This is a genomic window from Paenibacillus plantarum (assembly GCF_013141695.1).
Taxonomy (GTDB): Bacteria; Bacillota; Bacilli; order Paenibacillales; family NBRC-103111; genus Paenibacillus_E; species Paenibacillus_E plantarum.
Genome location: NZ_WHNY01000039.1, coordinates 1 through 52,342 on the forward strand (window position 1 = coordinate 1; position 52,342 = coordinate 52,342).

Here is a 52,342-nt window from a genome sequence, read left to right on the forward strand (position 1 = left end):
CGAAAATCCCTCATTCCACCAATTAGATGTAAAACATGTAGGTAATTCAGCTGATTTAGCTCCATAGGGCGCATATGGCCAAATTTAGATGTACTTTATCCAGTTAATCCTATTTGCCAGGCGAAATGAGCGAAATTAGCAGGAGAAAATCCAGTTATTTCGGCGGAGAAGCAATGGGGGGGCAGTCACTTCAAACGCAAGCTACTCAAATGACTAAGGTGAAGCAATGGAGCTCGGATGGTGGAAATGGCGGAATAAGTAGAGGGAAATATTAAAAAAAGATAAGTGCCCTTAATTCACGGTATGCCTCTTTCTCGCCGCCTACGGTACACTTCATACATAACAACGACGATAGGGTGATGGAGAAGATGAGCTATTCAGAGGTTAAGCAAGAGCTGAGCAGGCCTCAAGAGCAAATGGCGAGAAAATCAGGGTTACTGACCTACTACAATCGCTACAAGGTGCTGTACCTGCTGTCGATTCCGGGCATTGTTTACTTTTTAATCTTCAAATATATCCCGCTGACGGGGTCCGTGATGGCCTTTCAGGACTACAGTATTTTCACGGGGATATGGAAAAGCGATTGGGTGGGCTTGGACAATTTCCGGCGCATGTTCGAGTACGCGGATTTCTGGCGCATTTTAAAAAACACGATGGCGATCGGCTTCTACACCTTGTTCTTCGCCTTCCCGATCCCGATCCTATTGGCGTTAATGATGAACGAGTTGCGCAACCAGCTTTTCAAACGTTTCGTCCAGACGGCCGTGTACTTACCTCACTTTCTGTCTTGGGTGGTGGTTGGCGGCATTGTGATCGAAATCTTAAATCCGACAAGCGGGGTCGTCAACTATATCGTGACGCTGTTCGGACATGAACCGATTTATTTTATGGGTGAGGATTCCTTTATCCGGACTATTATCGTCAGTTCAAGCGTTTGGCGCGATGCGGGCTGGAGTACCATTATTTATTTGGCAGCGATGAGCGGGATTAATCCAGACTTGTACGAAGCAGCGCAAATTGATGGGGCAACACGGTGGAAACAAACATGGGCGATTACGATTCCGAGTATTTTAACGACGATTACGATCCTCTTTCTGTTGCAAATTGGTAATTTTCTGGATTTAGGCTTTGAACGCGTATTCGTGTTCTTGAATCCTTTGAATAATTCGCAAGGGGACATTTTGGATACGTACATTTATCGCGTGGGGCTCATTCAGCGTGAATACAGCTACACAACAGCCATTGGCCTATTTAAGTCGGTGATCGGGTTCGTTCTTATCGTAACCGCTAATATGTTCAGCAAAAAAGCAACCGGCGAAGGCCTATACTAACCTATCGAAGAAAGGAGACTCCTAGGTATGTCTAAGAGCAAGTCAGCCCTGCATAAATCAAGCCCTATATCCATATTGAATCCAATCGGGCTCATTCTGATCAGCTTAATCATGGTGCTGCCGATATTAAATATTATTGCTCAGTCTTTCAGTGGACCTGTTGCACTCAGTGCGGGGAAGGTTGTATTATGGCCTGTTCAATTCACGGTGGATAACTACGTAACGGTTCTGAAGCAAATCCCGATATGGCGCGCTTTTAGTGTAAGCGTAATTATTACTGTTTGCGGAACGCTGATCAGTCTTATCATGACGGCAAGCTTAGCGTATCCATTGTCTAGAAATGAATATCGTGAGCGCAAATATATTTTGCTGCTCGTGCTTATTACCATGATATTTCATGCTCCGCTAATCCCGAATTACTTGCTAGTTCGTAATCTTGGCCTTCTGGATAGCTTATGGGCATTAATGCTGCCCGGGGCGATCAGTGCGTTTAACTTGTTCGTAATGCGCTCATTCTTCCTATCCATTCCAGGTGAGCTGATCGAGTCCGCACGGATTGACGGTGCTGGTGAGATTCGTACGATTTGGAGCATTATTTTGCCGCTTTCGAAGCCAGCGATGGCGACGATGAGTATCATTTATTCGGTGGCGTTGTGGAACAACTATTCGAATGCGCTCTATTTTATCAACAATCGTGCGCTGTTCCCGCTTCAAGTGAAATTACGTGAATTTGTCGTAACCGATTCCTCCGATTTAGCCAATACAGCAGGGGATATTGCTAATTTATCGCCCGAAGGACTGAAGATGGCCGTCATCGTCATTGCGACGATTCCGATCATGCTCGTGTACCCATTCCTGCAAAAGCATTTCATTAAAGGGATGTTAATCGGTTCGATAAAATCGTAAAAGTTGTATAATAAAGATCAACTGAGCTTAAAAAACACAATGTTCCAAGTTTTTCTTTCACGATAAGATGATCACGAATCAACAACATATCGACTAGGGGGATATACAATGAAAGCTTGGTTGAAAACGGGTCTCGTCTCAACGCTTATGGTTGCGGTTATCGCGGGTTGCTCCAATTCTTCAACGAGTACGACTGGAACTAGTGCAAGCCCAGCAAATCCTGCAAGCCCTGCAAGTTCCGCAAAAGCGCAAGCACCGGTGAAAATCTCCATCTCCTTAAGTGACTCCTTAAATAAATATGCACTCAGCAGCACAGACATCAACAATGATAAATGGGTGAAAAAGTTAGGCGAATTAACGAATACGCAACTCGACCTTCGTCTTGTGCCACATGCGGAGTTCAAACCGAAAACGGCATTGATGTTTGCCAGCACGGATCTGCCGGATGTCATGAACACGATTCAAGGGATGTTCCCGCAAGGGCCAGATATGAGCGGAGCGATCAAAGGTGGATTGTTCATGCCGCTTGATGATCTTCTCAAAGAATATGGCAAAGATTTATTGAAAGCGATTCCCGAGCAAGCGTGGAACGAAGTGAAGTACAACGGCAAAATCTATGCCATTCCTGAATATTTGTCCAATGCTAGCCGTCGCTCCACATTTATCCGTAAAGATTTGCTGGATCAAACAGGGCTCCCAGTTCCGAAGACGGTAGACGATTTCCTCAACGTACTGCGTGCTATGAAGAAAAACGGTGTTGTTGAACCGTATGCCTTCCGGAAAGATTTTGTTTATTCTGATGTGATTTTCGGAGCGTATGATGTTATGCCGTATAGTACGATGTTCGAGAAAATTGGCGATCAAGTTGTCCCGAAATTTTTCAAAGTAGAAGCGATGCAAAAAGCACTGACGGTCTACAAAACGATGTACGATGAAGGCTTGATGGCGAAGGATTTCGCAAGTCTTGACGGTAACAAATGGACGAACAACATCAATGCTGGTAAATCCGGAGTATGGAATCACAACGCAAACCTGCTGATGAACTGGATTAGTACAACGAAGCCTGCTAATGCCAAATCGGAAGTGATCATTATTCCGTCTCCAGTCGGTGATGATGGCAAGGGCGGCATGATGAAATACAGCTACACAGGCGGATTATCCTACATTAATAGCAAGGTCAGCAAGGAGAAAGCCATCGCGATTGTGAAAATGATGAACTACATGGTAACTGAAGCGGGCGATCGATTCTTTAACTTCGGAATTGAAGGCGACACGTACACGATGCAAGATAATAAAGTCGTTTACAAACAACCGACGACACCAGAAGGCTCCCTTGAAGAGCAGTTCCGCTCTGTCATGCTGAGACTTGTGGAAGATACAGCGCTGAATAGAACACTTTTGAACACAACCGAAGATGGTAAAAAGCTAATCACACAATTTGACACCATCGTGACCAAAGAGGGAAGAAACGGAATCTCCTTTGCACCGGAGCTTACAACGACGGCGAAGTTTACAGATGCGGGTCTGAAATTCTCCGACATGCCGCCAGTTATTCTCGACCACATGCTGAAAATGGTGTATGGCAAGGAGCCGATCTCCGATTGGCCGAAAGCGTTGGAAGATTGGAAAGCCAAAGGTGGAAATGAAATCATCAAGGAAGCAACAGAGCGTTACAACAAAAAAGACGGCGTCGTGATGGGCGACTAAAAAATAGCTTGTGCATTGGGTGGAAAGCATTTATTCTCGGGTTGAGGATAAATGTTTTTTGCCATAAAGGGGGGCGGCTGGATGAAGCAAATTCTGATCGTAGACGACGAACCGCTTATTCTAAAAGGTATGGTTATTATGTTGAAGCAGCATGCACATAAATTTGATTCGATACGCACAGCGAGTAATGGAGTAAAGGCGTTGCAAATGATCGAGGAATCGATGCCGCAGCTGCTGTTTACAGATATTCGGATGCCAAAAATGGATGGACTTGAGTTATGCAAGCAGGTGCATGAGAAATATCCGTTAATCCAGAAAGTCATTATTTCCGGTTACGGGGACTTTGAATATGCCCAGGCGGGTATGTCTTATGGGGTCAAAGAATATTTATTGAAACCGTTTACGCCGGTCAAAATCCATGATCTGCTGACGAAGCTGATTTCACAGAGCGGTCATGCGATTTTATCCATTTCGAAGTATGAAGATTGGATTGAGAAAATTGTAGAGGCCATCTGGACGCTGCGAATTGATGCAGTAGAGGCGCATTTGGAGGAATTGCGGTTGTATTGCAAGTCGGCCTCCTCCTCGGATTCTGAGTTCATTCAGCTGCTGCAGGATTGCCTGCCCATGCTCAAAAAGCGATTATCCCTTCGCAGCTTTCAGCCCAAAACCGAAGAGATAACCGATACAACGGATATGATGGCTTACTTCCTGCAGCTTCAGGAGCAGATCATGAAGATGATTGATGAGTTGGCGCTGCAGCGAGGTGGTCAGGATCTCATGCAGAAAGCGAAGATTTACATGGATGCCAACATTACCAATAGTCTCTCCCTAGAGGACGTTGCCGAATATCTGGGTATTACGCCGCCTTACTTGAGCTTGCTATTCAAGAAGGTGTTCAAGGAAACCTTTGTGCAATATCGCATTACCAAAAGAATTGAGCTCGCAAAGCGGATGCTGGAAATGCCGCACTACCGCACGAACGATATCGCGTATGAGATCGGCTATGAGAACTACCCGCATTTTTCCCGGATGTTCAAAAAAGTCACAGGCCTCTCACCGCTAGAATACCGGCATATGATGGGGATCAAATGATGAAACCATCGTTAGCTCGCAGCATTTTCGTCTATGTGGCCGCCATCGTTCTAATCACGGTCATGTCGATCGGTTTCTCCTCTTACTATATTTCGTCGAATAAGCTGAAGGAGCAAACAGAGCAGCATTTAACGGAAATTGTATCGAACGCGGTCAATCATACGGATTTATATTTGAAAAATTATGAGCGTGCCCATCTGTCGCTTTTCACCAATAGCTCCGTCAAAAAGTTTCTCGACGACCCGCCAACAGGCGATTACGAGTATTATCAATTCACGGACAACTTGATGGATAACGTCATCAATCCGCTTTTTATTAAGTCGCCGGAGATTATGACCGTTTACTTAGCTGATTATTTCGATCACTATGTGTATTATGAGAACCCTGCGCTGAAATCAATTGTAGATCCAGTGCCTGCTTTTACGATGGAAGAGCTGGACAAAGAGACCGATGCGCTCGGCAACATGACGATCATCAGCAACAGTGTCTTTTCGGAGAGCAATAATCAGTTCATCACGTTAGCCCGCAAAATTCACGGCGAAGTGTTCAATGAGTTCAAGGGTATTTTGGCCATCGAGATTAAGGCGGACGAGTTCGCAACCTTGTGGAAGGGGATCAATTTGGGGCCGAGCGGATTTTTTGCCATTGTCGATAATGACGGGCGCATCGTGTATCATCCGGACAAGCAGCGAATCGGTACGACGGTGAACAAGGCGCTTATGGCGAAAATAGAAGGGAATGACTTGAAATCCTTCAAAGATTCCTCGTTTGGGGAAGAGCGCCTGGTCGTTAGTTCGAAGTCGGCTTATACGGGATGGAACCTGATGGTGTCGATTCCGACGGCGGATATCAATCGGCCATTATCGAGCATTCGCTACTCCTCCTTCTGGGTAGGGGGCATTACGTTGCTGCTGGCCTTGCTGTTATCCTATCGTTTTGGTCGGATTATTACGAAGCCGATTCAAATTTTGAAAAATGGCATGCGCCAAACGGAAAAAGGAAACTGGGTGAAAATCCCCCAGCTGCAAACAAAGAATGAGCTGGATGAGTTGATCCAACGCTACAATTTGATGGTCGTGTCGTTGTCGGAATTAATGGACACCTTGTATCGAACGGAGCTCAGCAAGAAGGACGCTGAATTAGAGCGACAGAAGGCCGAGCTGCAATCGTTGCAGCTGCAAATCAATCCGCATTTTCTATACAATACGTTAGAAAATATTATCGTCTACGCCGTCATTCAGCAGTCCACTGAAATAACGGAAATTGTGGATGCCATCGCCACAATGTTCCGCTACTCGGTGCAGACACATATCGAAGAGACGGCGATTGTCAATGAGCTCAAGCATGTGCTGAACTATATGACGATTATGAAGCACAGGGTGGGGCGGGAGTTCGAGCTGGACGTAAGAATTCCGCCGGAATTCTTCTTGAAGAAGACGGCCCGGCTTACCTTGCAGCCGCTTATCGAGAATATATTCCAGCACGGCTTCGCGGATGGAATCGAGGAGCATCACTATATTCGGCTGGATGCGTGGACGAAGGACGATGATCTGATTATCGTCCTCGAGGATAACGGCGTCGGAATGACGCCGGAGCATCTAGCTTCGTTAAACAAGCAGCTGAGCGCCAATCAATTGGCGGAAGCGAAGCTGCATAAAGGTGCCGGCAACAGTGGCGGCATCGGCATGATGAACGTGCACCGCCGCATCCAGCTGGTGTTCGGCGAGCAGTACGGCCTGAGCATCGAAAGCGAGCTCGGCGTTGGTACGCGGATCTATATTCGGTTTCCGAATATAGGGACGTAAGGGGAAAGGGGGCATTAAGCTGCTCAGGCCTTGGCTTAGCCAAGGCTTATTGAGCCTGCTTAACCGAGCAGGTCAGCAGCTAAGCAAGCGAATAACTCAGCACCCGAGCATTCCAGCAACTCAGCAACTCAGTAATCGAGCAACTCAGCATCCAGCACCCAGCACCCCAGCAATCGAGCAACACAGCATCCAGCACCCCCCAATCCCAAAGCCTTGCCCCACTAAGGGGGCAGGGCTTTTTTGCCGTGTCCTTTCACCAAGGGGAACGAGGGTGCACTATTCCGGGTAAAACAGACTTTTTATAGCCGGAAGGGAACGAGGATGCGCTATTTCCCTCAAAACCATCATATTCACAGTTAATTGAGGCAAATAGCGCACCGACGTTCCCCTCACCATCGTACAAAGGTTGAATTCATACTAATAGCGCACCAACGTTCCCTCACCTGTTTAAAAAAACACAATACTGCTTAAATTCGATCATATGTTTCATCCTCACACCGATCTATAATGGGTCTTAGCTCAATGAAAAGGATGGTGAATTTATATTTATGAATGAAATGATGGTTAAGAAACGGAAGCTTGTGAGTGGCGTGTTATCCGTACTATTGCTGTTAACCCTGTGTCTGGCCATCATCCCTACTCCTGCAGCCTCGGCAGCAGGATTGCCGTTAACAGAGGATTTTGAAAGCTACGGCAATGCAACATCCGGCTATACCTCACCAGTTGCTAGCACATCAACCAGCACCCAGCCGTGGAAATCTGTCGTCGGAGGCAGCACGACTTGGTCCATGGATGAGGAAGCCGCATCTGGTGGAGCGACACAGAATCACTTTCTAAGACAGACGGATGCAACCACAGGCATCACGTATGTCGTAACGAATGACCAGTGGGGCGCAGCGACACCAACGATCCAGTCAAGCGACCTTACATTGTCTGGCAAACTCAAGGTTACTGGTGCCAACAGCACGTATGCTGGACTCGTGGCCAGATACTCAGGCAGTGGAACGACGGCGACATATTACCGTTTTACGATGAAGAAGAACTCATCCAGCTATCAGTTTTATCTTGAAAAGGTGACAGGCAACACGAAGATTAGCGTGCCCCAAACGGCAGGCACTCCGAATGCTAGCGGTGTTTCCGTCACGAACACGACGCTGAGCACATCTTTCGATAGTCTCGGCTACTTGCCCGTAAAACTGCAAGTTATCCAAAACACGGATGGCAGTCTAACACTCCAAGGTTATTATGGCAGCACGCTCATCCTCTCAGGGACAGACACTACGCCATATACATCCGGTCAAGTTGGCGTTTACAGTTATGCGGGTGCGACAGCCTTTGACGATATCCAAGTGGAACTCAAAACGGCCAAGGAAGACTTTGAAAGCTATGGCAATGCTACTAGCGGTTACACGTCACCAGTTGGTAGCGCTTCCACTAGTGCACAGCCTTGGAAGACCGTTGTCGGCGGCAGCACAAGCTGGCAAATGGGGGAAGAGGCGGCCGCAGTCGGACTCAATCACTTCCTCAAACAAACGGACACCACAACTGGCGTTACGTATGTCCTATCGAATGACCAGTGGGGAGCGACGACTCCTGCAATCCAGACAGGTGACCTCACCCTAATAGGGAAGCTCAAAATAACAGGAGCGAACAGCACCTACGCCGGTCTTGTCGCCAGATACTCGGGCAGCGGTGCAACGGCGACGTATTACCGTTTTACGATGAAGAAGAACTCATCCAGCTATCAGTTTTATCTTGAAAAGGTAACAGGCAGCTCGAAGATCAGCGTGCCTCAAACGGCAGGCACTCCGAATGCTAGCGGTGTATCTGTTACGAACACGACGCTGGGCCTAGCGTTTGATAGTCTCGGCTACTTGCCCGTGAAGCTGCAAGTCATCCAAAACACGGATGGCAGTCTGAAGCTCGAAGGCTATTACGGCAGCACACTTGTCCTTTCAGGAACAGACACAGCCCCTTACACATCAGGTCAAGTCGGTCTTTACAGCTATGCGGGTGCGACGGCATTTGACGATATTACAGCTACGGCAACGAGTGGCTCGACATCATCACTGACAGTACCGAGTGCCCCAACGAATGTAACAACATCCTTACCGAGCACTGGCGCCGTGAACATAACGTGGACAGCATCTTCAACAGCAACGGGCTACAATGTGAAAATGGCGTCCAGTGGGAGTGGACCTTTCACTACGATGAACGCTTCACCAATCGCTGCAACGAATTACACGGTGACTGGCTTATCAGTTGGTCAGACTTATTATTTCGTCGTTAGTGCTGTGAATACAGCGGGTGAAGGTTCGAATAGCTCGCCAGCTATATCAGCGACACCGCAAACCATTGCGAATCCACCTGTTTCCGTAAGTAACTCAACCCAGCTTGCACAAGCCATTAATGCAGCAAGCCCAGGCGCTGTGATTGAGCTGGAGAATGGGAACTATGCAACTTTTAGCATCACGGGCAAACATGGCGACGCTAGCAATCCGATCGTGATCAAAGCAAAGAACAAAGGAATGGCCGTATTCAACGCAGGTCCCATCAAATTCACAGACAGCTCCTACATCACCATCCAAGATATGACGTTCGTTATGGACAGCACGGCCTCGAATTGGATTCGAATTACAGGTTGTAACCATATGCGGATCACGAACAATTATTTTCATTCACCAAGCTCAGCGACGGATGCAACCAAATCCAGCTGGGTGTATATCGATGGTTGGAGTTCACATCACAACCAAGTGGACCACAATTTGATGGAAAATAAAAAGGATCGCGGGAAGTTTATTCTCTTCGACGGCAACCGAGACACCGTTGCGGGTACTTATGAAATTACCCAGTACGATGTGGTGGAGTACAATATTTTCCGCAATACGCTGCCTCGTCAGGAAAATGAATCGGAAGGCATCCGCCTTGGCGTGACGGATTTGGTGCATCTGAATGCGTATGCGACGATTCAGTACAACATTTTCGACCATGTGGATAGTGATCCTGAATATGTCTCAGTCAAAAGCGGCGGCAATGTCATTCGCTACAACTATTTCATTGAGTCCTTAGGCGAAGTGTCTCTTAGATCGGGGAACGGTTCGAGTGTCTATGGCAACATGTTTATTGGAAATGGACGTGAAGTGCTTCCAACAAACCCTGACAGTCGAACGCTAGGTACAGGCGGTGTGCGGGTTTACGGTCAGAATCATAAGGTGTATAACAATTATTTTCAAGGGCTGACAGGGACAGAATGGGATGCGACGATTGCCTTAACGACGGGAGATAACGATAATCTGACACAGCCGATCCCAAGCAATAATCACTACATTGCCAAGAATATCATGATCGCAAACAACACACTCGTGGACAATAAAGGCGGTATTGAGCTGGGATTTGTGCGTTACGGCATGGCTCCGCAGAATGTAACTTTTGCCAACAATGTGGTGGTGGGCGGTCAGCAAGAACTTATTAAAATTATGACGCCAATCCCAGGCTTAAGCTGGTCTGGCAATATCATGTTTCCACAGCAGGGTATGCCACTTATTACGGGGAATTCGGCTGCACTTACTGAAACAGAAGTGAAAGTTGCTTATCCGATGATGAAAGAAGCGGTGTTGAACTTAAGTCAGGCTGACTATGCATGGCTTTGGACCTCAAGTGAGTATGACCGACTGAGATCCATATCTTATAAAAAGCTTGCAGCTAACAGCCCGGCCATCAACAGCTCGATTGGCAATTATGGCAGTGGCGGCGCACTGTCCTTCGTGACGGAAGATGTAGAGCGCGAAGCAAGAGCCGGTGTTCCGGATGTCGGAGCAGATGAGTATACGGCTGATCCCCTGACAGATCTCACGGCACCAAGCTGGAGCTCAGGGACACCGTTATCGCTTGGAACGGTAACTCCACGGCAAGTAACGCTCAGCTGGCCAGCGGCAAACGATGATACGAACATCGTTGGTTATCGCATTTATCGAAACGGAGTGCTGTACGATACTACTTTTGCTAATAAGAACTCGTATACTGCAACTGAGCTTCTGACAGGTACTTCGTATACGTTTAAAATTGAAGCGCTTGACCAAGCGAATCGCACAACAGCAAGTAATACCATCACTGCGGCTACACCAGCTATGACGGGCATTACCATCTCAGGTGTACCTGCGAGTATCGCGCTCGGGGGTGGCGTGAAGCAGCTTCAAGTAACGGCTCATTTCGCAGATTCATCAACAGAAGACGCAACTGAGGCAGGTGCTGCTTTTACAAGTAGTCAGGCAGGTGTTGTGTCGGTATCGAGCGGTGGCGGTATTACTGGCGTTGCATTAGGAAGTGCTACTGTATCGGCATCGTATAACGGATTCACGTCCTCTGCCTTGACCATCACGGTAAAAACACCTTCACAAACGAAGAAGGTTGTGGATGCAGATACGTATGTGGACAGTGTTACATCGACCAATGCGAATACGAACTACAGTACAACGACAACGATGCTCATTCAGACGGATGGCGGGAAACAAGTGGGTTACATGAAAGTAGCCGTTCCGACCTTGTCAGGTACCGTCGATACGGTTCAGCTGCGTTTGTATGTCGCGAGTGCACAAGCAGGTGCTGATCTATTGCTCCATGGGATTGCCACGGATAGTTGGGATCCAACGCTCATCACAGCGGCGAATCAACCAGCTAGAGCATTTACGGATGTGGGTGCAGGTGACCTTCCAGTGACCGCCGGCAGTTATGTGACTTTTGATGTGACGAAGTATGTTCAGACCCAAAGTGATGGCACACTCAGCTTCCGTCTATCGATGGTGTCTGACGATAATCCAGCGACGGTTTATACCAGAGAATATACGGACTTGAACAAAGCGCCAACCTTAATTTTCACAACCATTACACCGTAATTCAAACATAGAGAGAAAGCGTGGAGAGAAGCGATGCTGGAGAATGTAGCGTTTCATAATGTGTCGGAGTTGGAATCGAGAGCATATCTACCTGGTCTTAAGCTACAACGTTTTCCCAAGCAGGTTCGTGAATCGCTAACCGAAAAAGGCCGAACTAAAGCTGCCGAGTCTAGCGGCTGTGAGATTCGTTTTGTGACTGAGGCTAATAACATCAAGCTGACGATGGCTGCGCAAGAAAAAGATGGACGTGTGCTCGTCTTCAAAGGCGATTTGTTCCATACGGCATATGACTTGAAGGCTGGCGTCGTCACCACTTTACAATTGGAAGCACCAGAAAGATTTGCTGAGGTACCGCCTACGTTACTGGATACTGTCGCGTTCACTTCAAACGTGTGGCGTATCTATTGCGACCGGTTTACAGCGATCTTTTATGAGATAGATGCTTATGGCTTCGCGATTAGGCCTCCTGAGCGTCAAGAAATACCGCGATTGACCATGCTCGCCTACGGTTCGTCGATTACACAAGGAGCTGGCGCGTTGAGTCATTATAACGGTTATGTCCAGCAAACAGCTCGCCGACTTAACATTGATGTGTTGAATCTAGGACTCAGCGGGTCATGTTATTGTGAGCCAGAATTGGCCGATCATTTGGCGGAGCGGGAGGATTGGGACCTAGCCTATCTGGAGCTTGGCGTCAACATGAGGGGAACCGTGAGCACCGAGGAATTTCAGCATCGCGTCACTTATTTATTGGATGGGATCATTCGCAATCACCCTACGAAACCGATCTTTGTGACAACGATCTATCCGAATCGGGCAACGTATTTTCATGATACGACACATCCGTTTAGTGTGGCTGAAAAGCAATTTAATGAGGTGCTAAAACGATACGTGGAGAGTCGTCAGCATGAGAATTTGACCCTATTAGTTGGGGCGCAGATTATGATTGATTTTACTTCTTTGACAAGTGATTTGATTCATCCCTCGGATTACGGACATAGTCGGATGGGGGAGCAATTGGCTGGGTTTTTACGACCTACTGTGGATAAGTTACGGGCTGCACAAGGTTGATCAACATATAAAAAACGATTTAATAGGAGGCAGAAATCATATGCATGGAATTACATTGAATGGGAAAATTGCACTTGTAACAGGATCAAACGCGGGGATTGGTCGAGCGATTGCTCAGGCTTTGGCTGCAAATGGGGCAAAGGTTGGCGTGAATTGCCTTTCTAACATAGCTCAAGGTGAAGAAACAGTAGCAGCCATTCGTGCGGCTGGCGGTGAGGCAATTCTTGTACAAGCGGATGTGACGGATCTCGAGCAAATTGATCGGCTTGTGAACGAGGTTGAGCAGGCTTTTGGCGGCTCCATCGATATTTTAGTGAATAACGCAGGTCATTTGGTGCAGCGTGTGCCGAACGCAGAGATGACCGAGGAAATGTACGAACGCATCCTGAATGTGAATTTGAAAAGCACGGTGTTTATGTGCAAAAGAGTGCTGCCCGGCATGAAAGCCAAAGGCGCCGGTCGCATTATTAATATGTCATCGGTCGCTGCATATAACGGCGGCGGACCTGGTTCTAGCATTTATGCGGCTAGCAAAGCTGCGGTGATGGCGTATTCGAAGGGGCTCGCCAAAGAAGTGGCATCAAGTGGCATTACCGTTAATAACGTTTCGCCAGGGTTCATTGGCAACACGATGTTCCACGCCACCTTCACGAGTGACGCTGCGCGTCAAGCTACCATCAGCGGCATTCCGCTCGGACGCGAAGGCACACCAGAGGATGTGGCTGGGGCGGTTCTGTATTTGGCATCGGAGCTCGCGGGCTACCTGACGGGAGAGACGATTGAAGTTAACGGCGGGATGATGATGCGATGAGCGATGCCGTTAAGGTGAGCGAAACGATTCGCGCGAAGGTGCAGCGCTTAGCTTGGGCGAGTGAGGTGGCGAATTCGCTGAAGGAAGAGATCGATCAGTTGCAGGCTAGCGGCAGTCTGATGATTCCCCTGGAGCCAGGCGGCTGGTGGCACCAGTATGTGTGTCCGCAGCACCACACGGAGCTGCTGTTCGATCCTTCCGTAGCCGATGCGACGCAGTTTCATTGTCCGCACGGCTGTGTGGTGGAAGGCGCCGAGTATCGAGGCGCCTGGCTGGTGTATAAGCATCAGCAGCTCGCGCGGGTCGCGTTGCAGGCAGCTGCGGTATATGCGGCGCTGCGCGACTACGCCTATGCTGAGCTGAGCAAACAGCTGATCGTTGCGTATGCGGCGCAGTTTCCGCTCTATCCTGTGCATCCAGATGCGCAGCCTTGGATGCTGAAGGGGCGCGCGTTTCATCAAGCGCTGACGGAGTCGATCTGGTCTACGACGCTGATTCGTGCGTATGTTTTGCTGTTGGATGAAGGGGTTGTGTTCAGCGCTGATGAACAGCGCAAGGTAGATACATTCCTTCATCTGCTGGAAGAGAGCATGCGCGCGTATCGCGGGATATTGATCCACGAGCGGAACAACGCGGAGAACAATTATACCGCGTGGCTGAACGCATCGCTTGCTTGTGTGTATGCCGCCCGCGGGGAGCGGCATGAGCTTGAAGCATTAGTGGAAGCCGAGGGCGGCTTCCGTCATCATCTGTCGATCGGCGTGAAGCCCGATCAGCTGGAGTTCGAGGGCAGCACGTATTATCATGTTTTCGTGCTGCGAGCGTATTTGATCTTCGCTGAGATGGCGAAGCGATGCGATAGGGATCTTTACGCGTGCGAGGGATCGCTAGGACAATCCATGTGCGGCATGGTAGAAGCGCTAGCCGAGCTCGCCGATGACCAAGGCTTGCTGCCAGCGCTGCACGATGGCCCGATGGCGCGGCTGCCTTATGCCCGCGAAATCGCGGAAGTGGCCGAGCTGGGGCTGAGCCACTATGCGGTGGAAGGCCTCGTGCCGATTCTGTGCGAGGCCTATCGCCAGATGGGTTCGGCGGACGGCTCGCGCTGCGGGCTTGAAGCGCTGTTGTATGGCGCTACGGCATCCATAGCGATCTCTGCCGAGGTCCTTACGAAGCCACGTGGCTCGAAGCTTTGGCCAGCATCCGGTTTTGTCGTCGGTAGGCAGATGGACAACCCGCTGTCTTTTCTTGTAGATTTTGGCGAACACGGGGGTGCTCACGGGCACCTCGATAAGCTGCACTTGTCGTTGATGCATAAGGATCAAACACTTACGCCAGATTTCGGCGTAGTTCCATATGGATCCACGCTGCGTCCGTGGTTTGGTGAAACCACCAGTCATAATACGGTTTCACTAGGCGGTAAATCGCAAGCTGAGCATACAGGGCGGTGTCTGCGTTTTGAACAAACGGAAGCGAGCACCTACGCTTGGCTGCAGAGTGATGCGGCCTACGTCGGCTGCAGGCTGAATCGTCATCTCCTTTTAACAAGCGACTGGCTGCTGGATTTGTTTGAAGTTACCCTCACAAGTGAGGAGCCTCAGTCGATCGAGTGGTGGATGCATCCCGTAGTTGCGCCACAATCGAAGCAGCTGAAGGAGCTCTCTTTTGCAGATAAAGTCCAGTATCCACCCATTCACATCCAAGAAAACTTGCCGGATTTGCCTATCGTGGGGCGCTTATTCCCTGAAGAATCGAATGTTAGCATGAAGTATTTACTTTCACCGGATGGTGTTCAGATTCATCAAACGGCGTTGGTGCTTCCAGACCAAGAGCTGCTGACGGTTCGAACGCCGGGCCATTCCATCGATCCAAGCGTACCGCTAACTGCATTGCTGCATCGCCAACCGGGTAAGCAGGCAAGGTTCATTCATGTGTATCGTGTTGGAGCGGGAGCGACGATAAGCCTTCTGGCTGAGGATCACCTTGGTATTACCGCAGAAGGTCGTTTGACGACCGTTCAACTTTTACCAGAGCAAGGGCTGCTGATTGTTTAGCGTCTCTTTTTTGCTTATGGTAGGTACTGTTTTGGTCAAATTTGACACTACTTTTATGGAGTGAGTATGATGGGACTATAAAGGACGGTGTATCCCATGAATACATTGCAGGAGCCTCGCAAGCGAGAAGAACGGCATGTCATTAGTTTTCTTGAAATTGTGGATGTGGGCACAGGGGAACGGCAGGTATTGGCTGAAGTCGATGATTTGATTGAGGCGCCGAACTGGACGAGCGATGGTGAACGTCTCATTTACAACCGGAGAGGGTTGCTCTATACCTATGAAACCGCTACAGGTCAGAGCACAGTGATCGATTCTGGCTATGCGAATTGGTGTAATAACGACCATGTGCTGTCTCCGGATAATAAGCAAATTGCGGTGAGTCATCACACCGAGGAGGACGGTCAGTCACGTATTTACGTGCTTCCGTTGGCTGGCGGTCAGCCTACATTGATTACAGCGATGGCCCCAAGTTATTTGCATGGGTGGTCACCGGATGGGCGTGAATTATCCTATTGTGCGGAGAGGAATGGCGTGTACAATATTTATACGATTCCCGTTCAAGGTGGTGTGGAGCGACAACTGACAGATGTTCCTGGACTTGATGATGGTCCTGAGTACTCCCCAGATGGTCAGCATATCTGGTTTAATTCCACACGATCCGGTTTGATGCAGGTATGGCGAATGAACGTGGATGGCAGTGAGCAGACGCAAATGACAGATGAGCAGAGTAATAATTGGTTTCCGCACGTATCCCCAGACGGGAATACGGTTGCCTATATTGTTTATCGCAAGGGAGATGTCGAGCCTAACGCGCATCCCCCGAATAAAGAGGTTGAAATCCGTTTAATGGCAAGTACAGGAGGTCCCTCTCGGACCTTAGTATCATTATTTGGCGGACAAGGGACAATCAACGTCAACTCGTGGTCGCCTAATAGCCAGAAATTAGCGTTTGTAAGCTATAAATTGAAGAAGTAGGTAGAGCTTTTTAGAAACGGTAAGTCCTTCGATACGTCGAGGGGCTTATTTTTATTTTGCTTTTAAACATGCGGCTCATATAAAAAGCGTTCTGATACCCGCACTGCTCAGCGATGTCCTCGAGCGTCAGATCGGTGTCGACAAGTAAGGCGCGTGCCTTTTGAAGCCGAAGTGTGGTGGCATAAGCAATGGGAGAAAGCTTGTACACCTGTTGAAAACGCCTCGTTAACTGTGAAGCGCTGAGGCCAAGCTCCTTCGCGAGGTCTTGCAATTGAAAGTGAGCTCCGAACGCATGCTGCTCGATATAAGCTAGAGCACGGTAGGTAATCGGGTCTGTTTTGTCCTGCTGGTAGGAAGGGATATAGTCTTGTTCTTTCTCAATTTGAAATAGAAGATCCGCGATTAAGTGGTTTGCGTAGGCTCTGTTTTTATCTGAAGGCTCATCGGATAGTTGTCGCAAATAAGTGAAGGTAGATGTTAAACGCTGAATATCTCGGATCATAATTTTGCCATGGGGATACGTGTGCTCTGAACTGAATTCTATGAAAATAAAGGAGAAAGGCAACGTTACTTTACGTTTTAACAACGTGTCTGGTGGGCAAATGACAAGCTCTCCAACCGACACATCTTGGAAATCTTGTTCAGCGTTGGTGCTTAAGTTGTAAGAGAATCCGCCCGATTGTGGGGCAAGCAGGACCCAGTCCTTATACATATCTTCTTCCATCATAAAGCTATCCCTAATTCCGCTGCAATAGTATCGAATCATTTGGATAGGTGGCATCGTGTTTCACCTTTCATTGTGAAGAATCAAATGCAAAAAAGTATATGAAATATCATAAACCAGTGCATGTGCAATGTAAATAACTCGGAGTACTATTAGGTCATGGAAGCAAATACAAGCAACAAACAAAGGAGATTACACACATGAATAGAATTAACATTCTTACCACAGAGCAGATCCAAAGCTATAACGAGAAAGGCTATCTCGTGCTGCGAAATGTGTTCAGCGAACAAGAGGCTATTGTGCTTCAAGCGGAATGTGACAAGCTCCTCACGCTAGAAGCGTACACAGCACCGAATAATGTTCGAGCAGGGCACAAAGGGTATGCAAACGGTGAAGTGAAAATAGAGCGTCTTGACCCGGTTCATGATATTTCTGCGGTTTTTGCGGATTTGGTGAAGGATGAGCGGATTCTAACACCGCTTCGTGACATTTATTTGGATGAGCCGCAGCTGTTCAAAGATAAACTGATTTTTAAGTTGCCAGGGGCAAACGGCTACAGCATGCATCAGGATGCAGCATGGTGGCAAGGCTTCCCGATCCAGGGGCTGATCAGCGTGATGGTTGCGATTGACGGAGCTACTGTTGTGAATGGTGGGCTGGAGTTGTTCCCAGGGTACCACGAGCGTCTTCGCTCAACGGCAGGGGAGCTGCGGAATATGAACGCGCAGGAAATCGCAGAAATCGACCCTAGTACGGGTGAAATCGTTGAGACGAAGCCGGGTGACGTCATTATTTTCCACTCTTTTACACCGCATCAAAGTGGAACGAATACATCGGATAAAAGCCGCAAGCAGCTGTTCCTAACGTACGCACCAGCGAAGGATGGCGACCTGTATAAGGCGCATTACCAACACTACAAGCGCTATGCTTTGAAGGGCAAGGATTTGAGTCAGTATTATTTCTTGTAGGCGTTGAACTATTTGCACGTAAGCACATATAAGTAGGCCATCCACACGTACGGCGAAGCATGTAGGCAGATACACGTATGGATCGAAGCAAGTACGCCCTTCATTCGTACGGGATACAAATACGCACTTACAAGTGCGCACCCATACGAATGCAGACATATGCCCTCACTCGCGCAATAGATGGAAAAAGTACAGTTAATAATCAAAAATATCGCAGGTTTATCCATTTAAATGGAAAAGATACAGTTAATTCTCATGTTTGAGTGCGATCTCCGAGTTTCTGCCGATATTACATGTAGGTTTTCCAGTTATTTCGCAAAATCAGGTGAATGGTGCTGAATTAGCTACAGGAAATCCAGTTATTTATAAAAATTGTGTAGCGATGGTACCTGCTCAGTAGCCGCAGTATCTAAATAATCAGCACTAGTCATTCACTAGAAATTCCCTTATAATGACAAATAAGTGACGAAGAACGTCCCGTTCCATTCAATCGAGTGGATGCGGGGCGTTTTTCTGTTTATCTAGAGGGGGATGAGAAAATGAATGTTGTAGAAGAGCATGAAACGTTTATTCGGACGCATTTGGACAATCGTAGTGGGGAGCGGCGCGGCAGATTAGAGAGAGGACATGGGCATGGGGAGGCGCTTTTTGCAAAACAAATTTGGTGGATTTTACGTGGTGACTTCGAACATCTTCACCCTGAATATGAGGTGCTCGATTGGCGCGGACGTTCCTACTTTGCGGATTTTGCGTGGTTGCCCGGCTTTGTGAAGCTGCTTATCGAAATAAAAGGCTACACTTCGCACGTTCGTGATCTGGATAGGCAGAAATTTTGCAATGAATTGAATCGCGAAACGTTTCTTCATGCGATGGGGTATCAAGTCATTTCCTTCGCTTATGATGATGTTGAGCAAAGGCCGGAGCTATGCATAGCCCTGCTGCGAATGGTGATGGCGAGATATCAAGCGAGTTCAACACCAGTTCAGCGCGCCCACATGGCAGAAAAAGAAGTCCTTCGTCTCGCCGTTCAGCGTGCAGAGCCGATACGGCCGAAGGATGTGGAGCAGCATTTTGATATTGACCATCGGACTGCGGTCATGATGCTTAAGAAGCTTTGCTCGAAAGGTATGCTCACGCCTGCCTATAGCGGAAAGGGGCAGCGTATCGTTAAGTATGCATTAGCCGGGAGTGGCTTGCTCGCGAACATAGATTAATGGAAAACATACAGTTAATTTATCGAGAAATCATCAATTTATCCAATTAAATGGAAATTATGTAGTTAATTTCAGCGAATACGACTAGTTGTGCTAAAAAGGCAGAGAATAGATGGACATTTTCCATCTATTCTCAATAATCAGGCTAAAGTAGCTGAATTAGCTGTATGAAATCCAGTTACTTCGCAAACTTGTTCAATCTAGCTAGTCACTCACCATCCGCCACGGCCCATCAGAACTCTAAATAATCATCCACACCACCACGCCCACCAGATTTCCCCCTAGTAACGCCCCCTCGCCCCCCTCGCCAAACATGACTCCTCCACGAAAACAAAAACAGCCACCCCAGGTCCCTAACCCCCTGGAGCAGCTGCTCCTATGCACATCACAAACCTAACAAAAACGGTACAACCATATCAGCAATCCGCCGATGGCCAGCCTCATTCGGATGCAGGCCATCCGAAGTGAAGTGAGGGAGCGTCAGCTTGTTTAATCCGCTTTCTGCATACAGATTAAGAACAGGCAACCCATACAGCAAACCAATCTGCTTGATAGCCTCGACATAATCAATGAGGCGATGACCAGCAGCGTTGACATAGAAAATGTCATACTGATCTTTATCCCGCTGCAGCGGCGTCCACAAGCTCAAGCGGCACGTTGGATTTTTCGTCAAAATGTCCTCAATCAAAACGGCATACGCGCCGTGAAACGTAAACACGTCCTTACTCCCTAATTCCCCGATCGGCTTATCTAGTCGATAGTCATTCACACCAGCGAAAATGGTGACGCAATCCAAGGTAGTGTCGATTAACCGACCAACATGAGTCGTCGCACCATAGTCACGATCGCCGCCGGCTGTCATGGGACAGCCGCTTTTGCCATAGTTGATCACACTCGCGAAGCCCAGTGCTTCCTGAACTAGCGGCTGATAGCCGCCAGCTTCGGTAATGCTATCTCCGAGGGTACCCCAGGTTTTTCCCGCCCATTTGTTAAGCAAGGTAGTGAGTCCCCTTTCCATTAATTCTCGTTTTCATAATGAACAGCACCGACAGCAACTTCAAGATCTGCAAACGCCAGTCCTGGATTATCTCCCAGGTAGGCACCTTGCTCGATCAATTTGCGCTGCAATTCTGGGATGGACACATCACGGAAGCCAATATCCTTAACGCTCGCCATCGAAGCAGCAACTCCTGCCGCTTCACCCATAGCGAAGCAGTTCGGCATTACGCGAAGCGAACCTTGCACGGGACGATCCGACGAAACCGAGCGTCCTGCGACGATGAGGTTTGATTTGCCTTGCGGAAGCATACAGCGATAAGGCACGCCGTGGGATTTCCCTTTTGGCAGATGCTTAATCGTCATTGTAGATCCGGCATTCGCCAAATGGATATCAATAAAATAGGAATTACGGGCAATATCGTCCTCGAAAGTACGCATCGAGAGGAAATCATCCACGACAAGGGTGTAGTCACCTTGAATGCGGCGAGTTTCGCGAATACCGATTTGATCGCCAGAATGGACAAGGAAAATGTTCTCAAAGCCAGGCACATACTTCTTCAAGAATCGAATTTGTGTATCAATCAACTGACGGCCTTCGATCGCGGCACGAGTTAAATCCTCTGCTTTTGTTCCGTCGATATTGAATACATGGCCAAAATTAAAGCCAACTACGGAGTTCGAAATCCATGCCATTCCTGATACGCGTTTGCGCCCTTCTGGCAGTTCACCATTTTGCTGGGCTAAGGTCACGAGTTCTTCAAGTTGTGGATGTTGACCTGTCTCAGCGAGAAATTGACTGAAGCGCTCCTTATCTGCACCTGTCACGACATAGCACATCGTACCAGGCTGAAGCTCACCATTATCACCGCCAACTTGAAAAGGGACCCCAGCCAATGCCGCAAGATCCGCATCTCCGGATGCGTCAATGTACAGCTTCGCTTGCACGACGGAACGGCCGGATTTATTGCTAATGACAAGACCGCTGATGCGATCCCCGTCAAGCAGCACTTGATCAGCAACGGTATGAAATAGCACTTGTGCGCCGCTAGCAAGTACTTCGGCATCATAGACGCGTTTGAGCGTTTCTACATCGATCGGAACCCAGTCCAGTAATTGTTCATACCGGTTTAGGAAATCCTCTCCAGCAGCATGCTTCATTTTTTCTAGCAAATCGAGGCCGATACCTCGAATAACAGGCTTCTCTCCATCGGTATACGGGCAAAATGCAGGTACAAGTGCAGCAGTTCCCATGCCGCCTAAATAGCCCCGTTGCTCTATTAGGAGCGTGCTGGCACCATTACGCGCAGCTGCAATTGCAGCTGCAATACCTGTAGCACCACCACCAACAACGACGACATCCGGGGTGTGACTGACAGTTAGCTTTTGAGCAGGTATGGTTACGGTTAAGTTGTTAGTAGATGAGTTAGTCATTCGAATTTTCCTCCTAATGGGTGGACATTAGCCAATCCAAGCTTGGCTAAGCTTTTACGTTTTCTAATGTTGATCGTCTTTGTTTTCATTATAGATCGCTGTAACGAAGGAACTAGTTTAATTTTTGTTTCATCCAAAAAGTAAGCGTGATATAGTGGACATGAAATCAAAAGTGTCTATTATGTAATTTTTCATAAACAAAGTCTTGGAGGTACAATAACCCCATGCCAACCCGCAAAGCAGTCACAATGAAAACAATCGCCATCGAGCTTGGCTTAACGGTACAAACCGTGAATAAAGCGCTGAAGGGCAAGCATGGCATGTCAGAGGCGACCCGCCAACTCATTGTCCAAACCGCCGAGAAGCTCGGCTATTACACAATGGACCAGATCCGCAGTTTGAGACTGGATCATATCGCGCCTTACCCGAATGAGCGCCTGCGTTTTCTGCTTGTTCAGACTGCGGAATCTGTGTCGTATAATCGCCTGCTGCTGCAAGGGTTGCAAGACAGATTCTTCTCCTTCGGGCATCGCATTGAGCTGCTTATGCTGCCGCAGCGCTTAAAGCAAGACAAAATGGCAGTTTGGCTAGAGGAAGCAGGAGTCCTATTTGCGGACGGTATATTCATTGCGCCGAGCATTCTGCCCCAAGACTGGGAAACGGTGTTATTTGATCTTCCCATGCCCCGAATTCTGCTAAGCTTTCCACCATCCGGTGTCAAAATTGACAGCGTGATTTGGGATGTGTACGAAGCGACTTGCCAGGCTGTGGCCTATCTGCGAAGTCAAGGGCACGAACGCATTATGTATGTGGGTGACATCCAAATGCAGCGAGGATCTATTCTGCGTTGGCAGGCGTTTGGCTATGCGATGCAAGCTTCTGGCATCACGATTGTGCCTTCCGAGCATTGCATCGGCCACCGCGACACCAACTTAGAGTGGTATAATGAACTCCTCCACCAAATACAACAACAACAGCCAACTGCCATCATTTGCGGCATCGATCATGAGGTACCTGTGGTTTATGAAACCTGCAAGGCGCTTCAGCTTCGAATCCCAGATGACATCTCCTTAGTCGGCTTCCTCAATGAACAACCCGAAATATTGCCGGAATTTACACGTCCGCTTCTTCCGATCTCACAAACCGGGTATCGTGCTGCGGACCGAATGTTGTGGCGGATTGCCAATCCGACACTGCCTTTTGAACATATTCGCATTCAAGGGGAATTCCATATTGGGCTTACAACAGCCCTCCTATCATCACCTTAAGATCGCACCAGAAATCATAAGATCCTCCTATGTCTCATGGCTTTGTCCAAGTTATAATGAAGAGAACTGCTACTAGGGAGGCCGACACTAGATGTATAAACTTGTCATTGTGGACGATGAACCGACAGTTCGTTTCGGGTTAAGTAATTATTTTGACTGGAAAGCATACGGGATTGAGGTTGTAGGCGAAGCAGATGATGGTGATGTAGCACTTGAGGTGATTGAGCGTGAGAAGCCGGATCTCGTCCTAACCGATGTGCGAATGCCCAATATGGATGGGATTCAGATGTCCAACCAATTAAGTGAACGGTTTCCTCATATCAAAATTGTGTTTGTAAGCGGTCACGATGATGCTGAGTATTTGAAATCCGCGCTGAAGGTTAAAGCGGTTGATTATATGTTTAAGCCTGTCAATTTGGGCGAGTTGGAGATTGTTATTGAACGGTTAGTAAGCGCACTCAATACCGAGCAGCAAGAGCGCAAGCTTATTGAAGATATGCAGGTCAAGCTCATACAGAGCATGCCCCTGCTGCAGGAGAAATTCCTCATGTCGCTGATTCGGGAAGGTGTTATTTACCCATCACGTGTGCAGGATCGTATTGATTTCCTTAATTTGAACTTGCCAATGGAGGGAGCCTATTGGGTTATTGCCATTCGGATCGATGATGCCACTGAGGTTGCGCAGACCCGGTCCGAGAGGGACCAACAGCTGCTTTCCTATTCGGTTCTGAATATTGTGCAGGAGCTGATTGAGCGAGATATTGGCGGTTATGTTTTTGAAAATCAGATTGGCGAATTCGTAGGAATTCTTCGCTTGGCTCAGGAAGAGGACCAGGAAAGCTTGCTGTTCACCCTGGCAGAGGAAGTACGCGAAAGCCTTCATAACTATTTGAAAATCAGTGTTACGATCGGGGTAGGTGAACGGATTTCCAGACTTGCCAGCTTGCCGCAATCCTATTCACAAGCGAAAGAAGCGGCCGACCAACGATGGTTTTTAGGCAAAAACCAGATCATTTCTATGGATAATCTGGAACAATCCGAGGAGAGTGTATATCGATTTGATGCCTCACAGCAAGAGCGTATCGTCTCCTCCTTGAAGTCTGCAGATACGTTGAAAGTGCAAGAGGAGCTAAACGAGATATACAATGCGCTGTCACGTAATCGGACAGATGGTATTGCTTATGGACGTAACATCAGTCTTCAACTGCTGCTTCTAGCCAGCCGAATCTTGTTGGAGTTGCATGTACAGAAGCAAGATCTCGAAAGCAAAGAAAACGAGCTCATGGCCAAAGTGTTTCAGCAAGAAACGTTAGGTGCCCTACATCGTCTTGTTGAAGTGTTTTTGTTGGAAGTATGTGAGCGCATTGGTGAGAAACGAAATGGCAAATCTAAAAATGTGATCGAACGAACGCGGGCGATTATCGATAAACGGTATGCGGAGAATTTGCAAGTAGGCGATATAGCGACGGAAGTATTCCTGTCTACGACGTATTTGTGTTTGCTTTTTAAACAAGAAACTGGGGAAACCATTAACGAATATATGACCAAGGTTCGCGTGGAGCAGGCGAAAGCGCTATTGAAGGATCCCGCTAATAAGTTTTATGAAGTGTGCTATGCGGTGGGGTATTCGGATCCTAGTTATTTTAGCAAAATATTTAAGAAATATACGGGATATACACCGAGCTCCTTCCGCGAGCAAGTCATGTAAAGAGAGTAGGGCCATTCATGCATTTCAAGAACAGAAGCTGGACGTTTATTACAATGATTTTCAAAAGCGTTCTTGCAGCAAGGCTATGGCTGATCGCCTACGTGGTGTTAATTATAATCCCAGCTTCCATTTTTCTATATGCCTATTCCCAGCGATACTCGCACATTCTGGAAGAAGAAGTGACGCGTTCGATGCTTCAAACGTTGAAGCAAGCTGAAATTAATTTGGATCATCAGTTCGATTCCTTGCGGGATACGTCGAATTCTCTTTTTCTGAATCCAAAGTTAATGCAGTATCTAAGTAATTCCACACCTTTGAACGAACAAATCGATGCGTTGAAGGAACTGAGATATTTAATTGATAATGGCCAAACAAATACGAATGTGTTTCGTGTTCGACTATATGTGGATGAGAATAAGCTCTTCTCACATGAGCGAGTAAACTTCTTCCCTATGGATGTACTCAAGACGCGTCCCTGGTATGAAGCTGTCGTGAAAGCGGGTGGTCACCTCGTCTGGACAGGCGTTTATCAAGAGAGCTTTATAGATCGAGATGATACCTATATATACTCGGGTATTCGTCTTCTGCGTGATCCGGATCATTATGAGAACTTATCTGGCTTTTTATCCATTGATGTAGATGCGAAGACGCTTGATAATATAGTATCCAGTATCGTTTTGAATAAAGATCAACGTGTGTTTATGATAGCTCCTGATGGAATGATTATCTACCATAGTGATAAATCTTTACTTGGCCAAAAGCTGGATTCAAATGCCATATTACGGGCCGTTGCGGAAAAAAATGAAGGTGTATCTCCAATTATGGAGGAGGAAAATCAACAATATGTTGTGTATACAACTGTAAATACCACAGGATGGAAGCTAGTCGCAGAAGTTCCCAAGAAGGGGATCAGCTCACGGGCCGCCTCATTAAATCAATTTTCGAGTGTAGCTACTCTAACAGGGGTGACGATACTATTCCTGATTCTTGTTTTCATTTTATTAGCCTTTATCGTTCGCGGGATGAATCGCCGCGTCCAAACGGTTATTTTAGCCATTAAACGTGAAGGCGTAGCTGGTCTGGAAGAAAGGTCGGTCTCATCGGATGGTGATTTTAATCTACTCGAAAAAAGTGTGGACCATCTCATCCATCGCGTGAAAGATTTAATGGAAGAAACCTACAGATCCAAAGTGCAAGAGCGTGAGGCGCAGTTACGTGCTCTGCAAGCGCAGATTAATCCCCATTTCCTCTACAATACCTTGGATACGATTAATTGGATTGCCATTGGACATAAGGCGCACGACATTAGCCAAATGATTGATGGTTTAGCGAAGTATTTCCGACTTAGCTTGAATAAGGGAAAAGATGTCGTAACGGTTACGGATGAGTTAGAACTTGCGAAGGTGTACCTAGAAATTCAACAGACACGTTTTCCCAAAAGCTTCGAGTTCGTCTTCGAGCTGGCAGGGAACGATGAATCGGATGAAGCCCCGAAAGTAGGACTTACATTAGAATCGTGTCTCATTCCTAAGCTCACTTTGCAGCCAATTGTAGAAAATGCACTGCTTCATGGCATACGTAAATCGAAAGGGAAAACAGGTAAAATCACGATTCGCGCCTCTTTAGAAGGGGAAGATCTGCTCCTGTCCGTTTCCGATGATGGCATTGGTATGGATCCTGATTTTGCTCAAACCTTGTTAAGAGAACCTAGACCGGTCATGCGAACTGATGGTTCAGGAAGCTCCTATGGATTATACAATGTGAATGAACGAATTCGTTTGTTCTCGGGCGAAGCCTACGGGTTGAGCATACAATCTCAGCTTGGAGAAGGAACCACGATCACAGCAAGATTTCAATTACAACGGCAAATCATAGAATCAAGCAGCTAGCACCACAGACCTCATAATGCCGACCATCGAAAGGAAGGATATGATTGGTTACGGAGTCCATCCTAAATCAAGATCTGAGACCGCATATTAGATATACGGATTTGTTGCATTTTAAACAGTGGAATACGCATGCAAGAATCATAACCGATTATTTGTTGCTTTATGTGCAAGACGGTTCAGCACATTTAACCATTGATGCGAAAAGATATCTCTTGAAGCCTGGGCAGTTCAGTTTAATCCAGCCTGGCGTCGTTCATCAGTTCGAATCGGAGTCGCCATTGACGGTCATGGCGCTCCACTTTGAGCTGTTTCCATCTGGGGATGGGGAGCGACTACCTATGATTGTGCCTTTGGAGCGTGGCACTCATCCTGAATTAGTCAATTTGCAACCAGACTTAACAACTTTTGCTGATATTGTCGTTCCTGTTGTGTTTAAATCTGCTAGGAATGAGTGGATGGCAGATGTCTTTCTGCAAATTATTGAGCACTGGAACCGTCCACATGCACTGGCTAAGCTTCAAGCGCATGTGTATGCCGCAGAAATTATTCTGGAGTTATTACAAGAGTATACGTCCCAAGACAGCTCTGAACATAAAAACGCCATCTCCTTAAACTGGGTGCCCGCGTACATGCAGTATCGGTTATCTGAACCTCTTTCGGTGGAGGAAATGGCCCGTAAAGCGTTTATGTCCCGTTCCTATTTCTCCATGCTATTCCGAAACCAATTCAATATGGCGCCTCATCAATATTTGCTTAAACTAAGGCTCGATTATGCGAAAGAGCTTTTACGAGGCACCTCTATGCCGCTTCAAAATATCGCTGACAGTTGCGGGTTCTCGAGTGTGCATCATTTTTCAAAAATGTATAAACTTCGGTTCGGATGTCCGCCAAGCCATAGGAGACACGAACAATGAAAAAGACGTTTTGATACATTTATTAAGAGTTTTGACAAAGCCAAACGACTTATTCTCGTCTTATAATGTTGCCATACGCCATACCCATTCAAGCTTAGGATCCAATAATTGAATGAAAGAAGGATGACAATGAGCAACCAACCAACCCAAACTTATAATTTTCAAAGACAGATTGAAACATATGATTCAGCTGATGTCGTTGTTATAGGTGGTGGACCTGCTGGAACAGCGGCTGCCATAAGCGCGGCGAGACTAGGTAAGAAAGTCACTTTGTTGGAAAAATCAGGTCAATTGGGCGGTATGGGTACACTCGGAAATGTCAGTATTTTTATGCCAATTGGTAACGTAACCGGTATTTACCGTGAGATGATTGCGGAAGCGCTGGCCGACCATTTGCCTAAGGATCATGACGTTTCGATCGCACCGCAATATTCGCCATTCGTGTTGAGACAATATTTAAATGAGAAAATGAAGAAGGAAGGCGTACAGGTCATCTATCATGCTGAGTTTATCGGCACGGTGAAGGAAGACAGAAGTGTGAAGGCGATCATCGTATCGACGCGTGAGGGCTTGAAAGCTTTCGAAGGCAAGCAGTTCATCGACTGTACGGGAGATGCAAGAGCCGCACTTGACGCGGGTGTACCTTACACGTCGGGTAGAGATGAAGACGGTATGACCCAACCCATGACGCTGATGTTTATGATGCAAAATACAGGCAAGTTAGTAGAGCAAATTTTGCCTGAAGGCTGCTATCATTATGAAGAAATATCCGATTTACCCCAAGGGCGCAGATTATATTGGGAACGAAACAATGACGGTACACTGCTTGTGAATATGACACGGGTCAAAGGTAATGGGGCTAAAATCGAAGACATCAACTATGCGGAGACCGAGGCATTGAGACAGGTGTTTTCCGTCGTCAATTACTTACAGCGCACAGGGTTTGAAACCTACGTGCTCTCGCATATCGCGAATCAAGTTGGTGTCAGAGAAACCAACCAGATTCAAGGTATTTACACACTAACAGAGCAAGACGTTGTGCGAGGAACACGGTTTGCGGATGTGGTCGCACAAACGAACTACGAGATCGACATCCATAGTCCTGATGGTCAAAAAACGACAGATGAGCGGAAGGTCGATGGTTATGACATCCCTTACCGTTGCATGGTGACAGAGCAGCTGGATAACCTGCTAGTAGCGGGACGATCGATTTCAGCCACGCATGTAGCGATGTCCTCCATGCGGGTTCAGGCTACTTGTTACGCGCTAGGGCAAGCGGCAGGAATCGCAGCCTCCATCGCTACGGACGACGCCTGCGCTGTCCAGGACGTTTCGATTGATAAGCTTCATAGCGCGCTGGGCAGTCAGAATGTTGTCTTTTATAAGCAGGCGTCCTATCAATAAAAATCAAATTGTTAGTTTTCAAGTCCCAGGGCATTTCTCGATCGACGAGGAATGCTCTTTCTTTATGTGAAACACCATAAAATAGTACCAGAAACACAAAGATCACCATCTACAGATGATCATCTATAGTCCTTATAATACAAATATACAACTTGGAGGTGAACACGATATGAGTGTTACAGCAACGGAAGTGAAACAACGTATCGGAACGGAGAAGGTTAGCAAGAACAAGTGGAAGCTGTTTCGAACCAACATAGATCTCTACGTTTTGCTTATTCCTGGACTGCTTTTTCTTCTGCTATTCAAATATACGCCTATGTATGGGATTATCATTGCGTTTATGGATTTTAACATTTTCGATGGGTTTACGGGAAGTAAATGGGTTGGCTTGGCGCAATTCGAGAAATTAATCCATTCGGATGAATTCGTGCAAGTATTTATCAATACACTCTTAATTAGTTTGTACAAGCTTGTGCTGCTCTTCCCAGTTCCGATTATTATCGCGCTACTCCTGAATGAAGTACGTAAGAGCTGGTTCAAGCGCACGATTCAAACCATTATTTTTCTGCCGCATTTCTTGTCTTGGGTTATTATTTCCGGATTGTTCATTACCATACTTTCCCCAAGCGGAGGTTTGGTCAACAATGTGATTCAGTTTTTCGGTGGTACACCGATATCGTTCTTTCTAGATAATCACTATTTCCGAAGTGTGCTGGTGTTTACTGCAGGTTGGAAGGAATCCGGGTGGAACGCAATTATCTTTATTGCGGCGATTGCGGGCATTGAGCAAGAGCAATATGAAGCAGCATCCATTGACGGAGCTGGGCGGATTCGCCAGATGATGCACATTACCCTGCCGGGTATCGTGCCTACGATCATCCTGATTCTTGTCTTGCGTCTCGGATACTTACTCGAAGCTGGTACGGAACAAATTTTGACCATGTATAATTCTGTTGTTTATCAATCTGGTGATGTTATTGGGACTTACGTCTATCGAATAGGTCTAGGACAGCAAGACTATAGCTTTAGTACAGCAGTAGGTTTGTTCAATTCCGTAATTGGATTTCTCTTGATCGTGTTGGGTAATGAGCTCAGCAAAAAAGTGGTCAAGCGAAGCATTTGGTAGGAGGTGCAGCTATGAAAAAGAAAACAATCGGCGATTGGTCCCTAGATATCTGCGTGTATACTGCCCTGTTATTGTCTAGTGCGCTTACGCTAGTGCCAATGCTTAATGTACTATCCAAAGCATTAAGTGATGAATCAGCAGTCATCTCTGGTAAGGTCGGCATTCTGCCTGTAGGCTTTCAACTAGAAACGATGAAATATGTTGTATCTTCAAGTCAGTTTTTACATTCGATCTCGATATCCCTTATTGTCATGGTTGTGGGGACAGTGCTTGCCATTATGTTGACGGCTTTGACAGCTTATCCATTATCTAAGAAGCATCTGCCAGGAATTCCATTTGTTCTGATCTTGTTTATTTTTACGATGTTGTTTAATGGCGGCATCATTCCGAATTACTTATTAATGAAAGAACTCCATCTCATCAATAGTTTGTGGTCCATCATGCTGCCTGCACTGATTAGCGTGTTTAATCTATTGGTGATTAAGAGCTATTATGAATCTTTACCTGAAGCGTTAGAGGAGTCAGCCAAAATGGATGGCGCTCGCAATTTCACAATTCTTTTCCGTATCATTCTTCCGCTCAGTACGCCGGTAATTGCTACAATCGCGCTATTCTATGCGGTGTATTTCTGGAATGACTACTTTCATCCTATGCTGTATATTTCGAAAGCGAGTTTGAAACCATTGCAATTATATTTAAGGGATATTGTCATGGATGCTGACAGCTCGACTGCCCTGAATAGCAGTGTAGACGATATGATGAAGATTTCGCCTGAAGGCATACGATCGGCGACGGTTATTGCTTCTATTATTCCAATGCTGCTCGTTTATCCGTTTCTCCAAAAGCATTTCGTCAAAGGTGTTCTGATTGGTTCAGTGAAAGGCTAAAATGTGCGTTAATGCCTAAGATGATTCATCGCCGGCTTAATGATATGATTACACAATGAACTAGGGAGGTTTTTGTATGTTGACAAAAAACAGAAAGCTGATGCTCGTTTCGCTTACAGCTTGCTTGTCTGCTTCATCGCTTGTTGCTTGTTCCTCAGGCGGGACTAGCTCAAGTAGCACCACTTCACCAACATCAGCATCATCGTCAGCAGTACCAACGGCAGCGGCAGTTAAACCGGAACTAAAGGCTCTGCAAATTTGGCAAAAGGATGATTATAACACGTACCCTGTTGCTACGTATTTGGAAAAAGCTACGGGTTATAAAGTCCAGTATGATATGCTTCCACAGGATAAACCCCAAGATAAACTGAATATCTTGATTGCTTCAGGAGAGCCATACGATGTGGTGACTACAGCAGGAACCACAGATTTTAAAGCGCTTTATTCTGATTATGCGAAAAAAGGGGCATTAGTCGATCTTGGACCACTAATTGATAAATACGGGCCGAATATTAAAGCTGTCATTGATCCTGAAGCTTTAGAGGCTGCCAAGGTAGATGGGAAACTATATGCCATTCCAACGAAAAGTACCCGGACTGTTAATACAGATTTATACATTCGGCAGGATTGGCTGGATAAAGTCGGACTGAAAATGCCGACAACTCTTGATGAACTTGTTACAGTTTTGAAAGCGTTTAAAGAAAAAGATCCAGGTGGGAATGGCGATGCGAATATTCCTTTAACCGTCGGTGGTGATTCATCCTTTATTGCCAATATTGTTGGTGCTTTCGGTATGCCGAATTTCTGGAATGATGTGAATGGTAAATTAACACCTCGTGTGTTGGACCCTGCCTTCAAGGATTATGCAACGTTTCTTGCTGATTTATTTAAACAAGGCTTAATTGATAAAGAATTCGCGGCTAATAAGGCAGCAACGACGAAAGAGAAATTTACAAGCGGTAAAGCCGGCATCCTGATGATGAACTGGTCCGATGTCCCTACGATTGCTGATGCTTTAACGAAGAATATCCCAACTGCAAAAGCAACGTTTATCCCTGCCATGAAAGGTAAAGATGGTAAAGCAGGCCTATCTGCTTCGAAAGGCTTTGACCGTATTTCCTTCATCCCAAAAGCATCCAAGCATCCGGAAGATGCCATCAAATGGATGAATGCGAAGCTAGAGAAAGAAACGTTCAGAACGATGGCGATTGGCGAAGAGAATAAACATTACACGCTCAAAGATGGTGCCTATACACCGATCCAACCGATCTTTACCGATGAGCGCAATCAAGCGAATAACTTCTTAACGGGAACAGACGATACGAACTACCCTATTTACTGGCAAGCACGTGTACGTAAGGATATGCGTCTGTACGATGGCTGGAATTTACTGAATGGATTAGCGCCTGATTCCACCAGAGTAACCGATCTTCTAGGTTACGCGCCATATATGCCAGACTTCTCCAAAAACTTCCTGAATTTAAATACGCAATCTAATGATTACACAACTAAGTTGATTTTTGGTGCTGAATCGTTAACAGGGCTTGATGCTTTCATTGCCAAATTCAAATCATCTGGCGGAGATGCTAGTTACAAAGAAGTCAATGACTGGTATGCAACTGTGAAAAAATAAATAATCATCATGAAATGACAATAAGAGGAGAACTTGCTTGCAACGACTGGCGTAGGTTCTCCTCTTATCTGTGTTTTCATGCAAAGAGAAAGGGGGGGATGCCCCAAAATAAATCTGTTTGTTTTCGTGAAAATGTTAACGCTTTCAACTTTCGGAATGCAAGGAGCTTGTATGACGAACGGAGCTTCGCTCCCTTTTTATCGGTGGGCAGTGAATAATTTTAAGGAGGTATTATAATGTTTGCAATTACAAGAAAATCTGTCAGTTTGTTGGTAGTGCTTGCCATCATAATCATTGGATTTTTACCTCGGACATCTGAAGCAGCTCCGGCCACGATTCAGAATTACCCGATGCCATCCATCTATACCGCATCCAGCATATATTCATTGAAAGCGGATAACCAATCGGTTCCTGTAATCAGCTATAAGGATGACTATGACTATGCTGAATTTTCTTTTTCCGGCACGGTCAGTATCGAAGTTACTGCTAATGTACCGATTACATCTTATTCCATCAGTCCAATGGCCAAAAACATCGAGGGGACGGTCAATGGGAACAAGTTGACGTTTTCGCTTTCTTCCTCAACATATGTGATCGTAAATATCAATGACCAGACGAAGAAGATTGTCATTGCAGCAGATCCCTTGGAGACGAATATTCCCCCGTCCACAGGCGCAGGGATTTATAATGTGACCCAATCGCCATACAACGCGGATAATACAGGGACATCGATGGCATCGAATGCGATTCAGCAGGCTATCGATGCCGCCTATCAAGCTGGCGGCGGCACTGTATTTGTTCCTGCCGGTGTCTATAAAAGCGGCAACCTAACATTAAAAAGCAATGTAACCTTTTACCTAGCCGGAGGCGCTGTCATTGTCGGCACAGGCAGGGGTGAAGACTACGCGATTGATTTTCGGAAGGATTCACGAAATGCGGATGGTACGTATTTTATTCGTACTGCCGTAGACTCCAGCAATATTACCATACGAGGAAGGGGAACCATTGATGGAAAAGGCATAGCGATGCGAGAGCGAAAAATGCCAGCACCGAATAAAAATGAAGGATTCTTGAATAATTTGCTAGTCCCGCTCGCAACTACTAATTTTAATTTTGATGGTTTAATATTGCGGGATGCCGGATTCTGGACGTTCATGGTCGTTCGTTCTGACAATGTTACCATAAAAAATCTCAAGGGATTCCAAGATTTATACAAAATCGAGAATGATATTATTGATATCAACGAGAGTCAGAATGTGCTTGTTAAACATTCGATTGCCATATCAGATGATGACACTTATTCTACGAAAACTTGGTTGCAGACGGGAATGTCTAGCGGATGGCCTGGAGCGCTTGAACATTTGGAAAATGTAGTCTTTGATGACGCTTTTGCATGGACAAGATGCGCAGCTTTCAAAATTGGCCAAGGGGTAGCCCAGGCGCAGATCGGAGTGACCGTCCGAAATTCGTATGTGTATCAAAGCGCAAGGGCATTGCTGATTGATCATGGTTACACACTTAATACGCTTCCGGAGGAAGGTTACGCTCAAAATATTACGTTTGAAAATATCGATATCGAACGAGTCGGTATCAATCAATTCGGGAATCATTGGCTTACTGTTTCTACTAGTACTTCCGGCAATGTAAACAATGTTGTAGTAAAGAACATTAATCTTCGCGAGGTGGGATCTGAGCAATCCAGACTTTCCGGGAATGTCACCAAAGGCGGAATGGTTAACGGTGTCATGTTCTCAGATGTTTATGTTAAAGGCAAGCTTGCAACAAACCTGACCGACTTGAAAGTTAGCGTATTTAATGAAAATGTAAGTGGCGTCATCTTTGCCAATACCAAGCCGTTATTTAGCGATAATTTCGAAGACGGAGATACGACGGGATGGACATCCGTTTCAGGTAACTGGACCGTACCGACAGTCGACACGAATAAAATGCTGTCCAGCGGCAGTCAGACAACAACATCCCTTATTGTCGCCAATCCCGGCGGCTCATGGACGGATTACGCCTATGAAGCCAAAGTGGAAATGGGCATTACCAATGCCAATGCAGGCATTGTCTTCAGGGTTCAGGACGCCAATAATTATTATATGTATCGAATCAATTCATCCAATCAGAAGTTGGAATTGTATAAATCCGTCAATGGACAAATGACGCTTGTAACAAGCACCCCTTTCGCAGCCATTGAGAAACAGTCGTATACCGTTAAGGCGGTTATAGAGGGGAATAAGATTTCCTGCTTTGTGGATGGAGAATTAAAAATGGGATGGACCAATCCTGTAACGGAATTGACCACAGGTGGGATCGGATTCCGCACCACCTCGATGGGCGTCCATTTTGACGATGCCATGGTTTACCCTATCGTCCGATTAAACGATGATTTTGAAGATGGAAATATGACAGGATGGACGACTGCTGGCGGTTCTTGGAGTGTGACAACAGACGGTACGAAAGTTTTGACCCAGAATAATTCAGCCACTGCACTTATAACTGCCGGCGATTCATGGACGGACTATACGTTTGAGGGGAAAGTGAAAATGCCCATCACTAATGCCAATGCAGGCATTGTCTTCAGGGTACAGAATGCAGATAATTACTATATGTATCGAGTCAATGAATCGAATCAAAAGCTCGAGCTATACAAAGCCGTGAATGGACAACTGACCTTGGTATCTAGCACTTCTTTCGCAGCTCAGGCGAACCAGTGGTATACGATTAAGGCTTCCATTCAAGGCAACACTATAAAAGGTTATGTGGATGGCGTATTAAAGACGGAATGGACCAATCCTATAACGGAATTAACAACAGGGAAAATTGGATTCAGAACCACCACGGTGAATGTTTCTTTTGAAGACGCACTGGTTCTTTCTTCTAACTAGTGTAGGTCGGCAATCTAAAAGGAGCTGTCCCTCAAAGCCATGAAACGGCTACGAGGGACGGCTCCTTGTACTGCCTTGTAGGTAACTATATAATTCGGAGGAGAATCGCTATTTCCAGGAGGAACTTTACTTATGACGAAGTCATATCAACAACGATCCTGCGTCATTTATGCTAATTATTTCACGCACATGAAGCCCCACTTCGTGAATTATAAAGACGGGCTGACCTTCTATCTGATTCGGCTTCAGGCAGAAGGAACCTGTCGTGCACTGGTGGATGGGAAGTACGAGACCATCATCCCCGGCGACCTGCTCATTTATCCTCCCGATCAGCCATACGAACTAAACGTACAGCCCCGAAGCGTTCAGGAATCGGGTGCAGTTCAACCCGTCGGAGACTACTTCTTGGCCGGCAACGGGGAATGGCTTGACGAGTGGTGGAAAAACAAAGGCTTACCAACCAAAACGAACATCGGCTTTGACGATACGGTCATTACCTTATGGAAGCATATTATCAGCGAGAAGAAGAAAGTGATGCAGAACCATGACGAGATTATGGACTATCTTCTTAGAACACTTTGTTTGACACTAGAGCAAGTGATTCAAATCAAGCAGCGCACCAAAGGAACCGATACTGCGTACAAGATCAAGCAATTCATAGAGAATCATGCTCATGAACCTCTCAGCTTGGAACAAATATCAGCCTCTGTCGGTTTGAGCGTATCTCGCTGCTCGTATTTGTTCAAAGCCGCTTTTGACCAATCACTGTTCGCCTACTGTATTGACGTTAGGCTAAAGCTCGCACAGCAGCAAGTGCTGTATAGCAATCTTGCGCTGGAGCAGGTTTCCGAAAAGAGCGGCTTCCAGAGCTATCCTCATTTCTGCCGAGTGTTCCGCGAACGATTTGGTCATCCACCGGGAGAATACCGGCGCACATTCGGTTTCCAGTTCAATCATGAGTGATGCAGGCATTAGGCGTTTGCGTATAAGACCTGATTTTCTTGAACGAGTATGGCATGAAGTTGCTCATACTGTACATTTTGAACGATGCCGTCCGCATCCAGCGCTAGTGCGGCTGCGGCAGCAGCCGATTGTCCCAGGATCATAAATACAGGCTCCATTCGGATAGAACCGTAGGCTGCATGGGTAGCAGAAACACATACGGGTACGATTAGATTCGTGCATTCTACTCGTTTCGGCACAATTGCCCGATAGCTTATCGGATAAGGCGCTTTTAATTTTACATAAAAACCGCCCTCTGTGCTTACATGCCCGTCTTCGTTTACATAATATTGGGTGTGGTGCGAGTCCATGGCAAAGGATCCCATTCCAACGGAATCCTCTACTTGGTTTTCCAATCGGACTACATGCTCGGTCACTACATAGTCACTAATCATTCTGCGGGATTCTCTGACGTACAATTGTGGAGTCCAGTGACCAGTCTCGACAAATTCATCGAGCGGCAAGCCCCACGGCTTGTAGACCGCCCGAATTTCCTCCGGCACTCGCGGATGATTTTGAATGGTCCACACATAGCCTTGCTGATAGAGGCGATGAGCATGCCACATAGCTTCCCGCTCAAGATAATTCGCCTCTGCATAACTATGGTTCATTCCGTTATAATCCGTAGAAATACCACTGTTGTTATTGGAATCTGTCTTATCCGAAGTTACCAAATTCAATTTAAAAAATTTCGAACTTTGCCCTTGCTCGATGGCCCGAAACAAAATCTCATAATCGGCTTCGTTATATCCCTCAGGCTGTTCGATCTCCAAGCGGTTATCCGGATTGTTCGTCAAACACATACGAAAATTATAGGCTTGAAGCTTGGTGTCCCCATCGCCAATATTTCCGCCGGGGTGAGGATTGACACGCAAAAGCAAGCCACTCGAGGGCACCCCTTTAATTACATATGGATCGATCCCGCCAGGAAGTTCATTAAGTTCATCCCCGGGATGAATGCCGTTTAATGTCTCCCCGTATTGTGAATTGGACTCCCTGCCGACAAAATAGGATACGCTGGATTTACCCATCAAATCCCCTTCATAAGTAGCATCAATAAACACTTTACCTTGATAAAGATTACCGGATTCCATGCAAATGGAGATAATTTGTGAACCTTTCTTTGTGACCCCGTCTTTTAGCTGTAGCCTTTCCCCGTATATGACTTCGATGTTATGTTCCGCCACCAAATCTTGCAAAACTTCGAGCGCTACTTTAGGTTCAAAAAGCCAACAAGCTCCATCTTGCGAATATTTCTGGGCTACCCGTTTGTAAACCTCCAAGGACAAGCCCCCGATAGCTTCCTTCATCCCGAAGTCCGTATCTCCCAGGCCTCCTGTGGTCAAGCCACCAATCCGCTGACTTGGCTCGATTACGACCGCACTTTTGCCCATTCTTTTTGCTTGAACAGCCGCAACAATGCCCGCAGCCGTCCCTCCATAAATTACAATATCATACTGTTTCTCCTGGTTCACTGTACTCCGCCTCCATCACTATATAGCTTACAAACACTATTATAATCCGCGTACTAGTTTGACGAGAATGATGGATCTTCCTCTTATACTTGATGAATCTTACTGTTTTAATAAAATGCTGCTCTTAAATAAAATGGGTAAATTGTTCGGCAGATTCTGACTATTTGTGCTTTTGTGAGAGATATCCTCGTTTTAATTCGGGAATTTCGGACTAACACAGATTCCGATGTTCGATCGCCTCAATAAGACTTCAAAAGGGTCTTATTTCGTTGCCCTTCCTCAACCTCATGCTCAAACGCGCCATTAACTCCCAATCCGCTATATTTGTGATATAGTAGAACTAATATTTTATGAAAACGCTTTATCAATCTCCCAATCTGTCTTCATTCATCCCACATTGCAAGGAGCTGTTCTATCTTACATGTTCAATATCCGAGCTAGAATGAGCACCATCTACTCACGAATCCTCTTGTTCAACATCTTGCTCGTGATCATTCTTTCATTAGTCCCACAGCTCATTTATATCCATTATTTCTCTACTGCCTATAATCAAGAAATCAATAGACAGAGTACGCAAGATGTCAATAAGCTGAAATATGCCGTAGACGAAACGATCCTAGATCGCGTCATCCGTTTGGTGAATATATACTTCTCGGATATTCCAAGCAATGAAGTACTTGCTTATCCGCTCACGCACGATATTAGCGGCAACGGATACAAGATCGCCGAGGTTAGTAACTTTTTGACGGATATCCCTTACAAGCTGAACTTCTTGCAATCCGTTGAAGTGTGGTATACGGCGGGGAATATCTACATTAATGATAAATATAATTCGTACTTGGATTCCGCAGGCTCTGTCAAAAGTGTGGATGAGGCATGGATTAATGTCCTGCGCACCATGAATACCCCGAATCGGTGGCTGCCACCACGGGTAACCGCGCCATCGAATACGTCGGTCATCACCTACATATCGAATATTCCGCTGATCGATAGCCTTGCGAATCGGCAAGCTGTCGTCGCCATCAACATCAAAGAAAGTGCGATTCATAATCTCATTCAATCTTCTCCGACAGATGGCGAAGTTTTATTTGTTGTAGATGAGACAGGAAAAGTACTCGTCCACAGTGATAACCAACTCGTCGGTCAGAATTGGAATCAAAAAGATTACATGGCTACGTTGCTGCAGCAATCAGACACAGGAACCTTCGAAGCATCGGTTGACGGAGTTCAAAGTGTGGTTTCCTTCTCTAAGTCCAAATATAACAACTGGAAATACGTTTCTGTCATCTCGATCGATACGCTGTATCAAAAATCGCAGCAGCTCAAGCGCTATTTGCTGATCACTACAATCATTCTGCTCACGGTAAGCTTGCTCTTTTCCATTTATATGACCCATTGGGCCAATAAACCGCTGCGCAGCATTATTCAAACCATTCGCAATCTGGGAAGCTCCGATGGTCATGAGAAGCAAGCGAAGAACGAGTATACGATGCTCCATCAGGTGATCGATCGGGTATCCCATACCATCACCGATTTGAATCATCAAATGGAGACGAATAAGCCAATCATTCGCGATAAGTTCATTATGCGCTTGCTACAAGGTGATCTTGATCAGACGGATCCGCAAGTAGCTAATATGGAGGCTACGCTGGAACTTCATTTTGATCGGGAGAAAACGGCTTGTATGGCTCTCAAGGTTTTTGGCGCAGAAGGCATTGGCCTGAAGAATGAGATGATGATTCAGTACAGTATGCTGCAACATGTGGAAGAACTCGGTAACTATTGGCTATGTTCGACCATGGACAACGTAGGACATATCATTGTGATCTTCAATTATTCGCACACATTGGATAAAGGGAAGATTCATAGCAGCATCAGCCAGCAGATGAAAGGGAAATTCGTGCTTGGCTTCGGAAGCGAATATGACCACTCTTACGCCAACATCGCACAATCTTACACCGAAGCTTGCGAGTGCTTAAACTACGCCTTCATTATGCCAACGGAATCCTGTATTTCATATGAAGATCTTGCTATCGCGCAACGTAAAGAGCATGGAAGCGGATTACAGATTATCGAACAGCTTTCTGTTGCCTTGCGTAATCGGAATCAGGAGATGGTATCCTCGATTTTAGATATATTACGCAAAGCGCTCGTGTCAGGCAGGTACCACATTGATTATTGCCGGAACACTGTGTTTGATGCGATCTCGATCATTCGTACAACCGCGATTTCCATGGATATCGATCTAGAGCGATTCCTTGGTTATGACATAAGGGATTATGGCCGGAAAATGGATAATGTTGCCGATTTAACCGATTGGCTCACAGGGGTCGCGGTGCAAATCATGGAATACCACACCACCGATGTGACTGACGATGACCCAGGTACCGCGCTGGAACGCCAGATTCTTGCTTATATTGAACAAAACATCTACAACGAAATATCCCTGTCTTCCCTGAGTGAGGGCATTCATATGAACTCCAGCTATGTGAGTCGGATTTACAAATCGGTCATGGGATCGAATTTCTCCGAGCATTTGGCTGGGATCAAAATGAAACACGCCGAAAGTCTCCTCCGAGAGACAGACTTATCGATTAAAGAGATTGCAGCGAAGCTCGGCTATACGAGTCCTCGTTATTTTGCGAATGTGTTCAAAGAGAACTTCGGATGCACCCCTAAGAGCTATCGAGATAGCCTCGATAGCTAATCTCCCTACGAGAGCTGCGATGCACATATGCATGGCAGCTTTTTCTCACTCACCCCCAGAGCAAAAAAACAACACAGGTAAAAATAACTGTCATGCAACCGCCTAAATGGAGCATTTTCCCACGATTCTCAACAAAACGTAAAAAAAACAGCACTTCCGTAAAGTTATTGGGCGTTGTCGATCTCACCAGATAAGCCGTACGATAAGGGCATCAAATCGCACACAAGTTTTCGGAACAGGAGGCAAGGAATGGAAAGTAGCGCAATCATCGCAGCACGAGAAGTCAAGGAGCATGTGCAACCGCACCAAACGAAAGAGCGTGCCAGCAAGCTGTATTGGAAACAGAAATATTATTTCTTCATGTTAATGCCCGTCATAGCGTATTATCTCATTTTCCACTATGCCCCCTTATATGGGATTGTGATTGCCTTTCAGAATTACTATCCACTAAAGGGCGTTGCCGGCAGCGAATGGGTAGGGTTTGATCATTTTAAGGAGCTGTTCACAGGACTTTACTTTTTACCCGTTCTGAAGAACACCCTGATCATCTCCACGTATAAATTGATTTTTGGCTTCCCGGCGCCGATCATCCTCTGTCTCATTCTGAATGAGGTTCGCCTCGTCTTTTTCAAAAAAATGGTTCAGACGATCACCTACTTACCGCATTTCATTTCCTGGGTAATTCTCGGCGGGATTGTGATTGAATTTCTATCACCAACGCGAGGTTTGATCAATGCCATCATCATGGAATTTGGCTATAAACCGATCCTTTTCGTGACGAGTGAGACGTACTTTCGATCGATCCTGGTACTCTCCTCTATATGGAAGGAAGTCGGTTGGTCAACGATTATCTACCTAGCGGCGATTACAAGTGTGGATCCAGAGTTGTATGACGCAGCAGATATGGACGGAGCGGGGCGACTTCGGAAAATATGGAACATCACGCTGCCATCCATCATGCCAGTCGTAACCATCATGTTTATTTTCGCGGTAGGCGGCATTATCAATGATGATTTTGATCAAATTTATAACTTACTAAACGCTTCGGTTCTTTCGGTTGGTGATGTCATATCGACATATACGTATCAGATTGGACTTGTGAAAGGCGATTATAGCTTCGCAACGACGGTCGGTTTGTTCAAAAATATCATTGCCTTCTTCTTAATTCTCCTCACGAATTATGTAGCTAAGAAAACCAATGACTATTCCTTATGGTAGGTGATCCGCACATGGACATAGCAACAAAACGTAAGAAGAAACGAACCCTGGAAGATGTCTTCGTAGACACGATCGTCTATGTGACGCTCATCCTGTTAACCTTGCTGACCATCATCCCATTCATGCAAGTTGTCACGGTATCCATGAGCCCGCCAGAAGTCGTGAGCAGCTACGGCATACATTTGATTCCACTCAAATTCAATTGGGACGGTTATCGCAAAATTCTAGCTTATCAGCAGATCTGGACCGGGTATCAGAACACCATTGTCCGAGTCATTCTAGGCATTATCGTCTCGATGACACTGATGATCTTAGCGGCATATCCCTTATCAAAGAAAAATTTGGTACACCGCAAGTTTTGGACAATTTTCATGGTATTCACGATGTTTTTCAGTGGCGGTTTAATCCCGACCTACCTGATTGTCAAAGGCGTCGGTCTCTATAACAGTGTATGGGCGCTTGTGCTGCCTGTCGCCATCAATACGTTTACGATGCTGATCATTCGCAATTATTTCATGTCCCTACCCGAGGAAATTCAAGAATCAGCTCGCATTGATGGCGCGAATGAGTTTGTCATTTTGATGCGCATCATCCTGCCGATTTCAGTACCGATACTGGCAACAGTAGGACTGTGGACATTGGTTTACCATTGGAATGAATGGTTCAACGCGATGATTTATCTCAAGGATTCGAAGAAAGCCGTCTTGCAGCTTGTTCTTCGCAAAATTATGTTCGAAGGTTCCGAACCGCAAGCGGTCGAGACTGTGAATACGATTTATGCCAACACCGACACGATGAAGATGGCTGCCCTGATGGTATCCTTGATTCCCTTGCTAGTTGTCTATCCGTTCATGCAAAAATACTTCGTCAAAGGCGTCATGATCGGCTCATTGAAAGGTTAACCCCAGCCCCCTCACAGGGGATGGTTCACTAACATACATGTCTAGGAGGGTCTAAAAAATGAAAAGAAACGTATTTCGTCATGTAGGCAGCTTGGTGAGCGCAGCATTGTTAGTAGGGAGTTTGGCTGCATGTAGCAGCGGTACGGAAAGCACGACAAGTACAGCAGCACCAGCAGCAACGGGGACAACAGCAACGGCAACCGCATTAGCAAAGAATGAGGCACCGGTAACGATCGAATGGGCAGGCTATAACATCAACGATGTAGCCCCAGATCCGAAATCCGAAGTTTTGCAGGAAGTGTCCAAACGTTTTAATGCCAAAATCAATGTCTGGACAGCGGATTCGCAGAAATACAGTGAAGTGTTCAACGTCCGCATGGCATCGGGAGAAATACCGGATATTTTGAGGCTGAAGGGCTTTGAGTTATCCAAGCTCGTTGACAGCGGGGTAGCGGCGGAAATTCCAGTAGATACGATTAAGCAGAAGGCACCTAACTACTACAAATTAATCATGGACAATGACACCGCAGGATCCGCCTTCCGTTCCAGTACGTATAAAGGTAAAAACTATGGATTGTCTGCTTTCAATTTAGATGGCACCTATCCGACCAGTCTCGTTTGGCGCACAGATTGGCTCAAGAATGTCGGCATCACGAAAGTGCCTGAAACTTTAGCTGAGTTTGAGGATGCTATTTACAAGTTTACGAATAATGATCCAGATAAAAATGGCAAAAAAGACACGTACGGCCTCTCCAGTACGGCGATGCAAACGGTGCTTGGTGCCTTCGGACCGATCCCCACGGATGTCATTAAAGGCACAACGCCTTACTCAGCCCTTTGGTATACCGTGAAGGATAAAAAAGTGACGATGGATGCGATTCAACCTGAAATGAAAGAAGGACTCAAGCTACTGGCCAAATGGTACAAAGACGGCGTCATCGATCCTGAGTTCGTAACTGGTGAAAATAAAGGCGGCTATTGGGCGACTTCGCATGCCTTCATTAATAACCGTGTCGGTGTGACGGGTAACGTGATGTACTATCACTGGACACCCCCTCTTACAGAAGGAGATAAAGGTGGACCAGTTTATCAAGAATTCTTGAAAGTGAAGCCAGATGCCAAATATGAGGAAACATGGGCATTCGGCAAAGCCATCAAAGGACCTGATGGCAAAGCATATGGTGCGAACATTTGGGGATATAACAATGAATCACTTGTGATCACGAAGAATGCTGCGAAGGATCCTAGAAAGTTGGACACAATTTTAAAAATGCTGGATGCACTGGTCACGGATAAGGACTATTACATGTTGGCTAACTATGGTGTCAAAGACATAGATTATGTCATTAACTCAGACGGCTCTGTCGCTTCTAAACTCAAAAATCCAAGTGAAACTGCACAACGCGCTGTGGGTACCTTTGGGATGGTTACGAACAATCCGGATGTGGTGAAGCAGTTGTTCAAAGCCAAATTTGCCGTTGCGGATAAAGTTAAAGGAACAGGTACACCGCCATCCTACCTGCCAAGTGTAGAGGCTTCCGGCAAATACACAGCGGATTTGCAGAAGCTAACAACGGAAAATTACATCAAGATTATTCTAGGCGAGCAACCCGTTGATTCTTTTGATGAGTATGTGAAAAAGGCTAGAGCAGCCGGCGCCGACGAGATTGAGAAGCAGTATACTGAAGTCGTTAAATAAGAAGTAACCATTGAATGGAAGACTGTCACATTCGTAGCCAAACTGCAAATGAGGCAGTCTTTTCTTTAACCCCGATAAGGAGGAACTTAGCGACATGAAGTTGACAGATTTCATCAACGTATCCGATGTGGAAACTCATATTTTAGGCAAAAACGTGGCGGGACGCATCTTCCCAGCACGCGATGATCGCGAGGCTTGGGCCAACTTGCCCACGGACTTACAGCAAGCTTGGCTGACGCAAGCAGAGTCCTATCTTGGATATGAATGGCCATCTTTGCGTGCGACCGCATTTATGGCCTATTTCGAAGAGGGGAGCCGTAAGCCGTACGATTCCGTTGAAACAGAAAGACGAAATGCGCTTTGCACACTTCTAATCGCAGAATGCATCGAAGCCAAGGGCCGCTTCCTTCGGGAGATCACGAACGTCATTTGGCTCCTCTGTGAGCAGACGACGTGGTGCGCGCCGGCTCATCATTACTTATCCCTTCAACCGGGGGAGATATTCTCAGATGTAGAAGAACCTTTATTCGACCTATCGGCCGGTGAAACCGCTGCGTTACTTGCCTGGACGTCGCATTTACTGAAATCGCCGCTTGATGAGATCTCTCCCTTCATTAGAGGGCGCATCCGTGTTGAACTAGAACGCCGCATTATTACGCCCTACACCGATCGGAATGATTTCTGGTGGATGGGTTTTGGTGAGCGAGAAGTTAACAACTGGAATCCTTGGTGCAATGCGAATATGTTGACTGTCTTGCTGCTCCAAGAGTTGGAGCCGGAACGGAAATTAATACTTTTCGACAAGGTGCTGCGAAGCTTGGATAGGTACTTAGAGGTGCAATTCGAGGATGGCGGCTGCGATGAAGGTTCAACCTACTGGGCTAGAGCGGCTGGGATGCTTTTGGTTAATCTTGAGCTATTGTACCGAGCATCGGATGGTATGCTGCAGGTCTACGATCAACCCTTAATTAGAAAGCTTGGGCAATTCGTCTACAGCATGAACATTAACGGTCATTACTATGTAAACTTTGCAGATGGCTCCGCGATCGCTTCACAAGATTACAGCATGATCCACTTGTATGGCTCGCGTATTCAGGATGATCAGCTCCGCGCATTGGGGCAGATTGGCTTCCGCAGCTATCAAGTACATGATCGTAGAGGGAAAGGGATCTCCTTTTTTCAAGAAATGATCAGCTTGCATTGCTTCGCAAGCATTCATAAGGAAGCGGCGCTGGCACCACCACGAGTCCAAGATGTATGGCTGCCGAATCTGGAAGTGATGGCTGCAAGAGAATCGGAAGGCTCATCGCAAGGCCTGTTTGTTGCAATCAAAGGCGGTCACAATGACGAAAGCCATAACCATAATGACATCGGTCATTTTGTTGTTTATGTACATGGAAAACCGTTCTTGATAGACATTGGGGTGGAGACCTATACCCAGAAGACATTTAGTCCACAGCGATATGAGATCTGGACGATGCAGTCTGGCTATCACAGTGTGCCGGTCATCCATGGTTTTGAGCAAAAGGATGGCCGCTCCTTCCGCGCGGAGGACGTCGCCTATGCTTACAGCGAAGACGCTGTCCGTTTCGAGGTAGAGCTAGCCAGGGCTTATCCGGCTGAAGCGGGCGTGCAGAGTTGGCATCGCAGTCTAACGCTGCATAGAGGGCTGAACCCAGCCATTGAGCTGCGGGAATCGTGTTTGTTTGCCGAGCCTACCGATCAAGTGCTTCTCCATATCATGTCGAGTCAACGCCCCAAGCATCATGAACAGGGTCAGATACGTTTGCAAGATCATGGGAACAATCAGCTCATACTTTTTTATGAACATGAGCAATGGGAGTCCGTGTTTGAACACATCACGATAACAGACGAAAGCTTGACGAAGGTGTGGGGTGACAGCCTGTATCGCATTCAATTTAAACTTCGTCATGCGGTACAACAAGGCAGTTGGATGTTTCGGATGTCGGAGCAGTAGGATCCACTCATCGCCAAGTGTTCATGAAGGAGGGGAATTATGAAGCTAAGCGTGATCATCTTATTTCTAGCAATTTTCGTGACGACAGGCTGCTCCGAGTGGCAAACTCATTCATTAGTGGGTCCCTTACCCGCAACAGTGGCTTATATCAATGATTCCGCGATAGATGAGCGAGAGTTTCAACTTTTTTTAAATGATGTGAAGGCTCAGACAGCTGGCTACTTTAAGCAAACCTATAATGCGGATGACTCAGCCTCCTTCTGGACTACAAGCTTTCAGGGGGAGGTGCCGATCGAGAAAGCTAAGCAACTGGCACTAGACCGATTGAAAGAGGTCAAAGTTCAACAGTTTTTAGCCCAAGAATACGGCCTTATGAATGACCTTAGCTATACGGCCTTTCTCAAGAATTGGTTAACGGAAAATCAGCGTAGGGAAAAGGCAATCAAGAATAATCAAGTCGTCTACGGTCCTAAGCAGTATGACGAACGCGGCTATTACAGCTATGTATTTTCCAATTTGGTTTTGAAAGTAAAAGCTGTATTTCAAGAAGTGACAGCATCGAAGGGAGGTGATACCGCCAGCAGCGTCTTAAGTGAGGATCAAAAGCAACGCGCGCTGGACGCAAGTTACGGAGAGAAAGTAAAGCAATTGATGGATGCCGCACAAGTAAGGCTTGTGGACCACGTATTCCAAGAAATGAAGGTAAAGTAAGTAAGCGTATTTCTTGTTGGTCTAGTTCATGTAAGCGCTTTTATTTCAAAATAGAGGAGAATGATTAATGAGAATATCAAAGGCATTTCGATTGTGCCTATCGGTCGGCCTAGTTTTTATACTCCTATTGACGGTCATATTATCAATGCCTGCCTTAACGACCACAACATATGCGAACAATTCGACCTACTATGTCGATTCGGCCAGCGGCAGTGATAGCAGCAATGGTTTGAGCACTGGCGCAGCCTGGCAAACGTTAGCCAAAGTCAACAGCATGACCTTTTTGCCTGGGGATAAAATCCTTTTCAAATCTGGCTCTGTCTGGACCGGACAATTGCACCCGCTAGGTTCTGGGGCTTCGGGGTCTCCCATCATCGTTGATAAATACGGTATAGGCAATAAGCCAATTATTAATGGGAATGGACTAACCGGAGGCACGGTGTATTTTTACAATCAGCAATATTGGGAATTGAATAACTTGGAGGTTACGAATACATCCGCTTCAGCAGGTGACCGTTACGGGGTCAAAGTTGAGGCACAGGATGTAGGGACTTACAATCATTTTTACATTCGAAATATGTACATTCATGATGTCACGGGGACGAACACGGATGCTTTGAAGGTAACTGGAGGCATCTTTATTACGGTATCAGGTACGACTGTTCGAACGAAATGGAATGACGTTCTCATCGACGGTAATACCGTTGAGCGCACGGATCGTACAGGGATTAGCAATGGCAGCTCATGGGGGAATAATGATGGCAGTGGCAATTTCGAACCGTATACGAATCTCGTCATTAGTAACAATACGCTGAATGATATCGGCGGAGATGGGATCGTCATGCGGGCTTCCATCAATGGTTTAATTCAATATAATGTCGTGAATAAAGCCCACGCACGGGACACCCATTATAATGTGGCTATATGGGCTATTAATAGTACGAATCCTGTCATGCAATATAACGAAGCCTACAATACGAAAACAACCAACGATGGCCAGGGCTTTGACTGTGATTTTAATTTGACCGGTTGTACAGTGCAGTACAATTATAGCCATGATAATGAGGGTGGATTCCTATTAATCATGGGGAGTGGATCGATCCGGAATGACAATATGATTGTCCGATATAATATCAGTCAGAATGACCGCACACGTATTTTCCAATTCGATAGCAGCTACACCCCGTTAAATAGCCAAATTTATAATAATACGTTCTATATTGGTTCTGGCTTGAGCACAAGCATCACAACAGGGATTGGCGGAAGTAATCCACTCTCTTTTAAAAACAACATTGTTTACAATGGTGGCAGCGGCGGATACGCGGTAAAAGCAAATGATGTATATGATTATAATCTCTTCTACGGTAATCACCCGGCCAGTGAACCAAGCGATGCTCATAAACTTACAACGGATCCTCTTCTCGCAGGGGCAGGCAGCGGTGGTATTGGGATGAGTACGGTGGATGGCTATAAGCTGGGAACAGGTTCGCCTGCCTTGACCTCTGGGGTCCTAATCAGCAGCAATGGAGGCAAAGATTACTGGGGCAACTCCGTCTCAGCTTCGACTTCTCCGAATCGCGGCGCCTATAATGGTGCTGGTATTGTTCTAACGGCTCCGAATACGTGGATTGCCGTGGATGACGCGAATGTAAGAGATGGCACTTACGCTACGACGAACCAAGCAGGAACAACGGCTGTTACGGTTGATACGAAGAACGACTTAATCAGCTACAAACGGGATGGTTATTTTAAATTTGATTTTAATAGTTATAGCGGTACAGTCTCTAACGCAACGATCACATTGAAGCCAATCACAGCTGCAATGAGCGGCATCCAGAACGAGGTTGCACTCGTTAGCGACAACACATGGACAGAAGGCGCCATTACTTGGGATACGAAGCCTGCTTCCAGCACTGTGTTAGGTACGTATACGATCGTTGCTGGTACGTCCATTTCCATTAATGTAACTTCTCAGGTACAAGCGGCGATGTCTACTGGCAAAAAGCTCTCCATCCGCGTTTACAGCACATCAGCAGTAAATTCAAATGGGAATGTCTCCTTTGCATCAAGTGAGAGCATCACCAGCACGGATCGACCTAAATTAACGATAACACCATAATCACATAAGCGCTGAGTGTTTGGAACCGTGTCAACAGGAAGTGACGCGGTGTCCGGTGCTCAGCTTTTATTTTTAGACACGTCTTCCCTGTTTCACTATATGCTTGATCTCATCCGCAATAATGCGTACACCCCTGTCGATACGCTCTTCTGATACGCGTGTGATGCTTAGATTCATGAGTGGCAGTGGTTCAAAATTCGGTAAATAATTGGGTGTAAGGTTTTGAATGAGTACCTGCTTCTTTCGCAATCTGTCCAACAAAACCGGAATCGGCAAGTGAGGAGGGAGCATGATATGCGTATGAACACCGGATTGGCGTGGGGAAGCCACGGAATAGCTATCCTCCATATAGGCATGCAGAGATTCGTGCAACTGTTGTAATCGTCTCGAATAGGCATCCCGGATGGCATGTTTACGTCGTTCAAACATGCCGCTCTGAATGTAAATTTCCAAGGCAGCTTGTGAAAGCATGGGGCTGTCAATGTCGGCTATCTTTTTAAAAGTACCGAATACGTCATCTAGAGCTGATGGGAGAACGGCAACTCCAACCCGTAACCCGGGGAACAGGATTTTAGCGTAGCTTTTTAAATAAATGACGTGAGAAGAATCATAGGCGTAGATCGGATCTGATTTTGAATCTAGTTCCAGATCGGCCAGATAATCATCTTCAACAATATACACATCGTATCGTTTGGCCAGCTTGGCAATGGCTTTCTTCGTAGGCTCAGAGTAGGAGCATCCAAGTGGGTTATGAAAACGCGGCATCGTATAGAAGAACTTTATGTCCTCCGTACGGAAGAGATGTTCTAAGTGATTCAAGTCGAGATCACCATGAGGTGACCGACGAATTCCGTGTACGGGCAGCTGGTAGCTTTCGACTAATTGGATAAACAAATGATAGCTAGGCTGCTCCAACAGAATGCCGTGCTTTTTGTTTGGAAAGGGCATCAACGCCAAGATAGCGAGAGCCTGTTGCACACCAGAAGTGATATGAACGTGATCGGGCTTCGTAAATACCTTATAGTTAGCCAAATGCTTACATAGCAGACGTAATAAGGAGGGCAGGCCTTGCGATGTCCCATAAATAAATAGTTCATTTTTGTACATATCAAAGGCTTTATCCACACAATGTTTAAAATCCAAGTAAGGAAACAGCTCGGGATCTGGTGCAGCAGAGGAGAAGTCAAAGACTGTATTCTCAGGTAACTGCAGACTTGCTCCTCGTTGTTGAACCGCGTAATAGCCGCTTTGTGGAATCGGATAAATGAGATGGCGACTTTCCAGAAGAGTAAAAGCACGAATCACAGTGCTCTTGTTGCAAGCATACCGAAGGGAGAGATCTCTAATAGAAGGAAGTTTCTGTCCAGCTTTGATTTGTCCCTGTTCGAGTTGCTGTTCGATGTCATTCACAATTAGCAAATATTTATACATGAGCGTTGGATCTCCGATCTTCAACTTTTAATTGTACCGGTACAGTTGTTGTGTAAAAGGATTGTTGTGCATGGCTTGCGGATTTATGCTGTTAGTAGAGAATGTTTCAGTCAGTTGTAAGACTATTTGTATTCAATATTGTAAGGAGTTGGAGAGATGACATCTCACAAAGAACGAAAACTTGCTTATTTACTAGCTGTAATCAACGCCATCATCATCGGTATCTCTTTTCTATTTGCCAAAATAGCGCTAGACTACGCGCCCCCCCTCGATACTCTGATGTACCGATTCGCCATATCGTTTCTTGGATTATCGCTGCCAGTTGCTTTGGGAATCGTAAAATTGGGTTTTCGCGGCAAGCCTATTGGCAAAGCACTTATACTCTCATCTATGTATCCATTGGGCTTCTTTACCTTACAAGCATATGGCCTAAAGCACGCAACGGCCGCTGAAGCGGGCATCCTCTACGCATTTACACCTATCGTCACCATGTTGTGTGCATCGATCTTTTTGAAAGAATCCACCAATCGTGCTCAGAAGCTCGCGATATTTTGTTCAGTATTCGGTGTTGTATTTATCTTTCTAATGAAGGGAGCTGACTTAGACATCTCTAATATAACAGGTATCTCCTTGCTAATTCTCACTAGTGTTTCATTTGCGGGATACAGCGTAATGGCACGCTCCTTATCCAAACAATTTAGTCCATCCGAAATTAGTTACCTGATGCTGAGCACTGGATTTGTAGTGTTTCTGATATCCTCGTTATTTACGCATAGGAAGTTAGGATCATTCGAGAGTTTGCTAACGCCTTTGTCTCACCCACTCTTTCTCGTGTCTATTCTATTCTTAGGCTTGGTGTCTTCACTGGTAACGGCTCTGGCGTCAACGTATGTCTTGTCCAAAATCGAAGCTTCCCAAATGAGCGTCTTCACGAATCTTTCCACATTGGTTACAATTGCCGCGGGCGCATTATTCCTAGGAGAGGAAGTAACCCGCTATCATGTTATTGGCTCATTATTAATCATTGCTGGCGTGCTCGGTACCCAATACTACAGTGGACGTATCAAGGAAGTTTCTAAGTTGAAGAGATCTGTTTAATTGCAAAATATCTGGAGCTATAACTGGCGGCCGCTGATGCGAATAAATCATTTTGTAATTGGAAAAATAAAACATTGCCATGTGTTTAACATCCATGCTATATTATCACTTCGGCCGCAAGACAGACAGGCTGGTAACGAAAAAGAATGAAAAAAAGAATTTCAAAAAAAGCTTGCAAATAAAAAATGAACATGGTATATTACTTCTCGCTGCTTCGGTAACACGGCAGTGAACGAAAGAAATTGATCTTTGAAAACTGAACAACGAGTGAGTAAGCACGAACGAGTAATCGTTCA

Annotated in this window: 35 protein-coding genes; 30 read left to right on the forward strand and 5 right to left on the reverse strand. The window is 46.2% G+C overall.

The annotated features are described in order from the left end of the window. Window positions 1-416 precede the first annotated feature (416 nt). From GC096_RS12005 to GC096_RS12050, 10 genes are all read left to right on the forward strand, one after another. On the forward strand, window positions 417-1,331 hold the full coding sequence (locus tag GC096_RS12005) for an ABC transporter permease (protein WP_246302724.1): 915 nt from the start codon (window positions 417-419) through the stop codon (window positions 1,329-1,331). A 27-nt stretch (window positions 1,332-1,358) separates the two neighbouring features. After that, window positions 1,359-2,237 (forward strand): carbohydrate ABC transporter permease, encoded by an 879-nt coding sequence (locus tag GC096_RS12010; protein ID WP_171630465.1) that lies wholly within the window; start codon window positions 1,359-1,361, stop codon window positions 2,235-2,237. Window positions 2,238-2,345: 108 nt separating this feature from the next. Beyond that, window positions 2,346-3,944 carry an extracellular solute-binding protein gene (locus GC096_RS12015; protein WP_171630466.1) on the forward strand — a complete coding sequence of 533 codons (1,599 nt, stop codon included), beginning with the start codon at window positions 2,346-2,348 and terminating at the stop codon, window positions 3,942-3,944. An 81-nt stretch (window positions 3,945-4,025) separates the two neighbouring features. After that, on the forward strand, window positions 4,026-5,039 hold the full coding sequence (locus GC096_RS12020; RefSeq protein ID WP_171630467.1) for a response regulator transcription factor: 1,014 nt from the start codon (window positions 4,026-4,028) through the stop codon (window positions 5,037-5,039). After that, window positions 5,036-6,844 (forward strand): sensor histidine kinase, encoded by a 1,809-nt coding sequence (locus GC096_RS12025; protein ID WP_246302720.1) that lies wholly within the window; start codon window positions 5,036-5,038, stop codon window positions 6,842-6,844. Before GC096_RS12020 ends, GC096_RS12025 begins: the two co-directional genes overlap by 4 nt. A 548-nt stretch (window positions 6,845-7,392) precedes the next feature. Beyond that, on the forward strand, window positions 7,393-11,736 hold the full coding sequence (locus tag GC096_RS12030) for a chondroitinase-B domain-containing protein (RefSeq protein ID WP_246302721.1): 4,344 nt from the start codon (window positions 7,393-7,395) through the stop codon (window positions 11,734-11,736). 33 nt (window positions 11,737-11,769) lie between these two features. Next, the gene (locus GC096_RS12035; protein WP_171630468.1) at window positions 11,770-12,807 is read left to right on the forward strand and encodes an SGNH/GDSL hydrolase family protein; all 1,038 of its coding nucleotides are present in this window, start codon (window positions 11,770-11,772) and stop codon (window positions 12,805-12,807) included. A gap of 40 nt (window positions 12,808-12,847) precedes the next feature. Continuing rightward, window positions 12,848-13,618 (forward strand): SDR family NAD(P)-dependent oxidoreductase, encoded by a 771-nt coding sequence (locus GC096_RS12040; RefSeq protein ID WP_171630469.1) that lies wholly within the window; start codon window positions 12,848-12,850, stop codon window positions 13,616-13,618. Window positions 13,619-13,893: 275 nt separating this feature from the next. Beyond that, window positions 13,894-15,672: a heparinase II/III domain-containing protein gene (locus tag GC096_RS12045; protein WP_312886252.1), complete on the forward strand. Its 1,779-nt coding sequence runs from the start codon at window positions 13,894-13,896 to the stop codon at window positions 15,670-15,672. Window positions 15,673-15,768: 96 nt separating this feature from the next. Then, entirely contained in the window at window positions 15,769-16,650 is an 882-nt protein-coding gene (locus GC096_RS12050; protein ID WP_171630471.1) for a TolB family protein, read from the forward strand. A 10-nt stretch (window positions 16,651-16,660) separates the two neighbouring features. Here GC096_RS12050 and GC096_RS12055 read toward each other — a convergent pair whose 3' ends face one another. Then, window positions 16,661-17,431 (reverse strand): helix-turn-helix domain-containing protein, encoded by a 771-nt coding sequence (locus GC096_RS12055; protein WP_171630472.1) that lies wholly within the window; start codon window positions 17,429-17,431, stop codon window positions 16,661-16,663. Window positions 17,432-17,574: 143 nt separating this feature from the next. Here GC096_RS12055 and GC096_RS12060 point away from each other — a divergent pair, with 143 nt between their 5' ends. Next, window positions 17,575-18,342 (forward strand): phytanoyl-CoA dioxygenase family protein, encoded by a 768-nt coding sequence (locus tag GC096_RS12060; RefSeq protein ID WP_171630473.1) that lies wholly within the window; start codon window positions 17,575-17,577, stop codon window positions 18,340-18,342. Window positions 18,343-18,881: 539 nt separating this feature from the next. After that, window positions 18,882-19,556: a PDDEXK family nuclease gene (locus GC096_RS12065; RefSeq protein ID WP_171630474.1), complete on the forward strand. Its 675-nt coding sequence runs from the start codon at window positions 18,882-18,884 to the stop codon at window positions 19,554-19,556. Between the two features lie 385 nt (window positions 19,557-19,941). Here GC096_RS12065 and GC096_RS12070 read toward each other — a convergent pair whose 3' ends face one another. Both GC096_RS12070 and GC096_RS12075 read right to left on the reverse strand, forming a co-directional pair. Further along, on the reverse strand, window positions 19,942-20,553 hold the full coding sequence (locus GC096_RS12070) for an SGNH/GDSL hydrolase family protein (RefSeq protein ID WP_171630475.1): 612 nt from the start codon (window positions 20,551-20,553) through the stop codon (window positions 19,942-19,944). A gap of 20 nt (window positions 20,554-20,573) precedes the next feature. Continuing rightward, the gene (locus GC096_RS12075; protein ID WP_171630476.1) at window positions 20,574-21,986 is read right to left on the reverse strand and encodes an FAD-dependent oxidoreductase; all 1,413 of its coding nucleotides are present in this window, start codon (window positions 21,984-21,986) and stop codon (window positions 20,574-20,576) included. 224 nt (window positions 21,987-22,210) lie between these two features. Between GC096_RS12075 and GC096_RS12080 the strand changes: the two genes are divergently transcribed. The 10 genes from GC096_RS12080 (at window position 22,211) to GC096_RS12125 (ending at window position 36,669) form a co-directional block, all read left to right on the forward strand. Further along, window positions 22,211-23,254, forward strand: coding sequence for a LacI family DNA-binding transcriptional regulator (locus tag GC096_RS12080; protein WP_171630477.1), 1,044 nt, complete (start codon window positions 22,211-22,213; stop codon window positions 23,252-23,254). A gap of 91 nt (window positions 23,255-23,345) precedes the next feature. Continuing rightward, a complete protein-coding gene (locus GC096_RS12085) occupies window positions 23,346-24,962 on the forward strand; it encodes a response regulator (RefSeq protein WP_171630478.1) in 1,617 nt (538 codons plus the stop codon). A gap of 17 nt (window positions 24,963-24,979) precedes the next feature. Beyond that, window positions 24,980-26,851, forward strand: coding sequence for a sensor histidine kinase (locus tag GC096_RS12090; RefSeq protein WP_171630479.1), 1,872 nt, complete (start codon window positions 24,980-24,982; stop codon window positions 26,849-26,851). 44 nt (window positions 26,852-26,895) lie between these two features. Continuing rightward, the gene (locus tag GC096_RS12095) at window positions 26,896-27,765 is read left to right on the forward strand and encodes an AraC family transcriptional regulator (protein ID WP_171630480.1); all 870 of its coding nucleotides are present in this window, start codon (window positions 26,896-26,898) and stop codon (window positions 27,763-27,765) included. A gap of 129 nt (window positions 27,766-27,894) precedes the next feature. Further along, entirely contained in the window at window positions 27,895-29,169 is a 1,275-nt protein-coding gene (locus GC096_RS12100; protein ID WP_246302722.1) for an FAD-dependent oxidoreductase, read from the forward strand. Between the two features lie 169 nt (window positions 29,170-29,338). After that, entirely contained in the window at window positions 29,339-30,295 is a 957-nt protein-coding gene (locus GC096_RS12105) for an ABC transporter permease (protein WP_171630481.1), read from the forward strand. Between the two features lie 11 nt (window positions 30,296-30,306). Then, window positions 30,307-31,182, forward strand: coding sequence for a carbohydrate ABC transporter permease (locus GC096_RS12110; protein ID WP_171630482.1), 876 nt, complete (start codon window positions 30,307-30,309; stop codon window positions 31,180-31,182). A 76-nt stretch (window positions 31,183-31,258) separates the two neighbouring features. After that, window positions 31,259-32,815 carry an extracellular solute-binding protein gene (locus GC096_RS12115; RefSeq protein WP_246302723.1) on the forward strand — a complete coding sequence of 519 codons (1,557 nt, stop codon included), beginning with the start codon at window positions 31,259-31,261 and terminating at the stop codon, window positions 32,813-32,815. Between the two features lie 236 nt (window positions 32,816-33,051). Beyond that, window positions 33,052-35,706 (forward strand): 3-keto-alpha-glucoside-1,2-lyase-like domain-containing protein, encoded by a 2,655-nt coding sequence (locus GC096_RS12120; RefSeq protein ID WP_171630483.1) that lies wholly within the window; start codon window positions 33,052-33,054, stop codon window positions 35,704-35,706. A gap of 132 nt (window positions 35,707-35,838) precedes the next feature. Continuing rightward, the gene (locus GC096_RS12125) at window positions 35,839-36,669 is read left to right on the forward strand and encodes an AraC family transcriptional regulator (protein WP_171630484.1); all 831 of its coding nucleotides are present in this window, start codon (window positions 35,839-35,841) and stop codon (window positions 36,667-36,669) included. Between the two features lie 8 nt (window positions 36,670-36,677). Here GC096_RS12125 and GC096_RS12130 read toward each other — a convergent pair whose 3' ends face one another. After that, window positions 36,678-38,183 carry an FAD-dependent oxidoreductase gene (locus GC096_RS12130; RefSeq protein WP_171630485.1) on the reverse strand — a complete coding sequence of 502 codons (1,506 nt, stop codon included), beginning with the start codon at window positions 38,181-38,183 and terminating at the stop codon, window positions 36,678-36,680. A gap of 421 nt (window positions 38,184-38,604) precedes the next feature. Between GC096_RS12130 and GC096_RS12135 the strand changes: the two genes are divergently transcribed. The 7 genes from GC096_RS12135 (at window position 38,605) to GC096_RS12165 (ending at window position 49,517) form a co-directional block, all read left to right on the forward strand. Beyond that, window positions 38,605-40,890 carry a helix-turn-helix domain-containing protein gene (locus GC096_RS12135; protein WP_171630486.1) on the forward strand — a complete coding sequence of 762 codons (2,286 nt, stop codon included), beginning with the start codon at window positions 38,605-38,607 and terminating at the stop codon, window positions 40,888-40,890. A 249-nt stretch (window positions 40,891-41,139) separates the two neighbouring features. Then, window positions 41,140-42,108, forward strand: coding sequence for an ABC transporter permease (locus GC096_RS12140; RefSeq protein WP_171630487.1), 969 nt, complete (start codon window positions 41,140-41,142; stop codon window positions 42,106-42,108). 11 nt (window positions 42,109-42,119) lie between these two features. After that, window positions 42,120-43,010: a carbohydrate ABC transporter permease gene (locus GC096_RS12145; protein WP_171630488.1), complete on the forward strand. Its 891-nt coding sequence runs from the start codon at window positions 42,120-42,122 to the stop codon at window positions 43,008-43,010. A gap of 58 nt (window positions 43,011-43,068) precedes the next feature. Next, a complete protein-coding gene (locus tag GC096_RS12150) occupies window positions 43,069-44,709 on the forward strand; it encodes a type 2 periplasmic-binding domain-containing protein (protein ID WP_171630489.1) in 1,641 nt (546 codons plus the stop codon). 94 nt (window positions 44,710-44,803) lie between these two features. Continuing rightward, on the forward strand, window positions 44,804-46,687 hold the full coding sequence (locus GC096_RS12155) for a heparinase II/III domain-containing protein (protein WP_171630490.1): 1,884 nt from the start codon (window positions 44,804-44,806) through the stop codon (window positions 46,685-46,687). Between the two features lie 39 nt (window positions 46,688-46,726). Then, window positions 46,727-47,398, forward strand: coding sequence for a hypothetical protein (locus tag GC096_RS12160; RefSeq protein WP_171630491.1), 672 nt, complete (start codon window positions 46,727-46,729; stop codon window positions 47,396-47,398). 67 nt (window positions 47,399-47,465) lie between these two features. Continuing rightward, complete coding sequence (locus tag GC096_RS12165; protein WP_171630492.1) at window positions 47,466-49,517, forward strand: CBM96 family carbohydrate-binding protein; 2,052 nt, start codon at window positions 47,466-47,468, stop codon at window positions 49,515-49,517. A 72-nt stretch (window positions 49,518-49,589) separates the two neighbouring features. Here GC096_RS12165 and GC096_RS12170 read toward each other — a convergent pair whose 3' ends face one another. Next, a complete protein-coding gene (locus GC096_RS12170) occupies window positions 49,590-50,948 on the reverse strand; it encodes an aminotransferase-like domain-containing protein (protein ID WP_171630493.1) in 1,359 nt (452 codons plus the stop codon). Window positions 50,949-51,104: 156 nt separating this feature from the next. Between GC096_RS12170 and GC096_RS12175 the strand changes: the two genes are divergently transcribed. Then, window positions 51,105-52,046, forward strand: coding sequence for a DMT family transporter (locus GC096_RS12175; protein WP_171630494.1), 942 nt, complete (start codon window positions 51,105-51,107; stop codon window positions 52,044-52,046). Window positions 52,047-52,342: the final 296 nt, after the last annotated feature.

Excerpts from the sequence above, each read along its gene's own strand:
- GC096_RS12005 (WP_246302724.1), top strand. The coding sequence starts at position 417 with ATGGCGAGAAAATCAGGGTTACTGACCTACTACAATCGCTACAAGGTG.
- GC096_RS12010 (WP_171630465.1), top strand. The coding sequence starts at position 1,359 with ATGTCTAAGAGCAAGTCAGCCCTGCATAAATCAAGCCCTATATCCATA.
- GC096_RS12015 (WP_171630466.1), top strand. The coding sequence starts at position 2,346 with ATGAAAGCTTGGTTGAAAACGGGTCTCGTCTCAACGCTTATGGTTGCG.
- GC096_RS12020 (WP_171630467.1), top strand. The coding sequence starts at position 4,026 with ATGAAGCAAATTCTGATCGTAGACGACGAACCGCTTATTCTAAAAGGT.
- GC096_RS12025 (WP_246302720.1), top strand. The coding sequence starts at position 5,036 with ATGATGAAACCATCGTTAGCTCGCAGCATTTTCGTCTATGTGGCCGCC.
- GC096_RS12030 (WP_246302721.1), top strand. The coding sequence starts at position 7,393 with ATGAATGAAATGATGGTTAAGAAACGGAAGCTTGTGAGTGGCGTGTTA.
- GC096_RS12035 (WP_171630468.1), top strand. The coding sequence starts at position 11,770 with ATGCTGGAGAATGTAGCGTTTCATAATGTGTCGGAGTTGGAATCGAGA.
- GC096_RS12040 (WP_171630469.1), top strand. The coding sequence starts at position 12,848 with ATGCATGGAATTACATTGAATGGGAAAATTGCACTTGTAACAGGATCA.
- GC096_RS12050 (WP_171630471.1), top strand. The coding sequence starts at position 15,769 with ATGAATACATTGCAGGAGCCTCGCAAGCGAGAAGAACGGCATGTCATT.
- GC096_RS12055 (WP_171630472.1), bottom strand. The coding sequence starts at position 17,431 with ATGCCACCTATCCAAATGATTCGATACTATTGCAGCGGAATTAGGGAT.
- GC096_RS12060 (WP_171630473.1), top strand. The coding sequence starts at position 17,575 with ATGAATAGAATTAACATTCTTACCACAGAGCAGATCCAAAGCTATAAC.
- GC096_RS12065 (WP_171630474.1), top strand. The coding sequence starts at position 18,882 with ATGAATGTTGTAGAAGAGCATGAAACGTTTATTCGGACGCATTTGGAC.
- GC096_RS12075 (WP_171630476.1), bottom strand. The coding sequence starts at position 21,986 with ATGACTAACTCATCTACTAACAACTTAACCGTAACCATACCTGCTCAA.
- GC096_RS12080 (WP_171630477.1), top strand. The coding sequence starts at position 22,211 with ATGCCAACCCGCAAAGCAGTCACAATGAAAACAATCGCCATCGAGCTT.
- GC096_RS12085 (WP_171630478.1), top strand. The coding sequence starts at position 23,346 with ATGTATAAACTTGTCATTGTGGACGATGAACCGACAGTTCGTTTCGGG.
- GC096_RS12090 (WP_171630479.1), top strand. The coding sequence starts at position 24,980 with ATGCATTTCAAGAACAGAAGCTGGACGTTTATTACAATGATTTTCAAA.
- GC096_RS12100 (WP_246302722.1), top strand. The coding sequence starts at position 27,895 with ATGAGCAACCAACCAACCCAAACTTATAATTTTCAAAGACAGATTGAA.
- GC096_RS12105 (WP_171630481.1), top strand. The coding sequence starts at position 29,339 with ATGAGTGTTACAGCAACGGAAGTGAAACAACGTATCGGAACGGAGAAG.
- GC096_RS12110 (WP_171630482.1), top strand. The coding sequence starts at position 30,307 with ATGAAAAAGAAAACAATCGGCGATTGGTCCCTAGATATCTGCGTGTAT.
- GC096_RS12115 (WP_246302723.1), top strand. The coding sequence starts at position 31,259 with ATGTTGACAAAAAACAGAAAGCTGATGCTCGTTTCGCTTACAGCTTGC.
- GC096_RS12120 (WP_171630483.1), top strand. The coding sequence starts at position 33,052 with ATGTTTGCAATTACAAGAAAATCTGTCAGTTTGTTGGTAGTGCTTGCC.
- GC096_RS12125 (WP_171630484.1), top strand. The coding sequence starts at position 35,839 with ATGACGAAGTCATATCAACAACGATCCTGCGTCATTTATGCTAATTAT.
- GC096_RS12135 (WP_171630486.1), top strand. The coding sequence starts at position 38,605 with ATGTTCAATATCCGAGCTAGAATGAGCACCATCTACTCACGAATCCTC.
- GC096_RS12140 (WP_171630487.1), top strand. The coding sequence starts at position 41,140 with ATGGAAAGTAGCGCAATCATCGCAGCACGAGAAGTCAAGGAGCATGTG.
- GC096_RS12145 (WP_171630488.1), top strand. The coding sequence starts at position 42,120 with ATGGACATAGCAACAAAACGTAAGAAGAAACGAACCCTGGAAGATGTC.
- GC096_RS12150 (WP_171630489.1), top strand. The coding sequence starts at position 43,069 with ATGAAAAGAAACGTATTTCGTCATGTAGGCAGCTTGGTGAGCGCAGCA.
- GC096_RS12155 (WP_171630490.1), top strand. The coding sequence starts at position 44,804 with ATGAAGTTGACAGATTTCATCAACGTATCCGATGTGGAAACTCATATT.
- GC096_RS12160 (WP_171630491.1), top strand. The coding sequence starts at position 46,727 with ATGAAGCTAAGCGTGATCATCTTATTTCTAGCAATTTTCGTGACGACA.
- GC096_RS12165 (WP_171630492.1), top strand. The coding sequence starts at position 47,466 with ATGAGAATATCAAAGGCATTTCGATTGTGCCTATCGGTCGGCCTAGTT.
- GC096_RS12170 (WP_171630493.1), bottom strand. The coding sequence starts at position 50,948 with ATGTATAAATATTTGCTAATTGTGAATGACATCGAACAGCAACTCGAA.
- GC096_RS12175 (WP_171630494.1), top strand. The coding sequence starts at position 51,105 with ATGACATCTCACAAAGAACGAAAACTTGCTTATTTACTAGCTGTAATC.